Source organism: Salinimicrobium soli (genome assembly GCF_048323655.1).
Classification (GTDB): domain Bacteria; phylum Bacteroidota; class Bacteroidia; order Flavobacteriales; family Flavobacteriaceae; genus Salinimicrobium; species Salinimicrobium soli.
Genome location: NZ_JBLUWW010000006.1, coordinates 55783 through 113453, shown reverse-complemented (window position 1 = coordinate 113453; position 57671 = coordinate 55783). Strand labels below are relative to the sequence as shown.

56 protein-coding genes and 2 tRNA genes (1 of these 58 running past the window's edge) are annotated in these 57671 nt (G+C 41.3%); 34 read left to right on the top strand and 24 right to left on the bottom strand.

Features of this window, described 5'->3' with window-relative positions; translation table 11 throughout:
- Positions 1-9: 9 nt before the first annotated feature.
- The 6 genes from nrfD (at position 10) to ACNORC_RS14150 (ending at position 4362) form a co-directional block, all read left to right on the top strand.
- Complete coding sequence (gene nrfD, locus ACNORC_RS14175; protein WP_418336323.1) at positions 10-969, top strand: NrfD/PsrC family molybdoenzyme membrane anchor subunit; 960 nt, start codon at positions 10-12, stop codon at positions 967-969.
- A 9-nt stretch (positions 970-978) separates the two neighbouring features.
- Positions 979-1509, top strand: a complete 531-nt coding sequence (locus ACNORC_RS14170) for a YeeE/YedE thiosulfate transporter family protein (RefSeq protein WP_418336322.1) — start codon at positions 979-981, stop codon at positions 1507-1509.
- A 19-nt stretch (positions 1510-1528) separates the two neighbouring features.
- Positions 1529-2119, top strand: a complete 591-nt coding sequence (locus ACNORC_RS14165; protein ID WP_418336321.1) for a YeeE/YedE thiosulfate transporter family protein — start codon at positions 1529-1531, stop codon at positions 2117-2119.
- Between the two features lie 15 nt (positions 2120-2134).
- Entirely contained in the window at positions 2135-2797 is a 663-nt protein-coding gene (locus tag ACNORC_RS14160; protein ID WP_418336320.1) for a rhodanese-like domain-containing protein, read from the top strand.
- A 25-nt stretch (positions 2798-2822) separates the two neighbouring features.
- Positions 2823-3437 (top strand): rhodanese-like domain-containing protein, encoded by a 615-nt coding sequence (locus ACNORC_RS14155; protein ID WP_418336319.1) that lies wholly within the window; start codon positions 2823-2825, stop codon positions 3435-3437.
- Between the two features lie 124 nt (positions 3438-3561).
- Positions 3562-4362, top strand: a complete 801-nt coding sequence (locus tag ACNORC_RS14150; protein WP_418336318.1) for a hypothetical protein — start codon at positions 3562-3564, stop codon at positions 4360-4362.
- A 317-nt stretch (positions 4363-4679) separates the two neighbouring features.
- Here the strand turns inward: ACNORC_RS14150 and ACNORC_RS14145 are convergent, their stop codons facing one another.
- On the bottom strand, positions 4680-5057 hold the full coding sequence (locus ACNORC_RS14145; RefSeq protein ID WP_418336317.1) for a hypothetical protein: 378 nt from the start codon (positions 5055-5057) through the stop codon (positions 4680-4682).
- Positions 5058-5142: 85 nt separating this feature from the next.
- Here ACNORC_RS14145 and xerA point away from each other — a divergent pair, with 85 nt between their 5' ends.
- From xerA to ACNORC_RS14125, 4 genes are all read left to right on the top strand, one after another.
- Positions 5143-6267, top strand: a complete 1125-nt coding sequence (gene xerA / locus ACNORC_RS14140; protein WP_418336315.1) for a site-specific tyrosine recombinase/integron integrase — start codon at positions 5143-5145, stop codon at positions 6265-6267.
- Between the two features lie 91 nt (positions 6268-6358).
- Positions 6359-6676, top strand: coding sequence for a hypothetical protein (locus ACNORC_RS14135; RefSeq protein ID WP_418336314.1), 318 nt, complete (start codon positions 6359-6361; stop codon positions 6674-6676).
- 125 nt (positions 6677-6801) lie between these two features.
- Positions 6802-7107: a hypothetical protein gene (locus ACNORC_RS14130; protein ID WP_418336313.1), complete on the top strand. Its 306-nt coding sequence runs from the start codon at positions 6802-6804 to the stop codon at positions 7105-7107.
- A gap of 155 nt (positions 7108-7262) precedes the next feature.
- Positions 7263-7697, top strand: coding sequence for a hypothetical protein (locus ACNORC_RS14125; protein ID WP_418336312.1), 435 nt, complete (start codon positions 7263-7265; stop codon positions 7695-7697).
- A 321-nt stretch (positions 7698-8018) separates the two neighbouring features.
- On the opposite strand, the gene ACNORC_RS14120 is transcribed toward ACNORC_RS14125, so the two are convergent.
- Positions 8019-9074 (bottom strand): IS110 family RNA-guided transposase, encoded by a 1056-nt coding sequence (locus ACNORC_RS14120; RefSeq protein WP_418336310.1) that lies wholly within the window; start codon positions 9072-9074, stop codon positions 8019-8021.
- Between the two features lie 306 nt (positions 9075-9380).
- Between ACNORC_RS14120 and ACNORC_RS14115 the strand changes: the two genes are divergently transcribed.
- Positions 9381-9698, top strand: a complete 318-nt coding sequence (locus tag ACNORC_RS14115) for a hypothetical protein (protein WP_418336311.1) — start codon at positions 9381-9383, stop codon at positions 9696-9698.
- A gap of 325 nt (positions 9699-10023) precedes the next feature.
- On the opposite strand, the gene ACNORC_RS14110 is transcribed toward ACNORC_RS14115, so the two are convergent.
- On the bottom strand, positions 10024-11079 hold the full coding sequence (locus tag ACNORC_RS14110) for an IS110 family RNA-guided transposase (protein WP_418336310.1): 1056 nt from the start codon (positions 11077-11079) through the stop codon (positions 10024-10026).
- Positions 11080-11831: 752 nt separating this feature from the next.
- Here ACNORC_RS14110 and ACNORC_RS14105 point away from each other — a divergent pair.
- From ACNORC_RS14105 to ACNORC_RS14075, 7 genes are all read left to right on the top strand, one after another.
- Positions 11832-12971 (top strand): FIST signal transduction protein, encoded by a 1140-nt coding sequence (locus ACNORC_RS14105; protein ID WP_418336309.1) that lies wholly within the window; start codon positions 11832-11834, stop codon positions 12969-12971.
- Positions 12972-12985: 14 nt separating this feature from the next.
- Positions 12986-14143 (top strand): FIST signal transduction protein, encoded by a 1158-nt coding sequence (locus tag ACNORC_RS14100; protein WP_418336308.1) that lies wholly within the window; start codon positions 12986-12988, stop codon positions 14141-14143.
- Positions 14144-14157: 14 nt separating this feature from the next.
- On the top strand, positions 14158-15315 hold the full coding sequence (locus ACNORC_RS14095) for an FIST signal transduction protein (protein ID WP_418336307.1): 1158 nt from the start codon (positions 14158-14160) through the stop codon (positions 15313-15315).
- A 1-nt stretch (position 15316) separates the two neighbouring features.
- Entirely contained in the window at positions 15317-16369 is a 1053-nt protein-coding gene (locus ACNORC_RS14090; protein WP_418336306.1) for a sensor histidine kinase, read from the top strand.
- 110 nt (positions 16370-16479) lie between these two features.
- Positions 16480-17109, top strand: a complete 630-nt coding sequence (locus ACNORC_RS14085) for a hypothetical protein (RefSeq protein WP_418336305.1) — start codon at positions 16480-16482, stop codon at positions 17107-17109.
- Between the two features lie 144 nt (positions 17110-17253).
- Positions 17254-18261 carry an amidohydrolase family protein gene (locus ACNORC_RS14080; protein WP_418336304.1) on the top strand — a complete coding sequence of 336 codons (1008 nt, stop codon included), beginning with the start codon at positions 17254-17256 and terminating at the stop codon, positions 18259-18261.
- Positions 18262-18577: 316 nt separating this feature from the next.
- Positions 18578-19264 (top strand): site-2 protease family protein, encoded by a 687-nt coding sequence (locus tag ACNORC_RS14075; RefSeq protein ID WP_418336303.1) that lies wholly within the window; start codon positions 18578-18580, stop codon positions 19262-19264.
- Here the strand turns inward: ACNORC_RS14075 and ACNORC_RS14070 are convergent, their stop codons facing one another.
- From ACNORC_RS14070 to ACNORC_RS14035, 8 genes are all read right to left on the bottom strand, one after another.
- Positions 19265-20122, bottom strand: a complete 858-nt coding sequence (locus tag ACNORC_RS14070) for a universal stress protein (protein WP_418336302.1) — start codon at positions 20120-20122, stop codon at positions 19265-19267.
- Positions 20119-21744, bottom strand: coding sequence for a BCCT family transporter (locus ACNORC_RS14065; RefSeq protein WP_418336301.1), 1626 nt, complete (start codon positions 21742-21744; stop codon positions 20119-20121). Before ACNORC_RS14065 ends, ACNORC_RS14070 begins: the two co-directional genes overlap by 4 nt.
- Positions 21745-21771: 27 nt before the next feature.
- Positions 21772-22908: a hypothetical protein gene (locus tag ACNORC_RS14060; RefSeq protein WP_418336300.1), complete on the bottom strand. Its 1137-nt coding sequence runs from the start codon at positions 22906-22908 to the stop codon at positions 21772-21774.
- A gap of 186 nt (positions 22909-23094) precedes the next feature.
- Positions 23095-23370, bottom strand: a complete 276-nt coding sequence (locus ACNORC_RS14055; RefSeq protein WP_418336299.1) for an ATP-dependent Clp protease adaptor ClpS — start codon at positions 23368-23370, stop codon at positions 23095-23097.
- A 21-nt stretch (positions 23371-23391) separates the two neighbouring features.
- Complete coding sequence (gene prmA / locus ACNORC_RS14050) at positions 23392-24234, bottom strand: 50S ribosomal protein L11 methyltransferase (RefSeq protein WP_418336298.1); 843 nt, start codon at positions 24232-24234, stop codon at positions 23392-23394.
- The gene (tpiA, locus tag ACNORC_RS14045) at positions 24235-24990 is read right to left on the bottom strand and encodes a triose-phosphate isomerase (protein WP_418336297.1); all 756 of its coding nucleotides are present in this window, start codon (positions 24988-24990) and stop codon (positions 24235-24237) included.
- A 204-nt stretch (positions 24991-25194) separates the two neighbouring features.
- A complete protein-coding gene (locus ACNORC_RS14040; RefSeq protein WP_418336296.1) occupies positions 25195-26289 on the bottom strand; it encodes a BT_3928 family protein in 1095 nt (364 codons plus the stop codon).
- Between the two features lie 13 nt (positions 26290-26302).
- Positions 26303-26860 (bottom strand): DUF1599 domain-containing protein, encoded by a 558-nt coding sequence (locus ACNORC_RS14035; RefSeq protein ID WP_418336295.1) that lies wholly within the window; start codon positions 26858-26860, stop codon positions 26303-26305.
- 84 nt (positions 26861-26944) lie between these two features.
- Between ACNORC_RS14035 and folP the strand changes: the two genes are divergently transcribed.
- Positions 26945-27769 carry a dihydropteroate synthase gene (gene folP / locus ACNORC_RS14030; RefSeq protein ID WP_418336294.1) on the top strand — a complete coding sequence of 275 codons (825 nt, stop codon included), beginning with the start codon at positions 26945-26947 and terminating at the stop codon, positions 27767-27769.
- Positions 27770-27806: 37 nt separating this feature from the next.
- Complete coding sequence (gene cdaA, locus ACNORC_RS14025; RefSeq protein WP_418336293.1) at positions 27807-28580, top strand: diadenylate cyclase CdaA; 774 nt, start codon at positions 27807-27809, stop codon at positions 28578-28580.
- On the opposite strand, the gene ACNORC_RS14020 is transcribed toward cdaA, so the two are convergent.
- Positions 28581-30353, bottom strand: a complete 1773-nt coding sequence (locus ACNORC_RS14020; protein ID WP_418336292.1) for an ABC transporter ATP-binding protein — start codon at positions 30351-30353, stop codon at positions 28581-28583.
- Positions 30353-31093 (bottom strand): tRNA pseudouridine(38-40) synthase TruA, encoded by a 741-nt coding sequence (truA, locus tag ACNORC_RS14015; protein ID WP_418336291.1) that lies wholly within the window; start codon positions 31091-31093, stop codon positions 30353-30355. Before truA ends, ACNORC_RS14020 begins: the two co-directional genes overlap by 1 nt.
- Positions 31094-31198: 105 nt before the next feature.
- Between truA and ACNORC_RS14010 the strand changes: the two genes are divergently transcribed.
- Positions 31199-31693, top strand: a complete 495-nt coding sequence (locus ACNORC_RS14010) for a metallophosphoesterase family protein (RefSeq protein WP_418336290.1) — start codon at positions 31199-31201, stop codon at positions 31691-31693.
- A 182-nt stretch (positions 31694-31875) separates the two neighbouring features.
- Here the strand turns inward: ACNORC_RS14010 and ACNORC_RS14005 are convergent, their stop codons facing one another.
- Positions 31876-32286 (bottom strand): DUF4293 domain-containing protein, encoded by a 411-nt coding sequence (locus ACNORC_RS14005; RefSeq protein ID WP_418336289.1) that lies wholly within the window; start codon positions 32284-32286, stop codon positions 31876-31878.
- Between the two features lie 194 nt (positions 32287-32480).
- Between ACNORC_RS14005 and rho the strand changes: the two genes are divergently transcribed.
- Positions 32481-34202 (top strand): transcription termination factor Rho, encoded by a 1722-nt coding sequence (gene rho, locus ACNORC_RS14000; RefSeq protein WP_418336288.1) that lies wholly within the window; start codon positions 32481-32483, stop codon positions 34200-34202.
- Positions 34203-34282: 80 nt separating this feature from the next.
- Here rho and ACNORC_RS13995 read toward each other — a convergent pair whose 3' ends face one another.
- From ACNORC_RS13995 to proS, 5 genes are all read right to left on the bottom strand, one after another.
- A complete protein-coding gene (locus ACNORC_RS13995) occupies positions 34283-35113 on the bottom strand; it encodes a hypothetical protein (protein WP_418336287.1) in 831 nt (276 codons plus the stop codon).
- A gap of 288 nt (positions 35114-35401) precedes the next feature.
- Positions 35402-35650: a 30S ribosomal protein S20 gene (rpsT, locus tag ACNORC_RS13990; RefSeq protein WP_418336286.1), complete on the bottom strand. Its 249-nt coding sequence runs from the start codon at positions 35648-35650 to the stop codon at positions 35402-35404.
- Between the two features lie 30 nt (positions 35651-35680).
- Positions 35681-35752 (bottom strand) — tRNA-Glu (locus ACNORC_RS13985).
- 44 nt (positions 35753-35796) lie between these two features.
- Positions 35797-35868 (bottom strand) — tRNA-Glu (locus tag ACNORC_RS13980).
- Positions 35869-35944: 76 nt separating this feature from the next.
- Positions 35945-37423: a proline--tRNA ligase gene (gene proS, locus ACNORC_RS13975; RefSeq protein WP_418336285.1), complete on the bottom strand. Its 1479-nt coding sequence runs from the start codon at positions 37421-37423 to the stop codon at positions 35945-35947.
- Between the two features lie 99 nt (positions 37424-37522).
- Between proS and ACNORC_RS13970 the strand changes: the two genes are divergently transcribed.
- From ACNORC_RS13970 to lgt, 6 genes are all read left to right on the top strand, one after another.
- On the top strand, positions 37523-38581 hold the full coding sequence (locus ACNORC_RS13970; RefSeq protein ID WP_418336284.1) for a hypothetical protein: 1059 nt from the start codon (positions 37523-37525) through the stop codon (positions 38579-38581).
- 20 nt (positions 38582-38601) lie between these two features.
- Complete coding sequence (locus ACNORC_RS13965; protein WP_418336283.1) at positions 38602-40107, top strand: OmpP1/FadL family transporter; 1506 nt, start codon at positions 38602-38604, stop codon at positions 40105-40107.
- A 165-nt stretch (positions 40108-40272) separates the two neighbouring features.
- On the top strand, positions 40273-40950 hold the full coding sequence (folE, locus tag ACNORC_RS13960; protein ID WP_418336282.1) for a GTP cyclohydrolase I FolE: 678 nt from the start codon (positions 40273-40275) through the stop codon (positions 40948-40950).
- Between the two features lie 24 nt (positions 40951-40974).
- Complete coding sequence (cysS, locus tag ACNORC_RS13955; protein ID WP_418336281.1) at positions 40975-42462, top strand: cysteine--tRNA ligase; 1488 nt, start codon at positions 40975-40977, stop codon at positions 42460-42462.
- Between the two features lie 10 nt (positions 42463-42472).
- The gene (gene yidD / locus ACNORC_RS13950; protein WP_418336525.1) at positions 42473-42718 is read left to right on the top strand and encodes a membrane protein insertion efficiency factor YidD; all 246 of its coding nucleotides are present in this window, start codon (positions 42473-42475) and stop codon (positions 42716-42718) included.
- A 52-nt stretch (positions 42719-42770) separates the two neighbouring features.
- A complete protein-coding gene (lgt, locus tag ACNORC_RS13945; protein ID WP_418336280.1) occupies positions 42771-43592 on the top strand; it encodes a prolipoprotein diacylglyceryl transferase in 822 nt (273 codons plus the stop codon).
- Between the two features lie 428 nt (positions 43593-44020).
- On the opposite strand, the gene secDF is transcribed toward lgt, so the two are convergent.
- From secDF to gyrB, 4 genes are all read right to left on the bottom strand, one after another.
- Positions 44021-46999, bottom strand: a complete 2979-nt coding sequence (secDF, locus tag ACNORC_RS13940) for a protein translocase subunit SecDF (RefSeq protein ID WP_418336279.1) — start codon at positions 46997-46999, stop codon at positions 44021-44023.
- 231 nt (positions 47000-47230) lie between these two features.
- Complete coding sequence (gene mdh / locus ACNORC_RS13935; protein WP_418336278.1) at positions 47231-48163, bottom strand: malate dehydrogenase; 933 nt, start codon at positions 48161-48163, stop codon at positions 47231-47233.
- 82 nt (positions 48164-48245) lie between these two features.
- On the bottom strand, positions 48246-49229 hold the full coding sequence (locus ACNORC_RS13930) for a DUF6588 family protein (RefSeq protein WP_418336277.1): 984 nt from the start codon (positions 49227-49229) through the stop codon (positions 48246-48248).
- A 120-nt stretch (positions 49230-49349) separates the two neighbouring features.
- The gene (gyrB, locus tag ACNORC_RS13925; protein WP_418336276.1) at positions 49350-51290 is read right to left on the bottom strand and encodes a DNA topoisomerase (ATP-hydrolyzing) subunit B; all 1941 of its coding nucleotides are present in this window, start codon (positions 51288-51290) and stop codon (positions 49350-49352) included.
- Between the two features lie 409 nt (positions 51291-51699).
- On the opposite strand from gyrB, the gene ACNORC_RS13920 reads away from it, so the two are divergent.
- The gene (locus ACNORC_RS13920; RefSeq protein ID WP_418336275.1) at positions 51700-52269 is read left to right on the top strand and encodes a DUF2911 domain-containing protein; all 570 of its coding nucleotides are present in this window, start codon (positions 51700-51702) and stop codon (positions 52267-52269) included.
- Positions 52270-52314: 45 nt separating this feature from the next.
- On the opposite strand, the gene ACNORC_RS13915 is transcribed toward ACNORC_RS13920, so the two are convergent.
- Entirely contained in the window at positions 52315-52947 is a 633-nt protein-coding gene (locus tag ACNORC_RS13915; protein ID WP_418336274.1) for a 7-carboxy-7-deazaguanine synthase QueE, read from the bottom strand.
- 115 nt (positions 52948-53062) lie between these two features.
- Between ACNORC_RS13915 and dacB the strand changes: the two genes are divergently transcribed.
- The 5 genes from dacB to rluF form a co-directional block, all read left to right on the top strand.
- Positions 53063-54385, top strand: coding sequence for a D-alanyl-D-alanine carboxypeptidase/D-alanyl-D-alanine endopeptidase (gene dacB, locus ACNORC_RS13910; protein ID WP_418336272.1), 1323 nt, complete (start codon positions 53063-53065; stop codon positions 54383-54385).
- A 9-nt stretch (positions 54386-54394) separates the two neighbouring features.
- A complete protein-coding gene (locus ACNORC_RS13905) occupies positions 54395-55453 on the top strand; it encodes a S66 peptidase family protein (RefSeq protein WP_418336271.1) in 1059 nt (352 codons plus the stop codon).
- Between the two features lie 83 nt (positions 55454-55536).
- Positions 55537-57066, top strand: a complete 1530-nt coding sequence (locus ACNORC_RS13900) for a helicase HerA-like domain-containing protein (protein ID WP_418336270.1) — start codon at positions 55537-55539, stop codon at positions 57064-57066.
- Positions 57067-57081: 15 nt separating this feature from the next.
- On the top strand, positions 57082-57636 hold the full coding sequence (locus ACNORC_RS13895; protein WP_418336269.1) for a hypothetical protein: 555 nt from the start codon (positions 57082-57084) through the stop codon (positions 57634-57636).
- Positions 57637-57659: 23 nt separating this feature from the next.
- Positions 57660-57671, top strand: the 5' end (the start) of a protein-coding gene (gene rluF, locus ACNORC_RS13890; protein WP_418336268.1) for a 23S rRNA pseudouridine(2604) synthase RluF. It continues 834 nt past the right edge of the window; only the first 12 of its 846 coding nucleotides appear in the window; its start codon is at positions 57660-57662; its stop codon lies beyond the right edge, outside the window.

The window sequence follows — 57671 nt, the reverse complement described above, 5'->3', positions numbered from 1 at the left end:
AGTAATATTATGCACGAAGAATTATTTACCAGTGGACGAAATATTCCAAATATTGACCCTTCCCTGGAAGTGTGGCATTGGCCGATTGCTCTCTACTTATTTTTAGGTGGATTAGCAGCAGGGATTTTATTTTTTGCAGCTCTATTTTATGTTCTGGGAAAGGATAAAGAGTATCCCGGGGCGGTTAAAATGGCCTCTATTATACCTCCGGTAGCTTTGTCTTTAGGGTTGTTGGCTTTAGTTTATGACCTCACTCACCCACTTTACACCTGGCAATTGTATACCACCTTTAGAATTGAATCTCCCATGTCCTGGGGTGCCTGGGTCTTAATGATCGTAACGCCATTATCATTTCTATGGGCATTCAGCTATTATAGAGAAGCTTATTCGAAAGTAGAATTGAAAATAAGATTATTTAGCCGGTTCAAATTCTTGAACAAGCTTGAAAAATGGGTTGTCAAAAACAGAATGTACATAGCTTATGCTTTGATCCCTTTATCATTGATCCTGGGAGTATATACAGGAATTTTATTATCTGCCTTTAACGCCCGGCCTCTCTGGAATAATGCTATTCTTGGACCTTTGTTCCTAACCTCCGGACTTTCAACAGGAGCTGCTGCAATCATTATACTTTCCAAAAGTGTCAAAGAAAAGCACCTTTTTGGAAAGATAGATTTGGGGTTGATTATTATCGAACTTGCTTTGATCGCCCATATGATCATGGGGTATTATGCAGGTTCCCAGGTGCAGCTTGAAGCTATGAACCTTTTGGTAGGAGGAGAATTCACAGTAATGTTTTTCGGATTTGTAGTGTTACTCGGCTTACTGGTGCCGGCTACCCTGGAGTTGATCGAACTTATAGGTTTCAGAGTACCTGTAGTGGTACCTGCGATACTGGTGATCATTGGCGGACTTGTCTTCAGGTTTGTAATGATAGAAGCAGGTCAATTAACACGATATCTCTATTAAAAATTAATTATGAAGACAGATAAAAAAATAAACAGGCATGTGTATTGGAATCCCTACTTCGGAGGATTTCTACTGGGCCTCATAATCATTTTCACCTTTTATTTAACAGGTAGAGGTTTGGGGGCAAGTGGGGCCATGAAAAGTAGTGTCGTTGCTTTAGTAGACGAGGTAGCTCCAACACATGCCGAAGGTAATGCCTACTATGCCATGTTCTTAAGCGATGATGAAACTCCTTTAAATACCTGGCTTGTTTTCGAGACATTGGGTATTCTCATTGGAGCCTTTATTTCGGGCGGCTTAGCAGGTAGAATTAGTTGGCGGGTGCAGCATTCCCCAAAAATAACAAGGAAGAGAAGACTGGCTTTTGCCCTGGGCGGCGGCTTACTCTTTGGGCTGGGAGCTCAGATCGCGCGCGGATGTACCAGTGGTGCTGCCTTAAGTGGTATGGCGGTTCTTTCAGTAGGAGGCTTTGTGACCATGCTGGCCATTTTTGGTTCGGCATATGCCACGGCTTATTTCTTCAGAAAAAATTGGATTTAATTATTAAAGAGAATGATGTATGGGACCTATAATTCCTAACGGTTTAATCCCCATTGAATGGGATAGTATTATTGCCATTTTCATTGGTATATGTTTTGGGTTTGTTTTAGAATCTTCAGGATTTTCTTCCTCCCGGAAACTGGCCGGGGTATTCTATGGCTATGACTTCGCAGTTTTAAAAGTGTTCTTTACCGCAGCTTTAGTTTCTGTGATCGGGATTTATTATATGGACTATCTCGGCTATTTAGATATTGGCCAATTGTATGTTCATCCCACCTTTTTATGGGGGGCGATCATTGGAGGCGCCATTATGGGTGTAGGGTTTGTTGCGGGAGGATTTTGCCCCGGCACCAGCCTGTGCGCGGTAGCTATAGGGAAGCTCGACGCATGGGTTTACGTGCTGGGTATATTAATAGGTGTATTTATATTTTCTGAATTGTTCACCTACATCGAACCTATCTATGACGGGTATTTCCTCGGAAATATAACACTAATGGATTCCTTCGGCTGGAACCCATACTGGGTAATACTCATTTTTTCCATTACAGCTATTCTTGCATTTGCATTTGCTGACAGGGTGAGAAAAAGAGTCAGAAAAGTATTTTACTAATTAAAGAACATCAGGATGAATAAGAGAAAAGTGGCAAAAATTTTATCGTATAGATATATGTTCCTGGCAATGGTCCTCTTAATACTTGCCGGAGGATTGGTTCTATTGCCAAAGGTTCCAAAACAGGAAGGAATTACGGCGGAGCTTCTGCTAAACAATGTCATTAGCCCAGAGAGATATATTTCAACAGATCTGGTGGCACAAAAGATCATTGGTCAGGATCCGTCATTTATTCTGGTTGATGTGAGAAATATTGAGGACTTTAAAACGTATGCACTTCCCAATGCCATTCATATTCCTCTTGAAAATTTATTGAATGAAGAGCATGAAGCTTATTTGAATCAATCTCAATATGACGTCATCTTTTATTCTAATGACAATTTATATGCAGATCAGGCATGGATGTTAAGTAAACGCCTGGGGTACAAGAACCTTCGGGTTTTAGAAGGAGGCATGAACAAGTGGTTTACAACCATAATTAACCCTTCTGTTCCCAATGAAGATATGGCTGCTGAAGATTTTGAACTGTATTCCAGGAGAAAAGCAGCGAGTATGTACTTCGGAGTTGTTTATCCTGAACAAGTGGTTGCTGAAGAGCCAATTATTGAAAAACCTGTTCCGAAGAAGATCATTACAGTTAAGAAGAAAAAGAAAAAACCGGTAGAAGGAGGTTGCTGATTTTAAATTTTAAAAGGTACTTACCATGAAAGAATTAGAGAAAGTTAAAAGGATATCTGTTGGATCAACCTTTTTCATCCTGGCAATTGTTATAGGAGTTCTAACCTACGAACGTCCTGAGAACCTTTATGCTACAAATGCGGAAAATGCTTTAAAAAACCTGACATCCACAAACTATATTATATCCATTAATGAGATCAAACAGCCGGAAATCGTGTTGGTGGATATCCGGACTCCTTATGAATTTGAAAAAGGACATTTGGAGAATGCGATCAATATTCCCGCACCAGAGGTTTTAAAGGAAGAGAACAAGACCCTGTTTACAGACTGGAAAGAATCAAAAAAAGTTGCCGCCCTCTATGGAAAAGACATTGAGGAAGCAAACCTTCCTTTCCTTCTTTTGTACCAGTTAGGATATGATAATCTCAAGTTAGTTAATGCCGAAAACAGGTTTTTGCAAAACCAATTGATTACCAACTCCCCCGATGTTGAAAGATCAAATGCAGATATAAGAGCCTTTATAGACGAATCTATTAAGAACTCGAAACAAAGAGTGGTGGAAAAAGAAATAGTTCCTGTACCCAGGAAGATTATTCCTGTTAAAAAGAAAAAGAAAAGACCGGTAGAAGGAGGCTGTTAGGGTATTTCATTGAACTGCAAAAACCTCAACCACAAGCTGGCAGGAGCAGTCCTGAATTCCATCAAAGACAGTTCATCTTTTTAATAATTAAACATCTATAAAGAAAGTATAAGGAAGAGAACCAATGAGAGCAAGCCTGTTCATATTAATTTTATTCTCCGCCCTGGTGAGTTGCAATACAGCTCAAAAAGAAAAGGAAGCAAACGTCATTGAAGATAATCTTCCAACTACCGGGACAGCTGAAAGAGATGTAGCTACTATTTCCAGAGGCTATGAGCTCATGCAACAAAAGTGTTATATCTGCCATATTGAAAAACCAGATCCTTCCTTGAGAGGTCAGATGATCGCCCCTCCTATGGTAAATGTGCGGGAGCATTATGAACCTTCTTATTCCAAAAAAGATGAATTTATAAATGCAATGGTATCTTTTATACAAAACCCTTCAGAGGAAAAAACTTTGATGCCCGGAGCAGTGAAAAAATTCAATCTCATGCCAAAACTTATATATGAGGAAACAGAATTACGCTTAATAGCTGAAGCTATTTATGAGCACGATTTTGGTGTGACTTCACAAATGAGGATGCAGAATATGCGCCAAAATCTGGAGTTGAACAATGGCAAAAAATGGGACCTGAACACTAATTCACTTGACCGGATTAATGCCGTTACGCTGAAACTGAACAATTTTGAATCCGGTACTATTTCTGAATACAATCAATTAGGGAAAGAAATTTTTGATGAAGTGAAGATGATACTTCTGGACGACTCTTACACGGGTGAACTGTTCGATCAATTGCATAACTTCTTCGGAAGTCTGGAAACGGATATGCATGCGTTGATCTCTGCAAAAGATAAAGTGGAGGCAGAAAAGCAGATGAATACACTAAAAAGTAAGCTCCGGGAATTTTATAATTATTTTGAGTAAAAATTTATGGGAGATATTTTCTAATGCTTGAAAAAGGCAAGTTCCTGGTTCATTTCCGGCAATAGGTCTGCAGCGAAAGCTGCGGACTTTTTTATTTTCCGGAAGAACTGAGTTTGCTCAAGGCTTCTGCGCTTAATAGAGTTTCAAGCCTTCCTCTACAGCAAATTACACAGTTAAAAAACCCCTCAATTGACCGAACAACAGTATGGTAAAAAGTGAGGTTTCACCATGCTTTTTTTTACAAAAAGTAGTGGCATAAGTTAACGCAGAAAAGGGACTCAGCATTCGGAGAGCTGCCTTAAAGAGAAAGGAGTAAATTACTTTTCCATATAGGGTTGCCAGGTCACCAGGATGTATTTTTTCTTTCCGTTTTCAATTTTGGAAAGAAAGCCGTACTCGTAGACGAACAGGTAGACCTCTCCCCTATTATTTTTCCAGTAGTGAGTGAAATAACTGGGATCAAAGCCGCGATCGATTAAAGTTTGTGATCTGACCGTGGCCTTGCCAGCTTTATTGAAGGCTCTCAGAAGCTTTCTGTTTATCTTGAGTTGACGATCTACCTTTAAGAAAAAGTTGTTTTCACGACGATCTTTTTCATAGTGATAAGCACTCTTACAATGAGGATCACAGAATTTTTTATCAGCTCTGCCCTGAAGTTCGGCATTACACGCAAGGCAAAATTTTTCTGATTTCATTATTAGAGTCATTTTAATCGTATAATATACGAATAATGGACACTTAAGGTTTCCTATAAAATTACTTTTATAAAAAAGTAAACCTATGGAAAAGAGATATGTTACATTGAAACATTTGATGGTGGCTGAGGAAAAATGTGTAGGGATACAATATTTTTCGGATAAAGTTCTGGATGCATTGGTAAAGGATCTGCCGGGGGTAAAATGGAGCGAACAGTTCAGAATGAATTACATCAAAAATACCACAGAAAATCTGGACCGGGTCTTCAACGTCTTTCGTGGAGTTGCCTGGGTCAATTGTAATCATTTTTATAGCAAAAGCAGCTTCCGAAGAAATGCAGAGGCACCAGATGTCCAGGCTCTTCGCAATAGGGAAGTTACAGAAGGTAAAAGATCATGTCCAGAGAGTTACCTGGCAAAGCTGGAACTAAAGTGCTACGCCATAAACACCGTAAGGACGTACGTTTCTTGCTTTGAAGCTTATATGAACTATTTTGACGATAAAGAACTTCATGAGATAAATGAAAATGACATCAGAGCCTATCTTCAAACACTCATACAGAATGGATGCTCCCATTCCTATATTAATCAAGCTATCAATTCAATAAAATTCTATTATGAAGTTGTGCTGGAAATGCCCAACCGGTTCTATGCTATTGAGCGGCCAAGAGTGCAAGAGAAGTTGCCACAGGTATTGGCTAAGGATGAGGTTTTGGCCATTATCCAACACACCAATAATATTAAGCATAGATGCATTGTAAGCTTCTTATATTCTGCGGGAATAAGGAGAAGCGAACTGCTTAATTTGGAGTTGAGGGATATTGATAGTCAAAGAATGGTAGTGAGAATAAGATCGGGGAAAGGGAATAGAGAAAGGTATTCCATTCTTTCCGATAAACTTCTCCAGGATCTAAGGAAGTATTATAAGGAATGGAGACCAAGGAAATACTTGTTCGAAGGTCCCAAAGGTGCTAAGTACTCTGCGGAAAGCGTAGTGAAAATAGTTAAAGAAGCAGCGAGAAAAGCAGGTGTTAGGAAGAATACAACACCTCATATGTTAAGGCATTCTTTTGCTACACATTTATTGGAAAGTGGGACCGATTTAAGATACATCCAGGTATTATTGGGACATAAAAGCACTAAAACCACTGAAATTTATACTCATGTAGCCACAAATATTTTTTTCAAGATCAAAAATCCCCTAGATTAGCTAGTAAAGACAAAGTATATATAAATGTAACACTGCATTTATTGGTACGTTGTGCAACATTATACCTGACGATTAAGAGAATTCGTAAACAATGAATAAAATAGTCTATTTTTTCCTGCTGATCCTTTGTATCGTGCTGATCCCTTTAAGTGGTGTCGGATTTTTAGGAACTATGATAACTGACAAATATCAGGTTGACCACGCTAAGACATTTGTAGAAATTGACTCTGACCGTCTGACCAAAACGGAGAAGGAAGCGAAGCTAAAGGATATTGAAAAATTAGAAAATACGATACAAAGACAACAGATTATTATTTTCGCACTCGGACTATCAGCCTGTTTTGGTGCTTCGTATTTATTGATTAAAAGAAAGAAACTAATTAAAAAAACGTTGCACAACACTGTATAAAAACAATGCTAAAACTGTGTCGAATCGAAAGTCCGTGCTCGCTTGCAACGCCTGATTGTCCTGCGGACAATCAAGCTCGCCAGCTCGCACTGTTTTTATACGGGACGTTACCCAAAATTTGAAAAATGAGCACTCTTAAAACCACCTCAGATGTGAGCGGACAACTGAAAAAATTGACAATTTTAAAAGTCTACTCCCTAATTTACATTTTTGGCTGTTTAGGTTTTGCATTACTTAATTGGAAAGTTCTGACTTATGAAGAAGGTTGGGGAATGGTGGGAATGATCGGACTGATTTCACTCGGACTTTTAGGTCTGATAGTAGATTTTATTTTAATAAAACTGATCCCGACAAAATGGTTGTTTCACCTAATCGAATTACTTATAGTTTTCTTTTTCTCAATCGAATTATGGATAAGCTTTAAAAAATAAAACTTTGGGTAACAACGTATAAAAAAAATGCTAAAACCTGTCTCGAATCGAAAGTCCGTGCTCGCTTGCAACGCCTGATTGTCCTGCGGACAATCACGCTCGCCAGCTCGCACTGTTTTTATACGAGACGTTGCCCACAATTTAAAAAACTGACGTTGAAAATATTTTACTTTCTCATATTCTTAAACGGACTGAATTTATTTGCGCAGGATACGATCATATACCAAGGGGTTTTACGAGATAATATACTGATAGAGACCATTGAGCTTTATCCTGACAGCACTTTCAAATGGACCAATGAATATGATTTGTCGTGGAGCGAGTATGGACGATATAAAATGACAGAAAATCAACTGATTTTAAATCATTACATAATTTGGCATTATCCAAAAACAATGAGTTTAAGAGATAGCATTTCGACAATTGAAAAACCAATGCAAACTCGAGTCCTAGAAATTGAAAACAATCGGATTTATCCTCTTTCGGAGAATGGAAAGCGGAAAACTAAAATGAAAGATCCTTTCTTTAAAAGAAAATGGGGTTGGTTATTGGGAAACCGATTTGATTATAAAATAATACGTACGGATTAAAACTGTGGGCAACATCGGTTCCTATGAAAAGCAATAATCAGATTCTCTTCTAAAATTAGTATTTAATTCTCTATTTCAATAGTTTATGTTTTTTAGCGCGTTGAATTTTTGTTGAAGCTCCGCTTCAATAGAAATTCAATGCTATAATAACCCGCTCAGCATCCTATTTGTGGTCACTTCTAATGAGCGCCACCAGCATCTCTATGATTGGTTAAATAAGCCTGTCCACTTGCTAACACAAAATGTGGTCCGCAATGGCCACCACCGTTGTTTTGTGGTACAGACTTTAATTTGATTTGAGCTTGATCATTGATTAAATTTTTAAGCTACTACACCTATTTCATAAGGCGTTTCGGTTTTTATGACGGCTAAGGTGCGACTCAGTAATTTATGGGCAACCTTGACTATAATTTTTTTTACGTCCTTACCTAAATGTTTTCGATAATAAGCCTGCAGCACCGGATCTGTCCTGATAGCCTGCCAGGAAGCTTCCACAAAGTAAGATCGAATTAACCTGTGGCACCGTGGATTCATTCCTGTAGATTTGGAAGTGGCTCCGCTTTCATAAATTCCCGGGGCCAGGCCAACATAACCCGCCAGGTGTTTGAGGCTGTTAAAGCGCCTGAGATCTCCCAGTTCAGATATGATGCCTACAGCTACAATACCTCCAATTCCCGGGACGCTTCTAAGCAGGTAATAATCCTTCTTGAAATGCTTACGACAGTAAGCTCTTAGCTGACTTGAAACATCACGGAGTTCTTTATCCACAAATCGAAAATTTCGCATTTTGCTGGACATAGTTTCCTTTGCCGTAGGGTAATTAAATTCCTGACTATCGATCCAGTGACGAAAGGCATGGCTCCAGTGGTCGTTATCAAACTCCGCTGGAACTTTAATCCCAAAATAAAGCAACTGCATCTTGATCATACATTTGACGCGCCTGAGATCCTTGACCAGTTCATTGCGGCGGCGAAAGAGGCTGCGCAGCTCTTCTCGTTCTTTATCGGGAACAGTAATGCCTTCCAGGCGCTCATCTTTCAATTCCCGGCTAATGAGCTGGGCATCGATACGATCGGTCTTAGTATACTTTTCTTTTCCCTTCCGGTGAATATCTGCCGGATTTACTACTAGGGATCTCCATCCAAAGCTCTCAAAAGTGCGATGAGCAGAATAACCACAACAGCCCGCCTCATACGCTGTGGAGACCTCATGATCTGGAAAGTGTTTTTGAACATATCCCTGTAGCTTATAAGGATCTGGAGGCATACTAAAAGATTTACCTGCAAAAAGATCTGTGCTGCAGTGTATTTTCCAGCTTCTCTTGTGGATGTCAATCCCTATGAATAACTTTGGTAAAGCAGTAATCTGAGTTTTCATAATCTTTAAATTTTTGGTGAATTTTAAAGATACTTGATTACTGCTTTTTCATTGATGCTAACGAGCAAATAACGGCTGACCATCGAAAAATGACATTTTTGACTACCTTTAAAAAGTAGTCTATAACGGACAAATTTAAGTCTCAAAACCGCAACTTGCGTTATTCGAGACGTTGTACACAATATGAAAAAACCGACATCAAAATTAATCGGATTAAGCATTTTATTTCTGATTATTTCCTGTAAAACTTATACTATTCCACCTGACAGTTTCCGAGAACAAATGATCGAAGCAAAGTCTGGGAATATGACAGAAGTAGAAATAAATAATCCTCTTTTCTATAGAAATATTAAATACTCTTCCAATAATATTAACCGACTTATAGTTTTGGACAAAAACGGTGATAAAATGTATTTGGAGAACTCACCGTCGATTGAAATGCGAATAACACATCGCAACGGAAAAAAATATATTCTTTATTTTGATACTGTGATCCTGGAAAATGACACTTTAAAAGGAGGTCGCTCCAGATTTGCTCAAAGCCTTACAAGAGAAATTCCAATGGACAGTATTGTGAAAATTGAAGTTCAAGATGGCGGAAAGAAATTTAATTACCAAAACTAAAAAATACTGCGGGCAACATCGGTTCCTATGAAAAGCAATAATCAGATTCTCTTCTAAAATTAGTATTTAATTCTCTATTTCAATAGTTTATGTTTTTTAGCGCGTTGAATTTTTGTTGAAGCTCCGCTTCAATAGAAATTCAATGCTATAATAACCCGCTCAGCATCCTATTTGTGGTCACTTCTAATGAGCGCCACCAGCATCTCTATGATTGGTTAAATAAGCCTGTCCACTTGCTAACACAAAATGTGGTCCGCAATGGCCACCACCGTTGTTTTGTGGTACAGACTTTAATTTGATTTGAGCTTGATCATTGATTAAATTTTTAAGCTACTACACCTATTTCATAAGGCGTTTCGGTTTTTATGACGGCTAAGGTGCGACTCAGTAATTTATGGGCAACCTTGACTATAATTTTTTTTACGTCCTTACCTAAATGTTTTCGATAATAAGCCTGCAGCACCGGATCTGTCCTGATAGCCTGCCAGGAAGCTTCCACAAAGTAAGATCGAATTAACCTGTGGCACCGTGGATTCATTCCTGTAGATTTGGAAGTGGCTCCGCTTTCATAAATTCCCGGGGCCAGGCCAACATAACCCGCCAGGTGTTTGAGGCTGTTAAAGCGCCTGAGATCTCCCAGTTCAGATATGATGCCTACAGCTACAATACCTCCAATTCCCGGGACGCTTCTAAGCAGGTAATAATCCTTCTTGAAATGCTTACGACAGTAAGCTCTTAGCTGACTTGAAACATCACGGAGTTCTTTATCCACAAATCGAAAATTTCGCATTTTGCTGGACATAGTTTCCTTTGCCGTAGGGTAATTAAATTCCTGACTATCGATCCAGTGACGAAAGGCATGGCTCCAGTGGTCGTTATCAAACTCCGCTGGAACTTTAATCCCAAAATAAAGCAACTGCATCTTGATCATACATTTGACGCGCCTGAGATCCTTGACCAGTTCATTGCGGCGGCGAAAGAGGCTGCGCAGCTCTTCTCGTTCTTTATCGGGAACAGTAATGCCTTCCAGGCGCTCATCTTTCAATTCCCGGCTAATGAGCTGGGCATCGATACGATCGGTCTTAGTATACTTTTCTTTTCCCTTCCGGTGAATATCTGCCGGATTTACTACTAGGGATCTCCATCCAAAGCTCTCAAAAGTGCGATGGGCAGAATAACCACAACAGCCCGCCTCATACGCTGTGGAGACCTCATGATCTGGAAAGTGTTTTTGAACATATCCCTGTAGCTTATAAGGATCTGGAGGCATACTAAAAGATTTACCTGCAAAAAGATCTGTGCTGCAGTGTATTTTCCAGCTTCTCTTGTGGATGTCAATCCCTATGAATAACTTTGGTAAAGCAGTAATCTGAGTTTTCATAATCTTTAAATTTTTGGTGAATTTTAAAGATACTTGATTACTGCTTTTTCATTGATGCTAACGAGCAAATAGCGGAAGATCCTTCAAAAATGACATTTTTGAGACCATTAAATTAATAACTTACGCTATTCCCTATAGCTGTCGGGTGCATTCCCCAATCCGCTATTTTTTAAATAATAGAACGTACCCATATCAATCTAAAACCAGTTTTCAGAAAGTAAAAAATGTACTTTTATCTGTCTATTCCGGCATATCTCCTCACAATCTTATTTACAGCAGATTAATTCTTGTTGAGTTTCTCTAGAATTCACTAAATTAGTTAAAAGTAACTGTTTGCGAGTACTTACTGAACCCCATTGACCTTTCTCACCTTTTCAAAAGGACATCTTTGAAGGTGATAATTTTTATTCCTACACAACAGGTTAACTGACTCTCCCCCAGGTCATTTATTGGCAAGATCAACTATTTCAGTCAGTGATCATTTCATTAAATCAAAATGATCGCGATGGCTGAATTCATTTAAAGATTTTATATAACTGAAAATCACTGAACAAATAAAAACTAAACTTTAAGAATGGCCGGACACCTATTGGAAAGCTTACATGAAGGGGGATCATGAACTTTGGTCCGCCTTCTAATTTTTTCCTGTGTAGGAAGATTGGGCACCTTCGGGCCAATGTGAATTTCACGGAACAACGGTAAGCCGGGTAGCACTAAAAGAAAACTAATTTATAACGCCACAAACAGAAGTCATGAATGCAAAATCAATTATAGGAAAATCCACTGTAGAAATTAAGCAGGCCCTGGAGGAACACCTGGGCAACGGCTTTTCTCCTACCCTGGCAATCATGTTCGCTTCTGTTGACCAGGATCTTGAAACATTAGGTAAAGTAGTGAATGATGCCGGATTAGAACTATTTGGAGTTACGACCAATGGTGAGTTTATCGATGAAGAAACCCAGAAGGGATCTGTAGTAATGCTTTTGCTCGACATCAATAAAGATCATTTCAGAATCTATCTTGAAGAATATCCCGATAAGAACTACAAAGAAGTTGCGATGGTACTCGCCCATAAGGTAAAAGCAACGTATCCTAATCCGGCCTTTCTATTCGGAGTGAGCCACCCTGCAGCAGATGGGGAGGAAATATTGCGTGGTATAGAAGAAGTTATCGGGAATAATGTCAATGCTTTTGGATGCGGTGCAGGAGACGATTATGCTTTCACAGAAACCTTTGTTTTTACAAATGACAGCATTAGCAACAATGGTCTAATCTGTCTAGCTTTTGATGAAGACAAAGTTGCTGTTAAAGGTATTGCCACTTGCGGGTGGAAGGCAGTGGGAACTGAGAAAACGGTAACCAAGAGTGAAGGGAATCACGTGTTCACCATTGATGACCATCCGGCACTGGACATCACGACCAAGTACGGAGGGCTCGAAAATGTGCAACCTGAAAATAAGGATCTGTTAATTGAAATTGCTGCTAATTTCCCTTTGCAACTCCAACGGGAGAAAGGCGATCCCGTGATGCGTCCGCCATTGGTTGTGGATTGGAGTGACCATTCTTTTTATACAAGCGGATCTGTTCCACAAGGCTCAAAAATTCGTTTTTCTCTGCCTCCCGACTGGGATGTGATGGAGAAGGTAGTCGAAGGTGTCCAACATCTAAAAGAAACGGAAATGCCCGAGGCAGATGCTCTTATTGTCTTCAGTTGTGCCGGGAGGATCCTGTCATTTGGTCCCATGATGACAGCTGAACTTAAAGGTATCAAGCAGGTTTGGCATGTACCCATGGTCGGGATGTTTTCCAATTCCGAACTTGGCCGGATGGCAGGTGGCAACCTGGAAATGCACAATCTCACCACTTGTTGCGTAGCACTTAAAGAAAAATAAAAAGATCTGTTACTATGAAAGCAAAATCAATACATGGCAAGTCAGTCGCTGATATCCGGGAAACGTTGAATCAAACCATAGATGGTGGATTTAAACCAACGCTGGCCATAATCTTCATGTCCATTAAACACGACAGAAATGCCATCTGCAAATTGATGGATTCCAAAAACATCGATGTCTTTGGTGCTACTTCCTGTGGAGAGTTTATAAACGATCTACAAACAGAGGGGGAAATTGTCATGATGCTTTTAGACTTATCAAAAGAACATTACAAAATTCTTTTTGAAAATTTGAGGGGTAGAAACCTGGGGGAAACCGCTTCTAACCTGGCCAGTACTGCCTCAAACCAATTTAGTAACCCATCACTTATTCTTTGCAGCACAGGAATGACTGTTGAGGGTGAATATTTTGACGGTGAGACTTTCGTCAAAAGTATCAACGAAAGCATTGACCCTGATCGAGTATACTTCGGCGGTATGGCGGGCGACGATTGGACGTTTTCGGGATCCTACCTGTTTACCAATCATGGGGAAACCGATTTCGGGATGGCTGCTCTTGTTCTCGATGCTGATAAGGTATCGCTCACTGGAATGGCCATCAGCGGATGGAAACCAATGGGAATTTCAAGAAGGGTAACCAAGAGCAAAGGCAATCTACTCTATACCATTGATGGTAAGCCTGCCGTCGAAATGTACTATAGGTATCTCGGTCAGGCCCAAAAGCTGGGGGATGAGAGTTTTGATATGTTCAAAGATCTATCCATCCCATACCCTTTTATTGTAAAAAAATCCTCGGGCGAAACGACCTTACGGAGTCCGTTAGGCATTAATAATACAGAGCATGCGATTGAAATGGGCACAGAAATGCCGGAAGGAACGGAGTTTTGGTTCACAGTACCTCCTGATTTTGATATTTCTGAGGAAATCACCGAGAGAGCGCGTGAACTTAAAGATAAAAATGGCACCGATGCTGATGCCCTGCTTATTTTTTCATGTGCCGGCAGGCCCCCGGTCTTAGGTCCACTGGTTACGGTGGAAAATGAAGGTTTGGCCGAGGTGTGGAATGCCCCAATGGCGGGCTTCTTTACATATGGAGAATATGGACGGGCCCCCGGTGGAAAACAGGAATATCATTCCTGCACCTGTTGTTGGGTAGCTTTAAAAGAAAATTAAAAAGATCTATTTCTATGAAAGCAAAATCAATACATGGCAAGTCAGTCGCTGATATCCGGGAAGCGTTGAATCAAGCCATAGACACTGGATTTAAACCAACGCTGGCCATAATCTTCATGTCTATTAAACACGACAGAAATGCCATCTGCGAATTGATGGATTCCAAAAACATCGATGTATTTGGTGCTACTTCCTGTGGAGAGTTTATAAACGGTCTCCAAACAGAAGGGGAAATTGTCATGCTGCTTTTAGATTTATCAAAAGAACATTACAAAATTCTTTTTGAAAATATAAGGGGTAAAAACCTGCGGGATACCGCTTCAAACCTGGCCATTGCTGCCAAAAACCAATTTAGTAATCCATCACTTATTCTTTGCAGCACAGGAATGACTGTTGAGGGAGAATATTTTGACGGCGAGACTTTCATCAACAGGATTAACGAATACATTGACCCTGATCGAATATACTTCGGCGGTATGGCAGGCGACGATTGGACGTTTTCGGGATCCTACCTGTTTACCAATCAAGGAGAAACTGATTTCGGGTTGGCTGCTATCGTTTTTGATGCTGATAAGGTATCGCTCAATGGAATGGCCATCACCGGATGGAAACCGATGGGAATTTCAAGAAGGGTAACAAAGAGCAAGGGCAACCTGCTTTATGCTATTGATGGCAAACCTGCCGTCGAAATGTACTATACGTATCTTGGACAGGCCGAAAAGCTGGGTGATGAGAGTTTTGATATCTTTAAAGATCTATCCATTTACTACCCTTTTATTGTGAAAAGAGCCTCAGGCGAAACGGTTATAAGGAGTCCGTTGAGCATTAATGCTGAAGAGCATGCGCTTAAAATGGACACAGAAATGCCGGAAGGAACGGAGTTTTGGTTTACGGTACCACCGGATTTTGATATTTCTGAAGAAATCACCAGTAGAGCAAGTGAACTTAAAGATAAAAATGGCACCGATGCTGATGCCCTGCTTATTTTTTCATGTGCTGGCAGGCCGCCGGTCTTAGGTCCACTGGTTACGGTCGAAAATGAAGGTTTGGCCGAGGTGTGGAATGCCCCAATGGCGGGCTTCTTTACGTATGGAGAATACGGACGGACCCCCGGAGGAAAACAGGAATATCTCTCCGGTGCATGTTGTTGGGTAGCATTAAAAGAAAAATAGAATGGATAAAAATCTGGAAACCGTTAACGACCTCATTCAGCAAGATCCTAACATGTCTGCAGAACATAAGGAGTCTGCTCTTAAGGCTTTAAAAGCTGTTGACAGAGAACTTCAGATTTTGATTTTTAAGCTTGACCGCACCGAGAAAGTAAAACGAACCACGGCCATCCTTCTGGAAGAGACTATCGAAGAACTGGAGCAGAAAAGGAAAGCTGTAGAAGAAGCCTTAACGGTCCTTAAAGCCACACAGGAGCAGCTCATCCAGCAAGAAAAACTCGCCTCCCTGGGTCAACTCACTGCAGGTATTGCCCATGAGATCAAGAATCCTCTAAATTTTGTAAATAATTTCGCCGAACTAAGTAGCGAACTTATCGATGAAGCATTTGAAGAGGTGGTAAAGGTGGATGATTCCGATGCCAAAAAAGAGATCCTGGCGACTCTAAAAGACGTAAAGGCAAATCTGTCCAAGATACACGAACATGGCACCCGTGCTAACGGGATCGTGACTTCCATGCTTCAACATTCCCGTGGTGGAGATGGAAAAATGGAGCCAACCCCCTTCAACCCACTAATCCAGAAGTATGTTAATCTGGCCTTTCACGGTATGAGGGCCGGTAAAGAAGCTATCAACGTGGATATTGACCTTCAACTTGATGAAAACATCACGGAGGTACCACTTGTAGCCGAAGATTTTTCCCGTGTGATCTTAAATTTGTGTGGTAATGCTTTTGACGCGATGAGGGAGAAGGTTCTTCAGAATTCAGAAGCTAATGTTAACGGCTATACGCCCAAACTCTCCGTACGCACCAAATTAGAGGGCGATAAAATCACTTTTGAAATAGAAGATAACGGTCCGGGTATAGCCACTGAGATAAAAAATAAAATCCTGCAGCCTTTTTTTACTACAAAGAAAGGTACTCAGGGAACGGGATTGGGACTGAGTATTACAAACGATATCATCAAGGCCCACGGCGGGGAATTGAACGTCGAAACCGAGGAAGGCAATGGCAGCGTGTTTGTCTTTTCACTTCCTGCCGCCAGGATCAAAAATTAAACCCATCACAGGATGAAAATCACCAATAACTTCTCAAGAAGCGTACAAAAGAAAAACATAATTCGAGCCTAATTTTGTAACTTTAAGTAAGGAACCAATTAAAGTAGGCTATGGCTACTTTAAAGAAACTTAAATCATGGTTTTACCCTGTTACCCCGTTAACGGTGGTGACGCCTTTTAGCATTGTTATTGCTATTTATGCTATCTATCTGGGTTTTACTGTTGAGAGTCCTGCAATAATTTTTCCCATTATAGTTGTTCCTGTCACACTTCTTATCGCGATCCTGTACGCTTTAGACCGGTTCCTCATAAAGAATCAGGTTTCATATTACATTGTTCTAATAGCAGAATTGGTATTTCTCGCCGGTGGTTATTTACTAATTAATTATGCGAATAGCAGCACCGATATTCATATAACAACCGATGAGGATTACATTTTCGTACTCTATGATGCCCGGGAGAATTCCATGGGCCGCTTCACAAAAAAAGGTCTCTTTAGCAAAGAGCTGCTAATAAACGACAACATCGTACACCTGGATCCATCATTGCTTAAAAGAGACGATATAGGCATCTTACCTCCCGATAGCTGGATAGGTACCGGTCATGTTAGTGGTAAATACTTTTATAAAGGAGATTCAATACCCTACGATTACATGTATAAAAGTCGGAGGGAAACCGAATTTTCACGTTCTCAACAAACCTATATTGACAGCTTACTTAACCTGGCTTTACAACCATAATACCTCTCAAAAATGTCATTTTTATTACCTATAAAAATACTATTTAACAGATAAATCTGCGTCTCTAACTCCGCTACTTGCGTTGACCGGGGACGTTATGCAGCAGCTCATTGACTGGGATCACAAAACTTAAAACATCTCTTTATGAAAACAAGTATAATATTTTTAACAATCTCATTCTGTAGCCAACTAGTATTTGGCCAGCTGAACCTTCCCATAATCGATATGCAATTACATGCTCATCCTGTAGATGGGCAAGGACCGCCACCAGTAGGTATTTGTACACCAATAAACCCTATGCCGGTTTGGGATCCTGCTAAACCGTATTCCGAAGTATTCATGAAAATGCTTAAAGAACCTCCTTGCTCTAATCCTGTTTGGTCGCCAAAAACAGATGATGAGTTGATGAACGAAACTCTTGATGTGTTGGAAAGATTAAACATTTATGGTGTCTTGAGTGGCCAACCAGATAGAGTAGCTAAATGGAGGTCAAAGATGCCTGACCGTTTATACCCTGCTATCGAAATGTCGATAAGCCCAAATACCCCATCAACTGATTCATTGAGGAATATGCACAAGCATGGAAATTTAATGGTATTGGGTGAACTTACTACCCAATATGCTGGAATATCACCTGATGATGAAAGGCTTGAACCATATTTTAAATTAGCAGAAGAATTGGATATACCAGTTGGTATTCACGTGGGTCCAGGTCCACCAGGTGTAATTTATTTAGGTGCAACAAATTATCGGGCCAGGATGCACAGCCCGCTGAGCCTGGAAGAAGTTTTAGTAAAACACCCTAAACTAAGGTTATACATTATGCATGGTGGATACCCAATGATAGACGACCTTTTAACATTGTTATATGCACATCCACAAGTGCATCTTGACATAGGTGTCATAGTTTTCACTCAGCCAAGAGAGGCATTTTACAATTGGTTGAAAGCTATATTTGATGCTGGTTTTGGAAATCGGGTAATGTTTGGTTCTGACCAAATGGTGTGGCCCGGAGTGATTGAACGATCAATTGAGGTAATCAATAAAGCGCCATTTTTATCCGAATCACAAAAACGAGATATCTTCTATAACAATGCAGCTCGTTTCTTAAGGCTAAGCAAAGAAGAAATTGCCAGACACCATGGGAAATAAATTTAGTTTGACAAAACTTAAAGCCAGCTGCATAACAATGGCTATAAGTAATTGCTTCTTTTCGCCTACTTCTGAACCCCGAATCTTCGCAGCTCGCGAATTTTCAGTTTAGTGTGTACTTGCAAAGTTAAGTGCCAGCCCACTCAACTACTCATAGCCGAGACCGTTGTAAGCAATTTTTGAAATGAGTTTTTTACATATCAATATTATTATTTTCATTTTATAGCTGTAAAGAAAAAGAGAATAAAAAATTTCTGATTTTACAGATCAGGATTCTTATGAAATAGAACATAAATTTGATCTAGAATGATTACAGATGTTTGGCATTAACGACATTCCTAAATTCCTGCTGGCATTCTTCCTGGTGCTGCCGCTCATATCAATTTTACATGAAGCAGGGCATGTTTTCTTTGCCTGGCTCATGGGTGCAAAGAATATTCGAATAATTGTGGGAAGTGGAAAGCCGGTTTTTTCAAGGGGAATTCTTGAAATACGTCAGTATTATTTCTGGTATGGGTTCTGCACTTTTGAAAACATAGAACGCAAAGAGAAGCTGGCAAATATCCTTATTTTTTCGGGAGGCGCCTTGTTCAATCTCATTAGTACAATTGCAGTAATCCTACTCGTAGAAAACAAGGTATTGGAATCAGGAATGCTCACCTATCAGTTCACCTACTTCTCCATGTACTACATATTCTTCGCCCTGCTGCCTATGCTCTATCCCGGCGGAAATTTCAGTGATGGTAAGATCATTCTCGAATTGCTAAAGAACAAAGAAGAAATCATACAGGAGCGTACATATCGTGTGCAATGGAAAAATACCGAAGAAAAATGGCATGTTTGGGACCCAAATAAAGAACTTATCGCAAAATTTGAAAAGGAAGAAGAAGCCCTGGACAAAGCCAGGGATGTTGCTAAAAATAACAGGCCGAGCCGTATTATCATCAACAACAAAGATGGGGTTGAAAAAGAGGTCCAGAATTATCCAAGAATCCCTCTATAGTTATTTTACAACCCAGATAGGTACCTCCAGGTTAGCATTGAACAACTCCTCGGTCACCGTGCCCACTGCAAATGGGGAGAACGTGTTCCCACCTTTATCTGAAACGACTAACAAGTCGGCATCCGAGTCCATAATATTAGCCTGTATTTTTTGTGCAGCTCCCGATTCTCTCCCCATAAAGATGAGAGGTTCGATCGCTTCGGAATAATTCAGTTTTTTTAAGAATTTGTCAAACTTTTCTTTTACATGCTTTTCCACTTTCGATCCCATAGATTCCGGAGAAACATAGGGAGAAAATTGTACAGGCACGCTATAGACATGAACTACTTTCAAGAGTACATTGTTTCCTTCCTGCAATTCTTTGGTAATCCTGAATACCTTTCGCGAGTCCTGAGAGAAATCGGTTCCAGCCCAAATAACATCTATTTTCTCTTGCGCCTTTGCAGGCACGGCCAATATATCACACTTTAGTAAGCGGAGTAATTTTCCACTTACCACTCCAGTTCCTTTTTCGTGCTTTTTGTTTCCTACAATAGCCAGGTCTATTGAATATTTCTCAACGATATATTTAAGCAGGGATTCACTGTAGGGATCTTCAGAGATCAATACTTCCCAGTTAGCTGAGGCTGAAAAATGTTGCTTCACTTTCTCATTCAATTCATCTCCAATCACCTCATCAAGATTCACATCTTTAAGATGTTCTTCGAAAAGTTTCGAAATCTCATACTTCTTTATGTTATGGACAAAATAGACATTTTCTGCCCCCAGCCTTTCAGTAATAAAAGAAGAATACTTAATGAGTTTTTCATCTATAGCTGAAAGATCCAGGGCCACAAGTATATTTTTGATAGTCTTCATAATTCGTTATTTTCTTTATTCTTACCCCTCTTTTTAATAATATCTGAGATAACTTCTTCGTAGCTCTCCAATTCCTTTTGTGCCTTTTTCTCCTCCGCTTTACGATACTCATCCCGCACCCCAAGAAAGAGTGAATAACACATAAACAGAAGGATGAAAGCAAATGGAAGTCCGGTGACTATAGAAGCCGTTTGCAGGGCCTGTAACCCTCCTCCAACCAGGAGAACAGCTGCTACAGTACCTTCAGCCAATGCCCAGAAAATCCGCTGTCCTACAGGTGCATCGATTTTACCTCCAGAGGTAAGGCTGTCCACTACCAGGGAACCCGAATCAGACGAGGTAACAAAAAATCCTACTATTAAAACAACTCCAATTATATTCAAGACCGTAGAAAAAGGAAACCCCTCGAGAAAAACAAAAAGAGCGGTAGCCACATTATCATCCACTGCTTCCACAACCGTTTCATTACCTAAAAGTGCCTGGTGAATTGAAGTACTTCCAAAAGCAGAGATCCAAAAGAAGGTAATGAGGGAAGGCACGATAAGTACTCCTAAAATAAATTCTCTTATGCTCCTTCCTTTAGAGATTCGCGCAATGAACATTCCTACAAAAGGAGACCAGGCGATCCACCAGCCCCAGTAAAATACCGTCCAGGCATTTTGCCAATTATTTCCTGTATAGCTCTCTGTCCAGGAGGATATTTCCAGAAAACTATAAAAATAGCTACCGGTATTTTGAACAAAAGATTGAAAAATAAAAATAGTAGGGCCCAGAATTACAACCATTAATAACATTAGAACGGCAATTCTCATATTCCATTCACTCAGCAATTTCACCCCCTTGTCCACTCCCAGGACCACAGAGGCAGTGGCAATACCTGTGATCCCCGCAATGAGCAACACCTGGGTAGTAATGCCACTATCAATTCCAAAAACGTGGGCTAAACCTGCGGCTATCTGCTGCACACCAAGCCCTAATGATGTTGCCAATCCGAATAAAGTAGCCAAAACAGCAAAAATATCAATGATATCACCTCTTTTACCATAGATCTTATCACCAAGAACGGGATAAAAAACGGAACGAATAGTGAGTGGAAGTCCATGAGAGTATGTGAAATAGGCAAGAGAAAGACCTACTAAAGCATATATCCCCCAGGCGTGGAAACCCCAGTGTAGAAAGGTGAAATTCATAGCTTCCTGAGCGGCCTCCGCAGTTCCTCCTTCTGTAAGAGGAGGATTAAGAAAGTGGGTAACAGGTTCGGCAATACTCCAGAACAATAGACCAATTCCCATTCCCGCACTAAAAAGCATAGCAAACCAGGAGAGGGTTTTAAATTCGGGTTTCGCGTCCTTACCTCCTATTCGAATGGATCCAAACTTACTGAAGGCCAGATAGAGGACAAAAATGAGAAAGATGTTAACACACAAGACAAAGAACCATCCGCCGTTATTGGAGACAAAAGCCTGAATGGAATCAAAATATCCTTCAGCCTGGTCCCGGAAGATCAATGTCAAAGCAATACTTATGATAATAATAATGGATGAAGAAAAAAACACCGGACCGTTAACCTCTAATCCCATGATCGACTTTCTCTCGTCACTCCTGATAATTTTTTTAGTCATAACTGGTGTTTTTTATTCGTTTAAACTTTAGAAGTAGTATCCGAAATTGATATTGAACCTCGCCTCCCATTTGGCATCGGGATTTCCAGCGGCAAAATCATCTACGAAATTGCCCCCTAACCAGGAATGATTATAACCGGCAGCATAATCCACATAAGTATAGAGATTGCCGGCAGTTATCAGCACCCCCGTAACATTCATAAAAGAGTCTTCGAAAGATCCTTCCCTTTTCTGCATGTATCCGAAATCATTGTAGAATTGCAGGTTCGACACAGGACCCCAATTGACCGGCAGGTCACGGGAAACGGCTATAGTATAAAGATTGAAGTCGGAAGCTACTTCATAAGGGGCTCCATAAGCAGCCATCACAATGATCTCTTCGGAAACACCTTTCTCATTTTTAGGATTATGGGAAACGAGTATAGCTTCAGACTTGAGATTCCATAATTTATAATCAGCCTCATAATGAACGGCAAGAGCGTGATGATTACCGGTCTTTTTGGTGTTAATATTATAAAGACCACCATATTGGCCTGACACTCCAACTTGCGACTTCAAGTTTTCACCCCATTTATACAAAAACTTAAGGTTACCCTGGTGCACCTCTTTATTATTACCCGCTACATCATAGGAATACCTGCTGGCGGAAACGGCTGAAACATCTCCGAACCTCAGCTCTTCAGCATTTTTAAAATAAGCTATATGATACTCCCAGTTTTCTGAATTATGGATAAATTTAATACCCATGTCATGATCATCTTCCAAACCCATATAATAGCCCAGGTTAAAGAACCAGTTATGGGAATTATACTGCTGGATTGCAAAAGGCACCTGGGTTAATCCTAACTGAATTTCTTCCTCTTCGTTGAATTTGTAACCAAACCATCCCTGCTTCAGCATACCTCCTCCAAACCCTTCGGAATAATGACGGTATTCTGCATTGACATAAATTCCCCGGTAAGCAGCCATTGCATTAATCCTGAACATATCGTAGCCAAAATCACCTCCTCTTTTCTTTTGTTCAGGTTTCCAGGAAGAAAGATTATAATTGAAGCGCAAGGCACCACCAAGATCTACTTCTGGAGTCTCCTGCGCCTTCATGCCCTGGACAAAAAAACTACTGCAAAGGATTACAAACCACAGGTTTCGAAGTGAATCTCTCATGGATAACGGTTGATTAACCTTCAATTTAAATCTAATAGCAGGAAAAGAAAGTCTATCTACCTATAAAATATTGTTAAGAGTCTAATCCTCCAGTATTTAATGTATAAAGATTCTGGAACTTTAACCAGATTAAAACAAAAAGGCCCGTAATTTATTTACGGACCTTTTCACTTCAGTTTTACGGTATTAAACTATTTCAGCCGACAAGCCTTCTTCCAGTAATTTTCCGCAGCGCGGTTCCAGGTCTTCATAGGTTCCTGTCTTGACAGAGCATTTACCTTTGTAATGCACCAAAATGGAACACTGCTCTGCCTGTTCCGGGGTATGGTCACAGGCAATAATCAACGTTTCTATTACATGGTCAAAAGTATTGTAATCATCATTGTACAAAATGATCTCATGAAGCTTCGACTCTTTACTCTCAACCTTTCTTTTCTCAAGAACTTTCTCCTTCGTACTCATAATCCTCTCTTTACAATAGCTTTATTCTTTTCTTTTCAGAAACCTTATAGCCACCCATTCTTCCCGTTCCAGGTAATCATCATATACTAATCCGTGTGCCTCACATTCCTTTCGAATAGCGGGAATATCCTTGGCGTAAAAGCCGCTTAGATATAACTCCCCATTTTCATTAAGACAGGAACTATAGGTCTCTATGTCTTCCAGTAAGATATTACGATTAATATTAGCAATTATTGTGTCATAATTTTTTCCCTGGAGTAATTCTGAAGCACCTTCAAAAGTAGAAATTCTTGAACACTCATTCCTTTCCACGTTTTCAAGGGTGTTTTGATAACACCAGTTGTCAATATCGATCGCATCTACTGAGGCTGCTCCTTTTTTTTCGGCTACAATTGCCAATACTCCCGTTCCGCAGCCCATATCGAGCACAGTCTTTCCTTTAAGATCACTTTTCAGTAAAAACTGGATCATCATATGGGTGGTAGCATGATGCCCGGTACCAAATGACATTTTTGGCTCTATAACAATATCGTAGGTAACTTCCGGTTTAGGATGAAAGGGAGCACGTACCCCGCATTCCTCATTCACCAAGATAGGATGAAAGTTCTTTTCCCACTCTTCATTCCAGTTGACCTGCTCAATTTCCTTTAAGGTATAGGAAATATCAAATTCCTGTGACTGGAGAATATGTATTCCCGTCATGTTTTCTGCTTCGTATTCCTCCTTCGGAATGTATGCAGTTATTCCATCTTCATTCTCGACAAAACTCTCAAAGCCCGCCAATCCCAATTCTGCGATAAGGATCTCTGAGGCCGGTTGTGCCGGTTCCACTACAAATCTAAACTCCAGGTAATTCATTTTCATTTAATTAAACGCTCGCGCAATTGCCAAAAAATCTTCAGCCTTCAAACTGGCACCTCCTACGAGACCACCATCCACATCTTCTTTAGCGAAGATCTCTTTAGCATTGGAAGGTTTTACACTTCCGCCGTACAAAATAGCTACTTCCGCTGCTTTATCCTTTCCGTATTTTTCTTCTATGCTCTTTCTAATAAAGGCATGCATCTCCTGAGCCTGTTCCGGAGAGGCAGTTTCACCCGTTCCAATAGCCCAGACCGGTTCATACGCTACAACCACTTTTTCAAGCGCCTCCTCAGAGATATGGAACAATCCGTTCTCGAGTTGCCCTTTTACGACCTCAAAATGGTCATTGTTTTTTCTTTCTTTTAGTTCCTCTCCACAGCAGAAGATCACTTCCATGTCATTTTTAAGAGCAGTATTCACCTTCTCTGCCAGGACCTCATCGGTCTCCTTAAAAATTGCTCGTCTTTCACTGTGACCCAGGATCACAGTCTTTATCCCAATACTTGTGAGCATTTTCGCCGAAACTTCACCTGTGTAAGCCCCATTTTCATGCTGATTCATATTCTGGGCAGCCACTTCAACCTGCGTGTCTCGCAATGATTCAAAAGCGTGATGCAGATTTGTGAATGAAGGAGCAACGATAACGCGAACTCCCTCCGTTCCTTCCCATTCCAGTTTTATTTTCGATAACAGGTCTTCTGTCTCTGCCAGGTCATTATTCATTTTCCAGTTTCCGGCTACTATTTTGTCTCTCATGTACTTAGATTTTATTGGATAATATAATATTCATTTTTTGAAGGCATAGCTAAAACTATACTAAAATACATCGGCTGTATTCATAGGGTTAATCCTACAGTACCGCTGTTTTTTCCTTCCCAACAAAGATAATGAGACGGCAGAAACTATGAGGCCTTTTTACATAAAAGCCCCTGAAATTCTAAGGAAGTTGGTGGAATCTGTCTAAAAATTCAGTTTTTCAGCATCACTCCAGTGACGCTTTTCCATAATAGTACCCTTGCGCAGGGTAACCAGACCTGGATTACTGCGGATGATGGTCTTTAAAGCAGTTTCATCACTAAAATACCACTCTAATCCAAGGTCGTACTTTTTATCGAGCCTGGACTTTAACTCATTTCCCGAAGCTGACAGTCCGATAACCCGATACCCATTCTCGCGTGCCCGCTCGATCACTGGTGCCAGTTTCTCCATTCCTTCAGCTTCACTTCGGCGGAGGCTATAAGCGATCACCAGAAGTACCTTATCTTCCTGCAGGATCTCCTGTAAATGATCTTCTCCATCTTTTTCGATGGTAAAATCATGAATGGGCGGAGTATATCCTTCCTGAACAAGTTCGGTTTCCACTCCCACAAATTCCCCTTCCACAGTTGGATAGGCTCCGGAAGTAGTGACGATCTTTTCCTCGCCATTAGAAATAAACTTCCAGTTGTAATCATAAATAGCTTCCGGTGCTCCCTCGGGAACGCTCATCCCTTCAGAAATATTCACCCCTTCCTTATATGCCCGGAAATCAAACACCGGTAAATGCATTAACACATAGTAAGCAAAGATAAAGCAGAGCATAAATGAAAGGAAAACGATCCACCTGTGAGAGGTCTTTGCGAAATAAGGAGTTATGTATTGCCTGTTAAAGAACAGAATAAGGATCAAAACGAACAGAATGACATCTTTATAAAAGGATTCCCAGGGAGTAAGCGGAATGGCATCTCCAAAACACCCACAATCTGTCACTTTATTGTAGTATGCCGAATAAAAGGTGAGAAAAGTGAAAAAGATGATCATTAACAGTAAGGCCCAGGTCGTGAACTTGGGGAGATAACCTATAAGCAACATTATTCCCAGTACTAACTCAAAAACAACCAGTAATACTGCAATGACCAATGCAAAAGGAGCCAAAAATTCAAGGTCCAGTACAGATGGACTAAAGTATTCTTCCAGTTTAAAGGAGAACCCGATAGGGTCATTCAATTTGACAAAACCGGAAAAAATAAAAAGTAATCCTACGATCCATCGGGCAATACTGACTAGAATTTTCATGCTGCTAATTGGGTTATGATCTACTTGATTCGCTGTTTTCGTTTATATGTATCAGGGCAAAAATGGCATAATTGATCATATCTTCATAGTTCGCACTTATCCCTTCACTCACCAGGGTTTTGCCTTTGTTATTCTCAATGGTCTTTATACGTAATAACTTCTGAAGGATTAGATCTGTAAGAGAACTCACTCTCATATCCCGCCACGCCTCACCGTAGTCATGGTTCTTATCCTCCATCAGTTTTTTGGTCTCGCTGATCACCTGATCGTAAAGATCTGCTACTTCTTCTGTGGAAAGATCAGGTTGCGCCGCCACTCCTTTTTTCAGCTGAATGAGCGCCATAACCGAGTAATTGATAATACCGATAAATTCAGGTACTTCTCCTTCATCTACTTTTCGCACTTCATTTTCCTGAAGTCCTCTTATGCGTTGGGCTTTAATAAAGATCTGATCTGTAAGTGACGGCAGGCGTAGAATTCGCCACGCACACCCGTAATCCTGCATTTTTTTTATGAAAAGACTGCGGCATTCCTTCACCACCGCATCATATTGGCTGGACGTATCCTTCATACACTTGAGTAATTTGCGTAAATTTCGCTGAAATTAATCTATTCATCAAAGTTAACTTTTCCTGTTAAAAATCCACTTTTTTTTATGTTTATCAACTGTAAAGGAAAACTCATAGACTTCAGCACTGCCCGTGTAATGGGAATTCTCAATATCACTCCCGATTCTTTCTATGACGGCGGCCGCAAACGAACTCTAAGCGAATACATAGATCATACGGCCAAAATGCTGGAAGAAGGAGCCACTTTTATCGATGCCGGGGCCTACAGTAGCCGACCCGGTGCGGTTGATATTTCAGAAGAGGAAGAGCTCACCAGGATCCTTCCGGTGGTAAGGGCGCTGGTAAAAGAGTTTCCCGATGTGTTACTCTCCATTGACACCTTCCGCAGTAAAGTGGCACGGGAATGCGTGCAGGAAGGTGCGGCTATCATTAATGATATTTCCGCAGGATCTTTAGACAGTAACATGATGAAAACCATTGCAGAGCTGCAGGTTCCCTACATCATGATGCATATGAGGGGCACTCCGCAGAACATGAAAGAGCTGAATGAATACAAGGATCTTACCGGCGATATCCTTTTCTACTTTTCGGAAAAGATAGCGGAAGCAAGGGCGCATGGCATCAACGACCTTATCATTGACCCCGGATTTGGCTTTTCAAAGAACATTTCTCAGAATTTCGAACTATTGAAGCACCTGGAACTGTTTAAAAGCCTGAATCTACCCGTACTTTCCGGTATCTCCAGAAAATCGCTCATTTATAAGACCTTGAATACAACTCCCGATGAAGCTTTGAACGGCACAACGGTCCTTAACACCGTTAGCCTGTTAAAAGGAGCTCATATTTTACGGGTTCATGACGTAAAGGAAGCGGTGGAATGTGTGAAATTGACGGCGCAGCTCGATTACTAGCTTAAATTTTTTACATTTACCTAAAAGCAAAAACACTTTGGACTTTCTAGACCTACGAATCCTCGATATTGTTGATATTGTTCTTATTGCAGCCCTCCTTTACTACCTCTATAAACTGGTAAAAGGCACGGTTGCGGTAAATATTTTTATCGGGATCGTCATTATTTATTTTGTTTGGAAACTTACGCAGCTGCTCCAGATGGAAATGCTGAGCAGTGTGCTGGGCGAATTTATTGGAGTTGGAATGTTCGCCCTGATCGTGGTTTTTCAGCAGGAGATAAGAAAGTTCCTTTTGATGATTGGCTCTACAAACTTTGCTCGCCGAAGAAGATTTCTGCAAACCCTGAAATTGATCAAAGATGATCTCGACACTCCGAACGACGTGGAAGCGATCGTGAGAGCATGTGAGAATATGGGAAAGACAAATACCGGAGCTCTTATTGTTATTCAAAAAAGCACCAGTCTTGATTTTGTAAAAAATTCCGGAGACACCATGAAGATCCTGGTGAACCAGCCTATTATTGAATCTATTTTTTATAAGAATTCGATCCTTCACGATGGTGCCATGATCATTGAAGACAACTATATAACTGCAACCCGTGTTGTGCTGCCGGTTTCTAATGACCGTACTATCCCATTACGATTTGGCCTTCGGCACCGTGCAGCTGTGGGAATAACCGAAAAGACTGATGCGCTGGCCCTGGTTGTCAGTGAAGAAACGGGACAAATCTCTTATATAAAAGACGGGGAATTCATCATGTTCAACGGCAAAGAAGATCTTATTGATAAGCTAAGAGCTGATCTTGTTTGATCATAAGGTTTCTTCCTCCTGCATGAACTGCACCTCGTAAAGATTTTTATAGTACCCATTCTCTTTTTGTAACAGCTCGGAATGAGTCCCGGTCTCAACGATCTCTCCGGCGTCCATTACCAGGATTTTATCTGCTTTTTTGACGGTTGCCAAACGATGGGCGATCACAATGGAAGTACGGCCTTCGGTAATTTTCAAAGTAGCATCCTGAATGAGTTGTTCGCTATATGAATCTACGGAAGAAGTCGCCTCATCCAGCACAAGTATACTTGGATTACTGACGTAAGCTCTTAAAAATGCAATTAATTGCCTTTGTCCTGAAGACAACATTACTCCTCTTTCTTTCACATTATAATCGTAACCTCCAGGAAGGCTTGATATGAACTCGTGCACCCCGATATCTTTAGCCGCCTGGATAACGGTTTCTTTGGTTATTTCAGGGTGATTAAGGGTAATATTATTCAGAATGGTATCAGCAAAAAGGAAAACATCCTGTAATACAATTGCTATCTGTGCTCTAAGTGATTTCAGGGTAATATCCTTCACATCGATGCCATCTACCAGGATATTTCCGCCGTTGATCTCATAGGAACGGTTCAGCAGATTAATAATGGTAGACTTTCCGGCACCCGTAGCTCCAACAATAGCAACAGTCTGGCCTGCCTCGGCTTTAAACGAAATTCCCTTTAATACTTCCTCTCCTTCAATGTATCCGAAATGAACTTTTTTGAATTCAATCTCTCCTTTGAGGTGATCGATCTGTATAGTTCCATTATCGGCAATGGACGCCTGGGTGTCTAAAATGCCAAAAACGCGGTTTGCTGCTACCATTCCCATCTGCAGGGTATTGAACTTATCAGCTATTTGACGCAGGGGACGGAACAACATTTGGCTTAATTCGATAAAAGCGACAATTACCCCCAGGGTGATAGCTTCACTTTCAGCCATAACACGCAGCCCTCCATACCAAACGATCAAACCAATGGTAATAGAAGTGGACATTTCAGCGATGGGAAAGAAAATGGAGTTATACCACACGGTCTTGATCCAGCCTTTGCGGTGCTTATCATTGATCTCTTTAAACCTTTCGTATTCCTTTTCTTCACGGGTAAAAAGCTGTACGATCTTCATCCCCGTTATTCGCTCCTGCACAAAGGTATTCAGGTTGGCCACTTGAGTACGGACTTCCTCAAATGCAGCCTTCATCTTTTTCTGAAATATCCTGGTAGCATATAGAATGAATGGCAAAACGAGGAGCACCAGTAAAGTCAATTTCCAGCTTTGATAGAACATAAAACCCAGTACCACCAGCATTTTTAAAAGGTCACTGATGATCATGAAAAGTCCCTGACTAAAAATACTGGCAATGGTCTCGATATCACTAACGGCACGGGTCACCAATCTTCCTACTGCGGAATTATCAAAATACTTCATTTTGAATTCCAGCATGTGCTCAAAAAGATTCACCCTAAGATCCCTTATCACTTCCTGGCCCAACCAGTTGGCGAAATAGATGAAACAGAATTGAAAAATGACTTCCAGCAGAAGGACTCCGGCCATCAGCCCTATGTAGAACAACAGTTGATCATTGTCCTGCGGAACGATCGAATTATCAATGGTGATCTGTAATAGATAGGGACGCAGAACAGCAAAGAATGACAACAGCACAGCAGCGATACCTACAAAATAAAAGGTCCACTTATAGGCCTGTGTATATTCCAGCAGCCTTTTAAAAAGTTTAAAATCAAATGCGTTTCCCGAAGATGCCGCCATTAAATAAATATAGTTTGTGGATACTCGATCCTTGTTAAAAACAATCCGTGCGCTGGTACAGACGCTCCGGCTTCACTCCTATTACCACTGCGGATGATTTCGTGCATGTTCTCAGCCTCCATTTTACCCTGACCAATTTCCAGCATGGTACCTACAATTGCCCTTACCATATTCCGAAGGAATCTGTCTGCTTTAATGTGAAAGACCAGTCCGGAATTGGTGGTTTCCCAAAAAGCATGTTCTATAGAACAGTTATAGGTTTTCACATCTGTACGTGACCTCGAAAAACATTTAAAGTCCTTATACTCTAATAATATTTTTGCTGCCCTGTTCATTTCGTCCACCCGTAATTCTTTCTTCACCCAATAAGCCGTATCTATAGAGAAAACGTCTTTTTCTTTCACGATATGATATTCATAGCTCCTGGAAACTGCATCAAAACGCGCATGTGCTTCTGGAGTTACTTCTCTAACGGAAACTAAAGCGATATCTTTTGGCAACAAGGCATTGACTCTAAAAAGGAAATTTTTACCTAAGGGTTTGGAAGTATCAAAATGAGCATACAATTGTTTGGCATGTACTCCCGCGTCAGTCCTTCCGGCACCTGTGATCTCCAAATTTTCCTGAAGCAGTGTTTGCAACGCCTGCTCGACCACCTCCTGCACAGAAACTGCATTAGGTTGCCTTTGCCAGCCGTGGTATGCCTTTCCAAAGTACGCCAGCTCCAAAAAATTTCTCAATCTAAATCTTTACTTTTACCGTTAAAGACACAAAGATAATCCAATATCTACAACTGCCCATTACTCAGGCTCTCCTGTTTGTTAATGCCTGCATAAAATTTCCTGATGAAAAAAATTCTTCTACTTAGCGACACCCACGGATACTTTGATGAAAGAATTAAAAAATACGCCGAAGCCGCTGACGAGATTTGGCATGCCGGAGACATAGGCACCACAGCTGTAAGCGATTCCCTGAAAGAAATAAGACCACTAAAAGCCGTTTTTGGAAATATTGACGGAAGTGAGATCAGAAAGGAGTTTCCATTAAACCAGCGGTTCATGTGTGAAGAAGTAGATGTATGGATCACCCATATTGGCGGGTACCCCGGAAGATATTCTCCGGCAGTGAAAGAAGAGATAAAGAAGGATCCTCCGAAGTTATTTATTAGCGGACATTCCCATATACTGAAGGTGATGAACGATAAAAAACTCAACCTGCTGCACATGAACCCGGGAGCAGCAGGAAAGCAGGGCTTCCACCAGGTACGAACCATGCTAAGATTCACTATTGAAGGAAAGGACATAAAGGACCTGGAAGTAATTGAACTGGGGAAGAAATAGTGGCCAATGGTCAGTGGTCATTCAAAAATGTCATTTTTGAATACCTTTTAAAACCTTTCAAAAAAATTCATTTTGAGATCCTTCCAAAAAAGTCATTTTTGAGACCCCTTCCGCAGAGACACAAAAAAACCCGAAGCTTTCACTCCGGGTTTTTACGCACTAATACTACTAAGATAAAAGGTTTATCGCAATCGATCCACAGATTTTACGAGATCTTCATCCTTTTTTATGGCCTTGTTGGCCAGCACTAAAAAAACGATAGAAAGAACCGGAATCAGCATCCCAATACCTTTCTCAGAGATGTTACTCTCTCCAGATATGTTTAGGGACCAATAGACAAATAATCCTAGTAAAATTAAGTTTAATAAGATATTGAGTCGCCCCAGCACGAACTGAAGCTTTCGGTTTTTAAACAAAAATATAGTGATCAAAGAAATGGCTGCGGAAAGTAAAAAAAGACCGAACACTAAAAGTATGTCTTCAGCATACACTACTTCTCCCGCTTCTCCTGTCCAAAGGCTAAAAACAAAAATCAATCCGGCGCTGGTTAAAGCCGCTAACAATAAGTAGATCGTTTGTATTCTTTGAAGCATTTCTCTTTAATCGAGGCACAAAAATAAAAGATTCTTTTTAGAAACCATATTTAAAATATTAAAATAATGTCGTATAATTGCAGTATCATTACGTAACCAATTCAACAAAGGTTACTTAGACTCCAGATTTTTTTTTCGATTCTTCCTCGAGAAGCTTAATCAAACCAAAGACAAATTTTTATTCTACAACATTCATGTTTGAAATTTCAGAATTAAAGGCTAAGAAGCTGCCTGAACTTCAGGAAATAGCCAAAACCTTAAGGGTTCCTAAATACAGAACCCAGAAGAAACTGGATTTGGTATATCAGATCCTTGACTATCAGGCTGCAAATCCTAAAAAAGTACAGGAAGTTCTATCTGACGATGACAAAAAAGCATCTTCAGAAGATCAAAAATCTACCTCTGCCAAGAAGCAACGAAAGCCGAGAACCAGGAAAGACAGCGACAACGCCAGACCTCCACAGGATACTTCTTCAGAAAAAAAGGAAGAAAAGAAGGAAAACAGACCTCAGGAATCCCATCAGGCAAAACAGGATTCTTCAAAAGGGAAAGATACCTCTGACAAAAGAAGTGATCATCCTTCTAAAAAAGAAGATCACTCCAAAAAGCAACATTCTCAAAAAGAGAGCTCAGGTAGAAGTCATCAAAAAGATTCCCGCAAAGAGAACCGTTCAAAAGACAACTCCAATTCCGGAAATCAGAACCAAAATCAAAAAAGCAATAACAGGGATAACGGAAATTCCAACCGCGATACGGGCAACCGTGATAACCGCAATAGATATAAAGAACCCGATTACGAATTTGATGCGATCATTGAAAGCGAAGGGGTTTTGGATATCATGCAGGACGGCTACGGATTTTTGCGTTCATCTGACTATATGTACCTTTCTTCTCCCGATGATATCTATGTATCTCAATCACAGATAAGATTATTCGGATTAAAGACTGGAGACACTGTTCTGGGACAGGTACGACCTCCAAAAGAAGGAGAAAAATACTTCCCTCTAATTAAGATCAATAAGATCAATGGACTTGACCCGCAGGTAGTGAGAGACAGGGTTTCATTTGAACACCTTACGCCACTTTTCCCGCAGGAAAAATTCAATATTGCCGAAAGACAAAGCACTGTTTCGACCAGGATCATTGACCTGTTCTCTCCTATTGGAAAAGGACAGAGAGGAATGATCGTTTCCCAGCCAAAAACGGGAAAAACCATGTTGCTTAAAGATATTGCCAATGCGATTGCCGCCAATCACCCTGAGGTGTACCAGATCATCCTATTGATCGATGAGCGTCCTGAAGAGGTGACCGATATGCAACGAAATGTGCGCGGTGAAGTAATTGCTTCAACCTTTGACAAAGAAGCTCACGAACACGTTCGGGTAGCAAATATCGTATTGGAAAAAGCCAAAAGAATGGTGGAATGTGGACACGATGTGGTGATCCTTCTCGATTCCATTACCCGTTTGGCGAGAGCCTACAACACCGTTCAACCGGCCAGTGGTAAAGTATTGAGCGGTGGTGTTGACGCAAATGCCCTGCACAAGCCGAAAAGATTCTTTGGAGCTGCCAGGAATATTGAAGGAGGCGGATCATTGTCGATCATTGCAACCGCTCTTACCGAAACAGGATCTAAAATGGACGAGGTGATCTTTGAGGAATTCAAAGGAACCGGTAACATGGAGCTTCAGTTAGACAGAAAGATCGCTAACAGACGAATCTTCCCTGCTATTGACCTTACTTCTTCCAGTACCAGACGCGATGATATTCTTCTTGATGAAAGCACCCTTCAAAGAATGTGGGTAATGCGTAAATACCTTGCCGACATGAATCCTGTTGAGGCGATGGAATTCATTAACGACAGAATCAAACAAAGCAGAAATAATGAAGAGTTCCTTATTTCCATGAACGGATAAGGATACCCTCCAAATATGACAAAATCCGGTGCTCTTTCGAGTACCGGATTTTTTTATGCTCTTAATTCTCTATCGTATTTCTAATGAGCGTTCGAACTATTGGCCGGGCTCAGATAATGTTCATCAATTGGAAGTTTCACTCCTTCTTGAATACTTTCAAACCAGACATAACCACTTCCTAGTTCACTTGCCATTACATCAAGAGTTTGAGAACTGGATTCCAGAACTACCCCCATCTGATCAAGAAGTTCGAAGACTGCAACCGCATAGCCCTCTTCATTACTTGTGAAAGTATACTTGAAAGTATACCATCCAGCAGTATTCACTTCCTCCTCACCAACATATAGGGTGCCTTCGCTCATTTCAACATCAAATCCCACATAAATAAATGGGTATGCAAGGGCAGGATAATGAAGTGAATTTAAATAAGTAAAGGCTAAGCCCTCTTCGAACTCTTGAGGATCTAAATAAATATCTAATTGCTGCATAAACCCATGTTGCGGCCAAGTTGTACTCCAAAGGGAAGGATCAAAAGTTGCGGGTCCACTACCGTCTGGAAAACCTGATGAATAGTAGTCATTACAACCACCATGCATTAAAAGAGCATACGAATTCCCCGAAGAAGCCTGCAATCCATCACTTCCACGTTTTTGTTCAATCGTACCGCACCAGCCCATTGGACCAGAAACTGAATTATCAACCCAGGCTCTAATTTTTCCTTCAAAGCCTTCATGAAAAGCCTTAAATCCTTCGTTGGATTTAGGTGCTTTTTCTTTTTCAACTCGCGCATCCAGAGTATTAAAATCATCTTCTGTCAAACCCTCCTTTTCACAAGAGGTAATAAGGTTCATCAGACCAAAGCTCAGTAGAACTATAAAAACTTTTTTAAAGTTTAGCTTAAAATTTCTCATAATGGAAAATTTTTGGTTAGTAAAATATTTTCCACAACAAAGCAGGTACAGAACTGCACAAATTGGAACAATTAAAAATTATGTGGGAGGGCCTGGGAAATGTAGGGTAAGAAAAAATTAATTTCCCGAATGCATTTAATATAATAAAAATCAGACAGAAGCTCCAGCAGTTTAAAATTTTTTAACAAAATCTAAAACGCAGAAAGCTCACCCATCCAAATAAAAAAAAACAAAAATGCCCCTCGTCCTAAACGAGGGGCATCCGTATAAATTGAACACTATTTCTAATTAAAGCGCAGCGATATGCTTTGCCAACTCAGATTTCAGGTTAGCGGCTTTATTATCATGAATAATGTTGCGTTTTGCAAGCTTATCGATCATAGAAACTACTGTAGGAAATAAAGTCTCTGCCTCCTGCTTATCAGCCTCACGCAATTTTTTGATCGCGTTCCTGGTAGTTTTATGCTGGTAGCGATTTCTAAGACGCTTAGTCTCATTGCTACGGATTCTCTTCAACGCTGACTTATGATTTGCCATTACACTAATATTAAATTAATTCTTTTATAGTAGTCCGTAGGGGAATCGAACCCCTGTTACCAGGATGAAAACCTGGCGTCCTAACCCCTAGACGAACGGACCAAAATTTATTTCAAAGATGGTTTACACGACTTGCAAACCTTTCGTAGTCCGTAGGGGAATCGAACCCCTGTTACCAGGATGAAAACCTGGCGTCCTAACCCCTAGACGAACGGACCATTTATTTTCAAATGCGGATGCAAAAATACAACTATTTTTCAATGCCGCAAATGTTGGCGAATTTTTTTTGAAATTTTAATAGGCCTTCGCGAAAAGCACTCTTTGAGCCGAAGGTTTTCCAGTAAACACACAGCTTCCCTCCTCTTTCTCTGCTCTAAAAGGAATCAATCTTATAGTAGCTTTTGTAAGCTCTTTTATCTTAGCTTCAGTCTCTGCTGTTCCGTCCCAGTGAGCTGAAATAAATCCTCCCTTTTCTTTGACCACCTTCTTGAATTCCTCAAAGGTATCTACAGACGTTATATGGTCATTTCTGAAGCTAAGTGCTCTCTGATAAAGGTTCTCCTGGATCTCGGTCATTAGCCCGATCACTTTTTCCTTAACATCTGCCTGGGAAACAAATTCTTTCTTGAGCGTATCTCTTCTTGCAAGTTCTACTGATCCTTTTTCTAGATCTTTTGGACCAATGGCTATTCTCACCGGCACTCCCTGCAACTCGTATTGCGCAAACTTCCAACCCGGCTTTTGGGTGTCGCGGTCATCATATTTCACTGATATTCCAGCTGCTCTAAGATCTGCAGCCAGTTTGTTGGCAACTTCAGAGATCTGGTTGAGTTGTTCTTCTCCTTTGTAAATAGGCACGATCACAACCTGAATAGGCGCAAGATTTGGAGGAAGCACCAATCCATTATCATCACTGTGCGTCATAATCAAGGCTCCCATTAAACGTGTTGAAACTCCCCATGAAGTAGCCCAAACATGTTCCAGATTTCCTTCTTTACTGGCAAACTTAACATCAAAAGCCTTGGCAAAATTCTGCCCCAAAAAGTGGGATGTTCCGGCCTGCAAGGCTTTCCCGTCCTGCATCATGGCTTCAATACAATAGGTATCTTCAGCCCCGGCAAAACGTTCGCTCTCTGTCTTTCTTCCTTTTATTACCGGCATTGCCATAAAGGTTTCGGCAAATTCGGCATAGATATTATTCATCTGTTCAGTTTCGGCCAGCGCTTCCTTTTTGGTAGCATGTGCTGTATGCCCTTCCTGCCAAAGGAATTCAGCAGTTCTAAGGAACAGACGTGTTCTCATCTCCCATCTCACCACGTTTGCCCATTGGTTCACAAGGATAGGAAGGTCGCGGTAGGATTGGATCCAGCCTTTATAGGTGTTCCAGATAATAGCTTCTGAAGTTGGCCTCACCACCAGTTCCTCTTCCAGTTTAGCTTCAGGATCCACGATCAACTTTCCTGCATTATCAGGATCGTTCTTTAGTCGGTAGTGAGTCACGATGGCACATTCCTTAGCAAAACCCTCGGCATTCTTTTCTTCAGCTTCGAAAAGGCTTTTGGGAACAAAAAGTGGAAAATAAGCATTTTGATGTCCTGTTTCCTTGAACATTTTATCCAACTGAGCCTGCATTTTTTCCCATATTGCATAGCCGTAAGGTTTAATGACCATACAGCCTCTAACCGCTGAATTTTCTGCCAGATCTGCTTTGACTACCAGCTCGTTATACCACTTGGAATAATCCTCTTTTCGGGTTGTTAAGTTCTTTGCCATCTACTTTCTTTTGGCACAAATGTTGTACCTTGTTAAATAAATTAAAGTTAGGGCAAAACTAACTATTTTTAAACTTTGTTCAATAATAAAATCGAGGCCATGAAACGATACTACAAGCTTTTAAATTTAAGAGCCATTATATCGGGATTCAGCGCTCTTTTATTATTAGCTTCCTGTAGTTCGTACCAGTACGCCGGGTATGATAATGACGGGATATACTCCTCTTCTGACAATGAGGCCTATAGTGCTAATGATTACAGGGATGATTATGAAGAGTCCTATGATAATGCTCTCTACTACAAACAGCTTTTTTCTGAAAAAGCTGATGCATTTGGAAACGTGCCCGAAGAAGGCGCTATTTTTACCGATATAGATAGTTATTCTTCCGGAAACTACAACGGCGAGTACTCTCAGGAAGAAGGTTTGAATTACCAGATCGGGAACGCTGCCTGGGGAACAGATCCCGATGAGATCTCAATTAATATTTACAATGACGGATTTTACAATCCATTCTACAATCCTTACATCTACCCTTATTCTATAGGATTTTATGATGTATACTGGAATTATCCTTACTACAGATATGGTCACTACGGATATCCCTACCATTACGGTTATGGCTATTATGGAAACTGGAGATGGAACATAGGTTTTGGTTTTGGCTGGAATAGCTGGGGTTACGCCTACCACCCATACTACCCTTATGCCGCAGGATATTATTATCCTTACTACAGGTACAGTCATAGAGACCTGGCTTTTAATACCGGTAGAAGAAATTCTTATACCGATTACAGGGGATATAGCAGAAACGATCAATCTCGAATCTCCAGGATCCAGAAGTATTCAAACTCCAGAAACATTCGTGCCGCACGTAACACAAATGACCGTACTTACAGCACACGTTCCACCAGAGTTAGATCTTCTTCAGATTCACCTGCTCGCCGAAGCTCTGTTTATAACAGATCATCCAGCAACCGTGATGCGCAACGCGTTAGAAGCACCTCCCGTAGAAGTGATAGTGGATCTCGTGTAAGAACAACCAGATCTACATCCAGAAGCGGCGGAACATACCGTTCTTCGTCTAGTTCCTCATCTTCAGGAACCAGAAGTGGAGGAGGATCTTCAAGATCGACCCGCGGAAGAGGTGGAAATAACTAAATAAAAAAATTAGGGATTAGATGAAAAAATTATTTTTTGCCTTCATAGCCATTGCTTCAATGACTGTGGAGGCTCAAACTATAAAAGATGCTGTTCAATATTCAACCACCGAATTGAATGGAACAGCTCGTTATCGTGCTATGAGTGGAGCCTTTGGGGCTTTGGGTGGAGATCTTTCTTCCCTGAATATCAACCCTGCAGGATCTGCAGTTTTTCTGAATAGTTCTGCGGCCATTACTCTCAATATTGAGAACTCAGACAACGACGTTAGCTTCATGAACAGCTTTACGAGTACCTCAGAATCGAATCTTGATCTGGGGCAGGTAGGAGCTGTAATGGTTTTTAATAACCGTAACGAGAACAACGATTGGAGGAAATTTACTCTCGGTTTCAATTATAACAAGACAGCGAGCTTTGAAGATGATTTCCTGGCAATGGGTAGGAACACAAGATCTATTGACCGGTATTTTCTTGGTTATGCTGACGGAATACCTCTGGATCTATTGGTTCCTTATGAAGATGAAACGGTTTCAGAACTTTATTCATACCTGGGAGAAAATGAAGGCTTTGGCGCCCAACAGGCATTTTTGGGTCTTAGAAGTGAGGTGATTCTTGCCGATGATCCAGATGATTTTACAAGCACTTCCTATAGTTCTAATGTCGCTCCGGGTACTTTTGACCAGGAATACTCTTATGCCGCTACAGGATTGAATGGCAAATTTGCTTTTAACTTTGCCACTCAATTTCAGGACTACCTGTACCTGGGTATAAATCTGAACACCCACTTTATTAATTACGACAAATTCACTTCGTTTTACGAAACCAATAATAACCCCGGGAGCGGGATCAATGAGATCTATTTTGAGAACCGCTTAAGCACCTTGGGTAGCGGTTTTAGCTTTCAACTGGGCGGACTGGCAAAGATCAATGATAATGTGAGAGCAGGTCTCGCCTATGAATCTCCTACCTGGTACACTATTTCTGAGGAAACTACGGAGTATATCGAAACCGTGAATAATGACGGAGTACTTGCAGTAAACCCAAATGTCATCAATGTTTATCCTGATTACAAATTACAAACCCCTTCCACATACACTGGTAGTTTAGCTTATCTCTTCGGAAGTCAGGCGCTTATTAGCTTCGATTACTCCTATAAAGACTATTCCACCACTAAGTTTAAACCCAAAGGAGATCCGGAATTCGCATTTCAGAATAGCCTGATGGAGAACGAACTGCAGGGAGCTTCTTCTTACAGGATTGGTGGAGAGTATCGTCTTGCTGGCTGGAGTTTAAGGGGTGGATATCGATTTGAAGAAAGTCCGTACAGTGATGGATCTACAATTGGAGATCTTACCGGATACTCGCTTGGAGTGGGGTACAACTTCGGAAATGTAAAAATAGACGCAGCTTACGATGCCTCAGAACAGGACTTTAATCCGCAGTTATTCCAGGTTGGCCTTACAGGTCGTGCCTTTATCAACAGGACAGACAATAATTTCACCCTGACTGTTAGCTTCGGAATTTAACGATCATCAACTTTATATAGAACAGCCCTCGGGGCTGTTTTTTTTTATTTGGTTTACCTTAGATGCTATAGAAATAGCTGATGTTACTGATTATCAGAAAAGGGTTTTAATATGTATCTTTGCAAGCCTAAACATTGTGAATTGCATATTTCATAAAAAACAAAAATGAAAAAAGATAATATAGACGAGGCCATTGACGAAATGGGTGATGCTTTTGTAAGTCCGAACACTGATACCCCCATGCGTCCCGATGCCTTTGATAAAACAGATGCTGAAAAGATCGAGATCATTCAGGAAAATGTCCGTAACATCATGGACACTCTTGGTTTAGATCTTACTGATGATAGCCTCAAAGGCACTCCGAAAAGGGTGGCAAAAATGTTTGTTAATGAGATCTTTGGAGGTCTTCATCCACAAGTGAAACCTAAGGCTTCCACTTTTCAGAATAAATATAAATACGGCGAGATGCTGGTAGAAAAGAATATTACCCTTTATTCTACCTGCGAGCACCACCTTTTACCTATAGTTGGAAAGGCTCACGTTGGCTACATCTCCAATGGTACCGTTGTGGGACTTTCAAAAATGAACCGTATTGTTGATTATTACGCAAAAAGACCACAGGTACAGGAGAGGCTGACTATGCAGATCGTGAAGGAACTTCAGGAAGTACTGGGAACTGAAGACGTGGCCTGTGTAATTGACGCTAAGCACCTGTGCGTTAACAGCCGCGGAATCAGGGATATCGAATCCAGCACGGTGACCAGTGAATATGGTGGTCGTTTTAAAGATCCGGAAGCGCGAAGAGATTTCCTTGATTATATTAACTTAGAAACCGAATTTTAAGAACCTCCAGTACAACCTCACTTTATGGCACTTTACCAGCAGCAGGAATTAAAGATTTATAATTCCATTTCGGGAGAAAAAGAGACTTTTACACCAATCAATGAAGGACGCGTAGGGATGTACGTTTGCGGACCTACGGTTTACAGCAAGGTTCACCTTGGAAACTGCCGTACCTTCATCTCTTTTGATCTTGTTTTCCGCTACCTGAAACATCTTGGCTATAAAGTTCGTTATGTTCGGAATATTACTGATGCCGGACACCTGGAAAACGATGCTGATTCCGGAGAAAACCGTATCGCAAAGAAAGCACGGCTGGAACAGATCGAACCAATGGAGGTCGTTCAAAAATACACGGTCGATTTTCACAATATCCTTCAAAAGTTCAACAATCTGCCACCGAGCATTGAGCCTACCGCTACCGGTCATATCGTTGAACAGATAGAAATAATAAAGCAGATCCTGGAAAAAGGGTATGCCTACGAAGCCAATGGATCGGTTTACTTTGATGTCCTTAAGTTCAACGAAACACACGACTACGGAAGGTTGAGCGGCCGGAAACTGGAAGATATGATCCCTAATACCAGGGAGCTCGCTGCACAAAGCGATAAGAAGAATCCGCAGGATTTTGCCCTTTGGAAAAAGGCAGAACCACAGCATATTATGAGATGGCCTTCACCCTGGAGCGATGGATTCCCGGGCTGGCACCTTGAATGCTCTGTTATGAGTTCCAAATATCTGGGAGAAGAATTTGACATCCACGGCGGCGGAATGGACCTTAAATTTCCACACCATGAGTGTGAGATAGCACAGGGAGAAGCTGCTACCGGAAAAGATCCTGTTCATTACTGGATGCACGCCAATATGCTTACCCTTAACGGAAAGAAGATGGCCAAAAGTACAGGAAATAATATCCTGCCTAACGAGATCTTCACCGGCGATAATCCGAATCTTGAGAAAGGCTTTGCTCCCACAGTAGCCAGGTTCTTTATGCTGCAGGCTCACTACCGAAGCATACTCGACTTTTCAAATGAAGCCTTAGTAGCCAGTGAAAAAGGCTTTAACAGGCTGATGGACGCTTACCACCTGCTGGATGAATTGGAATCAGGAAGTAGATCTGACTTTGATGTAGCTGCATGGAAGCAGAAATGCTATGACGCCATGAACGACGACTTCAACAGTCCTATCCTAATCGCACAGCTGTTTGAGGCAGTGAAGCAGATCAATATCCTCAATGAAGGAAAGGCATCTATTACTGCGGAAGATCTGGCAGAACTAAAAAGTACCATGAGTGCTTTCATTTTTGAGGTACTCGGTCTGGTCGATACAGCAGAAGCAGCCGATGATGAAGCAGGAAATAAACTGGCCGGCACTGTAGAACTGCTAATCAGATTAAGAGCAGAAGCAAGAGCGAACAAAGATTTCGCCCTGAGTGACAAGATAAGAGATGAGCTATTAGAACTTGGAATTCAGTTAAAGGATGGCAAGGAAGGCACCAGTTTTTCTTTAAACTAAAATTTATGTGGTGGTAAAAAAGTGGTTATCATATCCGCTTATTGGGCTGGTAAAATTCTACCAGAATTTTATCTCGCCCCTCACCCCTGCCACCTGTCGATACACTCCCACCTGCTCTCAATACACCCTTGAAGCCCTGCGGAAGCATGGCGCCTTTAAAGGAGGTTGGTTGTCATTAAAGCGAATTGCGAGTTGTAACCCCTGGGGCGGTTCCGGATACGATCCCGTTCCTGAAAAACTTCAGAAGGAAAAATAATCCGAAAAGCCTCCAAATATGTATCTTTATCCACCAACCATAAATTATTTTCATGTTCTTTAATATGATCTACTGGAATCCCTCCGAAGGAATCGATCTGGGATTTTTCGTTATCCACTACTACAGTATAATGTTTGTCATCGCTTTTACCCTTGGCTGGTATTTGATGAAGAACATCTTTAAGCGTGAGGGAGTTTCTCTCGAAAAACTGGACTCACTGTTCATTTATACCGTTCTGGCTACCTTAATTGGAGCACGCCTGGGCCATGTGATCTTCTACGACTGGGATTATTTTCAAAACCACTTACTGGAGATCTTTCTGCCTGTAAGGTTTGAACCTGAATTCGAGTTCACCGGTTTCCGCGGACTGGCGAGTCACGGTGCTGCAATAGGAATTATTATCGCCATGTATCTTTATTCAAAAAAGGTACTTCACAAACCGGTTCTGTGGATCCTTGACAGAATTGTGATCCCTGTGGCATGTGGAGGTATCTTTGTGAGAATCGGGAATTTCATGAATTCCGAGATAATTGGAAAACCAACTCATAGCGACTACGGAGTCGTCTTTACTAAACTTGGAGAAGATTTTGCCCGGCATCCGGCGCAGCTATACGAATCATTTTGTTACCTGATCGTCTTTTTGATCTTATGGTTCACCTACTGGAAGACCGAAAAAAGACATAAACTGGGCTATATCTTCGGACTTTTCCTTGTACTGCTGTGGACAGTAAGGTTCTTTGTTGAATTTGTAAAAGAACCACAGGTAGGAGAAAGAGTCAACTGGGTCCTTAATACCGGACAATGGTTAAGTGTACCCTTTATTCTGGCTGGGTTTTATTTTATGTTCAGACCTTCAACAAAAGCAAGGGTATAACACCTTCCAAAAATGACATTCTTAAGCCTCCTCTTTTGGGAGGCTTTTTTATGACTGTAAGTGAAATAGATACTTTTCCGGGTAAGGAATCCTCCTCTATTCATCTGACACAGCATCTAATTTCCCCATTAAGCCCTCTAGCGGCGTCTTAATCTACTGGAATTGATCCACCTGTCCAATCACGCTGAAATCTTCTAATCCCCTTGAAAAGGAATGACAACAAAATCATAAACCGGTTTTTACCTTCAGGCCGGGGTTTAAAAGGAAAAGAGACAACTGAAGGAAGCACTCTACATCCACTTTTCTATTATCCTGAAGGGAACGGAAGCTCTTTACCGGCTTCCGAATAAAAAGCAATCCCATTTGATGAGTACCAATAAAAAAGGCTGCCAAACGGCAGCCTTTTTAAAGTATATAGGAGATTCAGATTAAGCCACTTCCTTTTTGGCCGGCTTATTCCTCCTCTTCATTTGTTTTGTAAAGGTGTCATAGGTAATTGGTGTCGCAATAAAGACAGATGAATAAGTACCTACAATTACACCAATAATAAGTGCAAACATAAATCCTCTTATACTCTCACCTCCAAAAATGAAGATTGCAAGAAGTACCACAAGTGTGGTCATCGAGGTGTTCAAAGTACGGCTAATAGTACTGTTGATCGCCGCATTAATTGCATCCTTCTTAGTCCATGCAGGGTGCTCATTAAAGAATTCCCTAATGCGGTCAAATATTACCACGGTATCGTTCAGAGAGTAACCTACTACTGTTAGAATAGCTGCAATAAAGGCCTGGTCGATCTCCATGTTGAACGGCATGAACTTATAGGTAAGAGAGAATATACCAAGAACGATAAGAACATCGTGGAATAAAGCAGCCACAGCACCCAAACTGAACTGGTACTTTCTAAACCTTAACAGGATATAGAGGAATACCACCAACAGGGAACCAAGTACAGCCCAAATAGAAGCCTGCTTGATATCATCGGCAATTGAAGGTCCTACCTTAATTGTCTGCATTATCCCGATCGTACGCTCTCCTTCTCCAACTTTAAAGTCATCGTAGGTTGTGTTTTCAGGAAGGTACTTTTGAAGGGAATTGAAAAGCTTTTGCTGGATCTCATTATCGATCTCAGTTCCTTCTTCATCTACCTTGTATTTAGTAGTTACCTTGATCTGGTTGCTGGCACCAAAAGTTTTAGCCTCAGCACTTCCGAATTCAGCCACCAGGTCATTCTCGATCTCGGTTGGATTCACCGATTGGTCAAAACGAACTGTGTAACTTCTTCCTCCAACAAAATCCACTCCCTGATTTAGTCCCTGAGTAAACAATGACCCAAGACTCACCAGAACAAATATCCCTGAAACAACATAAAATGTTTTTCTCTTTCCGAGGAAATTGATCCCCATACGAGTAAATAGACCTTTTGTAACCTTGGTAGAAAAATCAAGATTTTTATCCTTTTTACCATAGCTATCAATGAATAACCTGGTAATGAATATTGCAGTGAATAAAGAGGTAGCAATACCAATCAATAAGGTAGTTGCAAATCCCTTAATAGGACCGGTACCAAGAACTAAAAGGATCAAACCTGTAAGACCTGTGGTAATGTTAGCATCAAGAATGGATGACAAAGCATTGCTGAAACCATCTCTAATGGCATCCTTCTGGATTTTACCTTTGGCAAACTCTTCCCGGATACGCTCAAAGATAAGTACGTTCGCATCCACAGATATACCAATGGTCAATACAATACCGGCAATACCAGGTAAGGTAAGCACCGCACCAAGACCGGCAAGAATTCCGAAGATGAACAAAATGTTAACTACAAGAGCGATATCTGCGAAAATTCCAGCTTTCCCGTAGTAGAAGATCATCCATAGCAGTACAAGGATAAGAGCAATGCCAAAAGACATAATTCCGCTGTCGATCGCTTCCTGACCAAGGGATGGTCCAACCACTTCACTCTGAATAATATCTGCTGAAGCAGGAAGCTTACCTGCACGAAGCACGTTTGCTAAATCCTGACCTTCAGTAATGGAAAAGTCTCCCGTGATCTCACTTCTTCCTCCCGAAATAGCTCCACTGGATACACCCGGTGCAGAATATACAATGTTATCCAGAACGATGGCGATCTGGCTCTGGTTTTCAGAAGCAAAACCGGTCATTTCTTCCCAGATCTTAGCTCCCTTACCATTCATTTGCATACTTACAGCCACACGTCCTACCTGGTCGTAAGTCTGCATAGCGTCAGTGATCACACTTCCTGATAACGGAGGCTCGTCTTGTCTGTTAGATTTTAAGGCGTAAAGAGCAGCAGTTTCACTGTCTTCATCAGTTTTACCCCAAACAAATTTTGCATAGCGCTGTTCTGCAGGCAACAAAGAACGCACCTGCGGCATATTCAAATAATCATGTACCTGTGCAGTATCCTCAACATGGAAAGTTGCCAGAACAGGTCCACCCTGAAAACCAGGCTGCACCATGAGGTCAAACAACGGATTATTTTGTTGAGCAACTTCGGTAGTATCATCTGCAGATTCTAACAATGCATCGATCTCATCTTCTTCCGCAGCGGTAGTGTCTACCACTTCTTCTGTTTCCTGCTGAACAATTCCTTTTAGAACAGTATTGGCCTGTACAAGGAAATCCTGAAGTTCGTTACTCTTGTAAACATGCCAGAACTCTAATTGGGCCGTACTCTGTAAAAGATCTTTTACACGCTCGATCTCTTTAGCTCCCGGAAGCTCCACAAGGATCCTTCCTGAATTCCCAAGCCTCTGAATGTTTGGCTGAGTAACCCCGAATTTATCAATACGCTTTCTAAGTACTTCAAAAGCCGAAGTAATGGACTCATCAATTTTTCTACGGATGATAGGCTTCACCTCATCATTCTCCATTTCAAAATTGATCTCGTCACTAAGGGTCTTATTTGCAAAAACATCAGGAGATGCCAAACGGGCATCCGGAATATCATCAAAGGCCTCAAAGAAAAGGTCTACATAGTTTTCCTGGCTTTTTTTCTGAGCCTCATCAGCTTTGGCTAAAGCCTGGTTGAAAGCAGGGTCTTTAGTGTTGTTTGCCAGTTCCTTAAGGATGTCTCTAACAGAAATCTGAAGGATCACATTGATCCCTCCCTTAAGGTCAAGTCCCTTGTTAAGTTCTTTGTCTTTTGCCGTGTTGTAAGTGATTCCGGCAAAAACCTCATCGTTACCGATTGAGTCAAGATATCGTTGCTCTGCCCTGTCACGAAGTGTGATGTAATCATCTACATCTTCGGAGATCTGCTGCTTTGCAAACAATTCGGCATCTTTCTCTACATTATTGGCAATAAATGTAAAAGAAAGCTGGTAAATACATACCAAACCAAACAAAATTGCAAACACCTTGACTATTCCCTTGTTCTGCATTATTCTTTAATTTATGTTCAATTTTTAAAAACGGACAAATATAGGTTTTCAGGAATCAAATCCCAATTGTTTTTTTTGAAAAAATTAACTTTTGAAGTAAAAAAAGAAGCTGTTCCGGAGCACAGCTGAATAGTGTTTTCCCGGATTTTAGAAAGTGTGAACTTTTCAAAAATTTCCGAAGAAATTCAACCTGTTCCCGAACAGCTTCAAAAAAGGGAAAAATCCCTGTAATTATTTTTTCAGATCCAGAAGTCCGTTGGTCTTTGAAACGCCTTCAGAACTTTCTTTCATCTTAGCTTTTTCAGCATCTGTAAGTTCGATCTCCACGATCTTCTCGATTCCATCCTTACCAAGAATTACCGGCACTCCGATACATAGATCATTCAATCCGTATTCACCTTCAAGCAAAGCAGAACAAGGGAACATTTTCTTTTGATCACAAGCGATCGCCTGTACTAAAGAAGAAACGGCCGCACCGGGTGCATACCATGCACTGGTACCAAGCATTTTGGTCAAGGTAGCTCCTCCTACTTTGGTGTCTTCAGTGATCTGGCTGATTCTTTCTTCAGAAAGAAAAGCTGAAATAGGCACACTGTTACGGGTTGCCAATCTCGCCAACGGAACCATACCGGTATCACTGTGGCCTCCGATAACCATTCCGTCAACATCTGAAGCCGGACATTCCAAAGCTTCACTGATACGATATTTGAAACGGGCGCTATCTAAAGCACCACCCATTCCAATAATCCTGTTCTTAGGAAGGTTAGTTGTTTTATGTACCAGGTAAGTCATAGTATCCATTGGGTTACTTACCACAATGATAGTGACATTAGGAGAATGCTCAATAAGACTGGAAGCAACAGATTTTACGATATCTGCATTGATCCCGATCAATTCCTCACGGGTCATTCCCGGCTTACGCGGAATACCGCTGGTTATTACGGCGATGTCTGAATTAGCTGTTTTGGTGTAATCGTTGGTGCTCCCGGTGATCTTGGTGTCGAAGCCCATTAGAGAAGCAGTCTGCATCAAATCCATGGCTTTTCCTTCAGCATAGTCTTCCTTAATATCAATAAGAACAACCTCTGAAGCGAAATTTTTAATGGCCACGTATTCAGCGCAGCTGGCTCCAACAGCCCCGGCACCAACTATAGTAACTTTCATAATTAATTTGTTTGATTAATAGTCCTGCGAAAATACGAAATCTGCAGGATTTTTAATAGAAAGCCGCTTTAAAACAATGTTTTTAGATATTTACGTGGAAACCTAGGTTTGCATTGAAAAATTCCCCGGCTGTCAACATGGTACTTACTCTAAATCGGCTGAAATAAAAATTGAACCCAACGTCTCCTTTAAATTGAATTTTTGAATCCTCCAATCTATCTACTTCAGAATTTATAAGATCTACCTCCCCGGTCCCGCCAAAGGTGTAGCTGAAATTAGAGTTCATAAGACCCGCTGCCCCGAAAAGTTCGAAATAATTCCATTTTTTGGAACCAATAATTTCAGCCATAAATAAATTTGCATCAACATCAATCTTGTCCAGAACAACAACACCTTCAGCCCCTCTGGGCTCAAAATCGTAGCCTACTATTAATTTGCTATAAGCAGCACCAAATGCTAACTGAAAATCTTCAGGATAATTATATCCGAAGTACTGACTCAAATTGTGCTTAACTCCCACCCCGAACGTTGTGGCAGTCACGCCATCAATAGTCACTTCAGGCATAGCCCGCACGGTAATTTCAGTCCCGGCCGAGACCCCAACAGCTGCCTGCAAAAAAGCATGAGGCACAGAGCTTCTTCCGATTCCCTCAATAGCTTGAAATCCATTTACAGGAATGGTTTGTCCGTTAAAATCAATCTCCCCGCTAAGAGTAATAGAGCTACTACCTCCAAAAGCTGTTGGCAAAACCGCGTTCTGCGCACCGTCTATCTGCAAGATCTTGAGATCTGAATTTGAAAGATTAAACTCTTTTTTTCCTGAAGGAAGAAAAAGAGCATTCCCGTGCAGAGAAACCCGGAAATCCCATTTTTCAAGGGGAATTGCAGAACTAAACCAGCCGGCACTAGCCTGGTAGCCGGCACCTTCAGCTGCAGGCTCAGAAAATCTCCCTCCCAGGACAAGCATGTCGTCGATAAAATCATCGACATCATTGCTTTCTTGAGCAAACACGAAGGAGTTCATCAGTGAAAAGAAAAGTAACAGGGAGAAAGTTTTTGTTTTCAAGTCAGTAAGTTTTAGGTCGGTAGGTAAAAATAATAAAAAAAGAATAGGAACTACAGAATTGTCCTACAAACAAAAAAGCCCGCGAATTGCGGGCTTTTCAAATATAATTTCAATTATTATTTACGCATCGATGTTCGCGTAAACGGCGTTCTTTTCGATGAACTCCCTACGTGGTGGAACTTCATCACCCATCAACATTGAGAAGATCCTGTCGGCTTCTCCACTGTTGTCGATGGTCACCTGTCTTAAAGTTCTGAATTCCGGATTCATGGTAGTATCCCAAAGTTGTTCGGCGTTCATTTCTCCAAGACCTTTGTATCGCTGTATACTCACACCTCCACTATAGGAATTAGCAATCTCATCCCGTTCCTTATCATTCCACGCGTAACGTTTTTTACTTCCTTTTTTCACAAGGTAAAGCGGTGGAGTGGCAATGTAAACGTGACCTGCCTCGATCAACTCCTTCATGTATCTATAGAAGAAAGTAAGGATAAGGGTCGCGATGTGACTACCATCGACGTCCGCATCACACATGATCACGATCTTGTGGTATCTCAGTTTACTCAGGTTAAGCGCTTTACTGTCATCTTCTGTACCAATGGTAACTCCCAGTGCAGTATATATATTTTTGATCTCCTCGTTCTCAAAAACTTTATGGCTCATGGCTTTCTCCACGTTCAGGATCTTACCTCTAAGCGGAAGAATTGCCTGAAAATGTCTGTCCCGACCTTGCTTAGCCGTTCCACCCGCAGAGTCACCCTCTACAAGGAACACTTCACATTCCTGAGGATCCTGAGAAGCACAATCTGATAGTTTACCAGGAAGTCCGCCTCCGCTCATCACGGTTTTACGCTGCACCATTTCACGCGCTTTTTTAGCAGCGTGACGTGCCTGAGCAGCTAATATCACCTTCTGAACAATGGTTTTAGCATCATTCGGATTTTCTTCAAGGTAATTTTCCAGCATTTCAGAAACAGCCTGCGAAACAGCAGATGTAACTTCCCTGTTACCAAGTTTCGTCTTGGTCTGACCCTCAAACTGAGGCTCAGCTACTTTTACCGATACGATCGCAGTCAATCCTTCCCGGAAATCATCTCCGGAGATCTCGAACTTCAGCTTATCAAGCATACCTGAAGCATCGGCATATTTTTTCAAGGTAGTAGTCAACCCTCTGCGGAATCCCGCAAGGTGGGTACCACCCTCATGAGTATTAATGTTGTTTACGTAGGAATGAAGGTTCTCATTGAAAGAGGTGTTGTACACCATGGCAACTTCCACAGGAATATCGTTCTTCTCACCTTCAATAGCAATTACATCACTAATTATTGGCTCTCTTGTTCCATCAAGGAACTTGATAAATTCTTTAAGACCTTCTTCGGAATGAAAAACTTCAGAAACGAATTCTCCTTTCTCGTCCTTTTCTCTTCTATCTATAAGAGTAATAGTTATTCCTTTGTTAAGGAAAGCCAATTCGCGCATCCTGCTGGCAAGAGTCTCATAACTATAGACCGTTGACTGCTGAAAAATTGAAGCATCAGGCTTAAAAGTCACGATGGTTCCATTTTCAGTGGTCTCTCCAACAGATCTTACCGGGTACATTGGTTTCCCGCGTTCGTATTCCTGCTCCCAGATAATTCCGTCACGATAAACCGTAGCCTTGAGGTGATCTGAAAGTGCGTTCACACAACTCACCCCTACCCCGTGAAGACCTCCGGAAACTTTGTAGGAATCCTTATCAAATTTACCTCCCGCACCAATCTTGGTCATAACTACCTCAAGGGCAGAAACACCTTCCTTTTTATGCATGTCAACAGGAATACCCCTCCCATTATCTTCTGTGGTGATAGAGTTATCCTCATTGATGGTTACTTTAATAACATCACAATGTCCGGCAAGGGCCTCATCAATAGAGTTATCCACTACCTCGTAAACAAGGTGGTGCAACCCGCGAACCCCGGTATCTCCAATATACATGGAAGGACGCATCCGTACGTGCTCCATTCCTTCAAGCGCCTGGATACTATCTGCCGAATAATTGCTTCTCTTAACCTCTTCGCTCATACTTAAATTCGTTAAAATTTTGTCAATTCCTATAACGAACAAATATAGCAAAAAGCATAGTTTTAAACCAGAAACAGGACTGTTAAAGAACCTAAGTTATCAACAATTTCTGTGGAAAAATCAGGATTTGCGGAGTCCTTTTCGATGGGGGTCAAATATTTAAAAATTTCAGTCAACAACTGAGCTTAAGTTAATTACCCTTGTCTCAATAATAATTTCCAGATTAGAAATTCTTTGCTCCTTATTCACAGCTTTTTCTTGAGCGTAAAAAATTAATTGCTCACATTTTGTTCATTGAATTGGCAAGGCAATAAATTTCCTTAATTTTAACATTCAATAAGGAATTATTTAACTTGTTAATGCCGGCCATACCGGTATATTTAGATTGTTAACTTAAAAACTGATTAAAATGAGAAAATTACTAATTGTTGCCGCTCTTATCCTTACCGGTCTGAACCTACAGGCACAGGATACCACGGAAACTTTAAAAGATAATGACGGTCCAAACTTTTCTAAACTTGACGTGAGTCCATTGGATGTGATCCTTTTTAGAGGAGAGAACAATGAACCATTGGCCAGGGTGCTATATAGCCGCCCACAGACAAGAGATCGTGAGATCTTCGGTAAACTGGTGCCTTATGGGGAAGTGTGGCGTACAGGAGCTAACGAGGCTACTGAGATCACTCTGTATGAAGATATGACAGTAGGAGGTAAAAGAATCAAAAAAGGAACTTATACCTTATTTACTATTCCACAGGAAAACGAGTGGACCGTGATCCTAAACAACAGCACCAATATTTGGGGAGCCTATGACTATCATGTAGAACAGGATGTGGCAAGGATTACAGTCCCTGTAAAAAAAGCAAAAAACAGGATCGAAGCCCTTTCAATGTCCTTTAACCCGATCGATAACGGAGCCAAATTATATATTGGCTGGGATGACAGATATGTGGAAGTCCCTTTCAAAAAAGCGAATTAAGAAGAAGTTCTTTATAAAGTAAAAACGCCCGGTTGGGCGTTTTTTTTATGGGATATTGAGATACTTATGGGTCTGTAAGGATACTTTCCATTTTGGATTTTGCATTACATAGTCCACGATCAACGGCATCATTTTTTCGCGGTTACTCCACTCGGGTTGCAAATAGAGAATACAATTCTCATTTACCTTATCAGCCTGCTCTTCTGCAAAAATAAGATCATGTTTATTAAAAACGATCACCTTTAGTTCATCGGCCACTTTATAGATCTCTTCTGTGGGTAATTTGATCTTCTTTGGAGACAGACAGATCCAGTCCCAGGTTCCTGTCAAAGGATAAGCCCCGGATGTTTCTATATGAGTTTTCGCTCCTTTTTCCTTGAGTCCCGTAGTAAGTTTGGTCATGTCCCAGGTAAGGGGTTCTCCCCCGGTCACTACAACAGTCTTACTATATTTTACTGCATTCTCAACAATGGTATCTACTGCTGTAGGAGGATGTAATTTCGCATTCCAGCTCTCCTTGACATCACACCAGTGACAGCCCACATCACATCCACCAATCCGCACGAAATAGGCCGCAGTACCTTTATGGAAACCTTCTCCCTGTATGGTATAGAATTCTTCCATCAAAGGCAGCATTTCACCGCGTGCCACTAATTCATTGACTTCCTTTTCATTCATAGCGTGCAAAGATAACTAAAAAGCCGCAGTCAAAAATATTTTCAGGAATCTAACTTCCTTCCTGTTAAAAAAGCTGCTTTTTCTTACTTTTGAGAATGCTTCAAAACTATTTCCATTGAAAAGCCGGCCAATATTTCAGAGTATCTGTACAGCCTGGCTCCTTTTGTTACTACTTCTCATAACAGGCTCCTGCTCCGGCAGTAAAAAGATCTTTAGTTCCCTGGAAAAAGAACTGGATGTACCGGCTCTTAATACCGGCTTTAACGGTCTAGCTGTTTATGACCCGGAATTAGACAGAATGATTTTTGAACATAATTCCTCCAAACACTTTACCCCTGCCTCAAATATTAAACTGCTCACTTTCTACGCCGGAATAAAGACTCTCGTCGATTCCGTTCCCGGAATTTTTTACAGAGTAAGCGGAGATTCCCTGATATTTTCCGGAACCGGGGATCCTTCTTTTTTAAACCCAAAGTTTCCCGGGTCACCTGTTCTCGACTTTCTGAAAGACCGATCTGAAAACTTATTTTTTCAGCCTGTTCCCTTCAATGATCCTCCATTAGGCCCCGGCTGGGCCTGGGATGACTACAACTACGGCTTTTCTGCGGAAAAAGATCAGTTTCCAATCTATGGCAATACAGTTCGCTTTATAGTTTCCGGAAATGATCTAAAGGTGCAGCCTTCGATCTTTCAGGATTCTATCACTTACAACCCGGCCTCCAAATCAGGCCCGAATATCAAGCGGGAACTCCATCGCAATCAGTTCAGTTTTACCCCGGGAATGGGTTCAGAAAAAGATACTTTGGAAATCCCCTTTTTGACATCTAATCGTTTGCTCATTCAACTCTTACAGGACACTCTTCAAAGGAAAATTGTGCTCCTTCCGGAGAAAAAAATATCAGAAGAGAAAAAGGTTGTTTTTAGCATCCCTACAGACAGTCTTTATAAGAGAATGCTTCAGGAAAGTGATAATCTTGTAGCAGAACAGTTGCTGTTGATGGTATCTCAGAAGCTCACCGACACCCTAAGCTCTAAAACAGCGATCAATTATCTAAAAATGGAATTTTTAGACGACCTTCCGGACGAGGTCAAATGGGTGGATGGCTCCGGCCTGTCACGCTATAATCTGGCCACACCCCGATCTATGGTAGCGCTTCTCAAAAAGATCAAAAACGAAGTTCCCCAAAAAGAGCTTTTTTCACTCCTCCCAACAGGAGGTCGATCGGGCACTTTAAAAAAGCAGTTTAAAAATCAGGAGCCTTTCGTATTTGCAAAAACAGGCTCTATGAGCAATAATTATAGCCTCAGCGGATTCCTTAGGACCAAACAGGGAAAAATTCTCATCTTTAGCATAATGAACAGCAACTTTACAGTGCCTTCTTCAGAAATTAGAACGCGCACCGAACAACTGCTGGAAATACTTAGAGATTACAAATAATATTAAGCAATGGAAAGAAGAAAGTTCATCCACAATGTAGGCCTGGGAAGTTTAGCCTTTCCACTTTTTAGCTTCGGAAAAAATCCCCTCACCACGAACGAGGTTGCAGGTAAAGACATAATTATTCCGAAGGCCCTAAAGGAAGGTGACACCATTGGAATAATAAGTCCGGCAAGTGCCATTTTTGAATCTGAACCTTATGAGATCGCCCGGGAATCTTTCGAAGCTTTGGGACTAAAGGTGAAGTTCGGGGAATTCACCAAAAGCAGGTATGGCCACCTAGCAGGGACTGATGAACAAAGGGCTGCAGAACTCATGAACATGTTTGCAGATCCCGAGATCAAAGCCATTATCGCACTGCGCGGAGGTTCCGGCTCTGCCCGTATTCTTGACAAACTGGATTATAAACTCATTGCCCAGAATCCCAAGATCTTCATTGGATACAGTGATATTACAGCTTTACACCTGGCAATATTCCAGCGGACAGGACTGGTAACTTTTCATGGTCCTGTAGCGGTTTCTACCTGGAATTCCTTCGCGACAACGTATCTCAAAAATCTCCTTTTTGAAGGGGAAGCTATATTGTTTGAAAATCCTTCAACTAAAGGAGATGAACTTACCCAGACCAGCAACCGCATTAGAACTATAAAAGAAGGAACTGCCCGGGGCGCTTTGCTGGGTGGCAATCTTTCGGTGTTGACGGGCTTAATGGGAACAGAATATTTCCCAAAGGACTGGACCGGAAAGATCCTGTATCTCGAGGAAATTGGGGAAAAGATCTATTCGGTAGATCGAATGATGACTCAGTTGCAGTTGGGCGGTGTGCTGGACCAGATAAGCGGATTTGTTTTTGGAAAGTGCAATGATTGCGAACCCGGCGGCAGTGGCTATGGCTCCCTTACTCTCGAGGAAGTGATCGATCACTATATCAAACCATTGAATATTCCGGCGTACACCGGAGCTATGATCGGGCATATCAGCGATAACGTCACCATACCGAACGGCATACAGGCCGAGATCAATGCTGAAAAGGGAACAATTCACTTGCTTTCACCTGCTGTGAAATAGAAAGATAGGCTATAGTTTCCTTTTCGGATGGAAACTGAAGCTTCAGTTCAGTCTACAATTCTTACTTTTATAAAAAATTAAAGGTGTTCGATAAAAAGCATTTTACAGATACCATTTCCGCAGGATATAATCCAAAGGGCGATTACATTTATCTTGGTGCTGCCATGCTCGAGGGCGAGGTCATTCCGGAAGCTGCTGTCAGGATTCCGCTAAAAACCATGAACCGACATGGATTGATTGCCGGAGCTACCGGTACCGGGAAGTCCAAAACCTTGCAGATAATTGCTGAAAACCTTTCCAAAAAAGGGGTTCCTGTGCTGCTCATGGATGTAAAAGGAGACCTCAGCGGGGTTGCAAAACCTTCAGCCAAGGAAGCCTTTATTGAAGAACGCCATAAAAAATTAAATTTTCCTTTTGAGGCTTCCGGTTCTCCGGTCGAGATCCTCAGCCTGTCTGAGCAGGACGGGATCAGGCTGCGGGCAACCGTAAGTGAATTTGGACCGGTGCTGCTTTCAAGAATATTGGACCTGTCTGATGCACAAAGCGGCATCATGTCCATCATTTTTAAGTATTGTGATGACAATCACCTGCCGCTGCTGGACCTCAAGGATCTAAAGAAGATCCTGCAATATTCCACAGCTGAAGGAAAAGAAGAATTTGAAAAAACCTATGGAAGAGTATCTACCGCGTCTACGGGTGCCATTCTTCGGAAAATAGTCGCGCTGGAACAACAGGGTGCAGATATTTTCTTCGGAGAACGATCATTCGAGGTGCAGGATCTCACCCGTAAAGACCAGTACGGTAACGGATACATAAACATTCTGCGATTGACAGATATTCAGGACCGGCCAAAGTTGTTTTCCACTTTCATGTTGAGCTTGCTGGCCGAGATCTACAATACTTTTCCGGAAAAAGGAGATCTTGAAAAACCTGAACTGGTTCTTTTCATTGACGAAGCACATCTTATTTTCCAGGAGGCTTCAGACGCCCTGATGGACCAAATAGAAAGCATAGTAAAACTGATCCGCTCCAAAGGAGTAGGTCTTTATTTTGTGACTCAAAATCCGGCTGATGTTCCCGCGGAAGTATTGGGACAGCTCGGATTAAAAGTTCAGCACGCTTTACGGGCATTTACCGCCAAAGACAGAAAAGCCATCAAACTGGCTGCAGAAAATTATCCTATTTCAGAATTTTACGATACCAAAAATGTGCTTACGTCGTTAGGAATTGGTGAAGCACTGGTCTCGGCCCTGGATGAGAAAGGAAGACCGGGTCCGCTTGCGGCGACAATGCTTCGGGCGCCTATGAGCCGAATGGATGTACTCTCTAATTCTGAACTGAAGGAGCTGGTGCAGAATTCAGATCTTAAGGGAAAGTACAACGAGTCGATCGATCGGGAAAGCGCCTATGAGATCCTCACCAAAAAGATCGAAAATGCAGATGCCGAAAAAGCCAGGGAAAAAGCGGAAGAAGAACGAAAAGAGATAAGAAAGACCAGTAGCAGAAGCAGGAAACCTTCCGCAGACAGTTCACAAAAAGCGATCATCAAAGTGCTCACCAGCGCCACATTTATAAGGGGTGTAATGGGAGTTTTAAATAAATTAATGAAATAACATTCCAAAGAAATCATGCGTAAAAGCCTTTTTATCCTACTAATTTCCTCAACCAGTCTTTTCATTGCCTGCGAAAAAGAGCAGGATCCTTATTTAATAAGTCCTACCAGTGTGGGATTGCTAACCAAAGATGTGAAGATCAATCAGCTCGACTCAGTCTTTGCTGAAGATTCCATCGTAAAACAGGTGAACGAAGGGGAATTCAGAAAGAACAATGAGATCGAGATCTATGATAAAACAGGTAAAAAATTACTTTTGCTGGAACCTGTGCAGGCATTTGATTCTACCAGCACCGTAGGTTTTATCCAGGTTCTGGATCCCCGCTTTAAGACAGCCAAAGGCCTGGGAACTGAAAGCACCTTTAAGGATATTGTTGAAAATTACACTATTTCCAGGATCGAAAATACCCTAAGTGCTGCAGTGATCTTTATTGATGACATGAATGTGTATGTTACTATTGACAAAAAAGAACTTCCTGCCGAATTGCGCTATGACACCCAAGCACGTATCCAGGCGTCACAGATCCCGGACCACGCGAAGATCAAATATTTCATGATAGACTGGGATTAACCTCAACTAGAAAAATAATTTTAATGGCCGATAAC

Bases quoted from the DNA above. Each gene is read 5' to 3' on its own strand.
- nrfD (WP_418336323.1), top strand. From the start codon at position 10: ATGCACGAAGAATTATTTACCAGTGGACGAAATATTCCAAATATTGAC.
- ACNORC_RS14170 (WP_418336322.1), top strand. From the start codon at position 979: ATGAAGACAGATAAAAAAATAAACAGGCATGTGTATTGGAATCCCTAC.
- ACNORC_RS14165 (WP_418336321.1), top strand. From the start codon at position 1,529: ATGGGACCTATAATTCCTAACGGTTTAATCCCCATTGAATGGGATAGT.
- ACNORC_RS14160 (WP_418336320.1), top strand. From the start codon at position 2,135: ATGAATAAGAGAAAAGTGGCAAAAATTTTATCGTATAGATATATGTTC.
- ACNORC_RS14155 (WP_418336319.1), top strand. From the start codon at position 2,823: ATGAAAGAATTAGAGAAAGTTAAAAGGATATCTGTTGGATCAACCTTT.
- ACNORC_RS14150 (WP_418336318.1), top strand. From the start codon at position 3,562: ATGAGAGCAAGCCTGTTCATATTAATTTTATTCTCCGCCCTGGTGAGT.
- ACNORC_RS14145 (WP_418336317.1), bottom strand. From the start codon at position 5,057: ATGAAATCAGAAAAATTTTGCCTTGCGTGTAATGCCGAACTTCAGGGC.
- xerA (WP_418336315.1), top strand. From the start codon at position 5,143: ATGGAAAAGAGATATGTTACATTGAAACATTTGATGGTGGCTGAGGAA.
- ACNORC_RS14135 (WP_418336314.1), top strand. From the start codon at position 6,359: ATGAATAAAATAGTCTATTTTTTCCTGCTGATCCTTTGTATCGTGCTG.
- ACNORC_RS14130 (WP_418336313.1), top strand. From the start codon at position 6,802: ATGAGCACTCTTAAAACCACCTCAGATGTGAGCGGACAACTGAAAAAA.
- ACNORC_RS14120 (WP_418336310.1), bottom strand. From the start codon at position 9,074: ATGAAAACTCAGATTACTGCTTTACCAAAGTTATTCATAGGGATTGAC.
- ACNORC_RS14115 (WP_418336311.1), top strand. From the start codon at position 9,381: ATGACAGAAGTAGAAATAAATAATCCTCTTTTCTATAGAAATATTAAA.
- ACNORC_RS14110 (WP_418336310.1), bottom strand. From the start codon at position 11,079: ATGAAAACTCAGATTACTGCTTTACCAAAGTTATTCATAGGGATTGAC.
- ACNORC_RS14105 (WP_418336309.1), top strand. From the start codon at position 11,832: ATGAATGCAAAATCAATTATAGGAAAATCCACTGTAGAAATTAAGCAG.
- ACNORC_RS14100 (WP_418336308.1), top strand. From the start codon at position 12,986: ATGAAAGCAAAATCAATACATGGCAAGTCAGTCGCTGATATCCGGGAA.
- ACNORC_RS14095 (WP_418336307.1), top strand. From the start codon at position 14,158: ATGAAAGCAAAATCAATACATGGCAAGTCAGTCGCTGATATCCGGGAA.
- ACNORC_RS14090 (WP_418336306.1), top strand. From the start codon at position 15,317: ATGGATAAAAATCTGGAAACCGTTAACGACCTCATTCAGCAAGATCCT.
- ACNORC_RS14085 (WP_418336305.1), top strand. From the start codon at position 16,480: ATGGCTACTTTAAAGAAACTTAAATCATGGTTTTACCCTGTTACCCCG.
- ACNORC_RS14080 (WP_418336304.1), top strand. From the start codon at position 17,254: ATGAAAACAAGTATAATATTTTTAACAATCTCATTCTGTAGCCAACTA.
- ACNORC_RS14075 (WP_418336303.1), top strand. From the start codon at position 18,578: ATGTTTGGCATTAACGACATTCCTAAATTCCTGCTGGCATTCTTCCTG.
- ACNORC_RS14070 (WP_418336302.1), bottom strand. From the start codon at position 20,122: ATGAAGACTATCAAAAATATACTTGTGGCCCTGGATCTTTCAGCTATA.
- ACNORC_RS14065 (WP_418336301.1), bottom strand. From the start codon at position 21,744: ATGACTAAAAAAATTATCAGGAGTGACGAGAGAAAGTCGATCATGGGA.
- ACNORC_RS14060 (WP_418336300.1), bottom strand. From the start codon at position 22,908: ATGAGAGATTCACTTCGAAACCTGTGGTTTGTAATCCTTTGCAGTAGT.
- ACNORC_RS14055 (WP_418336299.1), bottom strand. From the start codon at position 23,370: ATGAGTACGAAGGAGAAAGTTCTTGAGAAAAGAAAGGTTGAGAGTAAA.
- prmA (WP_418336298.1), bottom strand. From the start codon at position 24,234: ATGAAAATGAATTACCTGGAGTTTAGATTTGTAGTGGAACCGGCACAA.
- tpiA (WP_418336297.1), bottom strand. From the start codon at position 24,990: ATGAGAGACAAAATAGTAGCCGGAAACTGGAAAATGAATAATGACCTG.
- ACNORC_RS14040 (WP_418336296.1), bottom strand. From the start codon at position 26,289: ATGAAAATTCTAGTCAGTATTGCCCGATGGATCGTAGGATTACTTTTT.
- ACNORC_RS14035 (WP_418336295.1), bottom strand. From the start codon at position 26,860: ATGAAGGATACGTCCAGCCAATATGATGCGGTGGTGAAGGAATGCCGC.
- folP (WP_418336294.1), top strand. From the start codon at position 26,945: ATGTTTATCAACTGTAAAGGAAAACTCATAGACTTCAGCACTGCCCGT.
- ACNORC_RS14020 (WP_418336292.1), bottom strand. From the start codon at position 30,353: ATGGCGGCATCTTCGGGAAACGCATTTGATTTTAAACTTTTTAAAAGG.
- ACNORC_RS14010 (WP_418336290.1), top strand. From the start codon at position 31,199: ATGAAAAAAATTCTTCTACTTAGCGACACCCACGGATACTTTGATGAA.
- ACNORC_RS14005 (WP_418336289.1), bottom strand. From the start codon at position 32,286: ATGCTTCAAAGAATACAAACGATCTACTTATTGTTAGCGGCTTTAACC.
- rho (WP_418336288.1), top strand. From the start codon at position 32,481: ATGTTTGAAATTTCAGAATTAAAGGCTAAGAAGCTGCCTGAACTTCAG.
- ACNORC_RS13995 (WP_418336287.1), bottom strand. From the start codon at position 35,113: ATGAGAAATTTTAAGCTAAACTTTAAAAAAGTTTTTATAGTTCTACTG.
- rpsT (WP_418336286.1), bottom strand. From the start codon at position 35,650: ATGGCAAATCATAAGTCAGCGTTGAAGAGAATCCGTAGCAATGAGACT.
- proS (WP_418336285.1), bottom strand. From the start codon at position 37,423: ATGGCAAAGAACTTAACAACCCGAAAAGAGGATTATTCCAAGTGGTAT.
- ACNORC_RS13970 (WP_418336284.1), top strand. From the start codon at position 37,523: ATGAAACGATACTACAAGCTTTTAAATTTAAGAGCCATTATATCGGGA.
- ACNORC_RS13965 (WP_418336283.1), top strand. From the start codon at position 38,602: ATGAAAAAATTATTTTTTGCCTTCATAGCCATTGCTTCAATGACTGTG.
- folE (WP_418336282.1), top strand. From the start codon at position 40,273: ATGAAAAAAGATAATATAGACGAGGCCATTGACGAAATGGGTGATGCT.
- cysS (WP_418336281.1), top strand. From the start codon at position 40,975: ATGGCACTTTACCAGCAGCAGGAATTAAAGATTTATAATTCCATTTCG.
- lgt (WP_418336280.1), top strand. From the start codon at position 42,771: ATGTTCTTTAATATGATCTACTGGAATCCCTCCGAAGGAATCGATCTG.
- secDF (WP_418336279.1), bottom strand. From the start codon at position 46,999: ATGCAGAACAAGGGAATAGTCAAGGTGTTTGCAATTTTGTTTGGTTTG.
- mdh (WP_418336278.1), bottom strand. From the start codon at position 48,163: ATGAAAGTTACTATAGTTGGTGCCGGGGCTGTTGGAGCCAGCTGCGCT.
- gyrB (WP_418336276.1), bottom strand. From the start codon at position 51,290: ATGAGCGAAGAGGTTAAGAGAAGCAATTATTCGGCAGATAGTATCCAG.
- ACNORC_RS13920 (WP_418336275.1), top strand. From the start codon at position 51,700: ATGAGAAAATTACTAATTGTTGCCGCTCTTATCCTTACCGGTCTGAAC.
- ACNORC_RS13915 (WP_418336274.1), bottom strand. From the start codon at position 52,947: ATGAATGAAAAGGAAGTCAATGAATTAGTGGCACGCGGTGAAATGCTG.
- ACNORC_RS13905 (WP_418336271.1), top strand. From the start codon at position 54,395: ATGGAAAGAAGAAAGTTCATCCACAATGTAGGCCTGGGAAGTTTAGCC.
- ACNORC_RS13895 (WP_418336269.1), top strand. From the start codon at position 57,082: ATGCGTAAAAGCCTTTTTATCCTACTAATTTCCTCAACCAGTCTTTTC.